Source organism: Trichocoleus sp. FACHB-90 (assembly GCF_014695505.1).
Taxonomy (GTDB): Bacteria; Cyanobacteriota; Cyanobacteriia; order Cyanobacteriales; family FACHB-T130; genus Funiculus; species Funiculus sociatus.
The window spans coordinates 57,672-115,342 of record NZ_JACJOK010000011.1; the positions used below are offsets into that span (position 1 = coordinate 57,672).

Consider the following 57,671-nt stretch of genomic DNA (forward strand, 5'->3'; position numbering starts at 1 on the left):
AAAACGCGCGCAAACCGTTGCGGTGGCGACACCATGCTGACCTGCGCCCGTCTCAGCAATAACTCGCTGCTTGCCCATGCGCTTTGCTAATAGTACCTGAGCCAGCGCATTGTTAATTTTGTGAGCGCCTGTATGGTTTAAGTCTTCGCGTTTGAGGTAAATTTGCGGCCCTGTGCCATCAGTCCGAGCATAGCGGGCAGTTAAACGCTCCGCGAAGTACAGGGGGCTGGGTCGTCCTACATAGTCTCGCATCAGGTTTTGGAGTTCGTCTTGGAAACTAGGATCGCTGCGATATTGCTCAAACGCTGTTTCTAGCTCGCTGAGTGCAGGCATCAAAGTTTCAGGGACGTACTTACCGCCGAAGCGACCAAACCGACCCAAGATATCGGGTCGCTGGGTAATGGGTGAAGCTAGAGTATAAATGTCTTTTGTGGTTGTCACTGTTAATTTCCTCGTTTATCACATCGTGTTCAATCAGTCAATTGGACAAAACTTGCGGGATTTGTGTGGGAGCGATCGCGTCTTTTAACTCTCGACAAAGTTCCTCAACAGCTTGCAGTCCTTGAGTTGGAGTACCAGATGCCAAACGTTTCACAAAGGCACTTCCCACAATTACGGCATCTGCACCCCAATCCTTTACCTGACGAGCTTGTTCTATTCCAGAGATGCCAAAACCAACGCCAATAGGCTTGTCGGTTACGGCGCGCATCTCTAGTAACAAATCCTTAACCCGTCCTTGGACTTGCGATCGCATCCCGGTAACGCCAGTGACACTCACCAGGTAAATAAATCCCTGAGACTGTTGCGCGATCGCTTCAATGCGTTCCTTGGAACTGGTGGGAGCCGTCAGCAAGATTACTTCAATGTCCAAAGCAGCAGCAAGCTGTAGCAGGTTTGAAGCTTCCTCGAATGGCAAATCAGGAACCACCAACCCTCTTACCCCTGCACTCGCAATGTCCTCTAGAAACTGCTGAATGCCCCGGTTCAAAATTGGATTGTAATAAGTAAATAGAATCAGAGGCGCTTTTAAGCCAGGACTGACAGCCTGAAGCATCTCTAAAACCTGTTCTAACCTGGTTCCTTGTTTCAAAGCGCGAGTTGCTGCTGCTTGAATCACAGGGCCATCTGCCAGCGGATCTGAGTAGGGAACGCCCAACTCAATCATGTCAGCACCATTGCGATCTAAGATTCGTAAAGCCTCTGCTGTTGTATCCAGGTCAGGATCTCCAGCTGTGACAAAAGGAATCAAAGCGCACTGGTTGCGATCGCGTAAAGACTCAAAACAATCAGAGATAGAATTCATTCTGATATTCCTTTAAAAATGGCTAATTGCTAATGGCTAATCGTGGAACAATTAGCAACTTATGCAACTTGTAAAACGATTTTGCCGCGCACGCCCTCGCCGCCCTGTTCAAGCTTTTTATGCGCTTGGTCAACTTGATTAAGCCCAAAGGTCATCCCGACAACAGGCTTGATTTGACTTCGTTCAATTAAGGTTCTTAGCGCTTCGAGTTTAGGGCGGGGACGCTCTAAATGGACAAAGTGAACAGTAATATTTTTCCCAATAGCGATATTGAGGTCGCCCTGTACGCCAGTTATCGTGACAGCACGACCATCAACTTTGGTTGCTATCAGGCTTTGGGCGAAAACTTCGCCGCCAACCGTACTCAAACAAACGTCAACCCCTTGTCCGCCTGTTTCGCGCTGAATGATCTCAACAAAGTTTTCGTTTCGGTAGTCAATTGCTCTGTCTGCACCGATGGACTTCACTAAATCAACATCGTAGCCGCCGCAAGTTGTATAAACGTATGCACCCGCCGCCTTAGCGATTTGGATAGCAAACGAGCCTACACCTCCTGCACCACCGTGAATTAGTACAGTTTCACCGATTTTGATATTTGCCCGGTCGATCAGTGCAGCCCACGCTGTACCGCCTGCTACGGGTACGCTAGCTGCTTCTTGATGGGATAAATTTGCGGGCTTTTTGGCGACAATCGATTCATTCGCTACATGATACTCAGCGTTGGCACCGTCGCCATCCATAAGTCCGATGGCATAATATACCTCATCGCCTACTTGAAAATCCCTCACATTTTCCGCGATCGCTTCGACAACACCGGAAACGTCATAGCCGAGAATTGCAGGTAGTTTGATTCTTGGGCCAAATACCCCTTGACGCACCCCACAGTCAGCAGGGTTAACGGAGGTTGCATAAACTTTCACCAAAAGTTCGTTTTTACCTGGTGTTGGTTTATCTATCTCGCGGAGTTCAAAGACTTCTGAACCGCCGAAGTCTTTTATGACCATTGCTTTCATGGGATTACCTCAATACATCTCGGTTAGTGGTGTTCATCTCGCGGAGATCCCCCAACTCCCCTAAAAAAGGGGGGCTGTTGTTGAGTTAAACCCGTTAAAAAGCAGAGCTATTTATACCAGGGGTATGCTCCCCAACCCCCTTTTTAAGGGGTCGCCGTAGGCGGGGGGATCAAGCCTTAGCAGACTGCGTACAGCTTGCTCTACATCCGTTTGCTTAACTAAAGACTCTCCTACCAGAACTGCACGGACACCAGCCTCAGCCACAAGGTCTAAATCAGCTCTTGTGTACAGACCCGATTCACTAACAACCGTTATCCCTAAACTGTGCAGCTTTTCCCGCCGCTGTGCCATTATTTGCTGTGTAGTTCCTAGCGAAACCGTAAAATTATCCAGATTACGGTTGTTAATCCCCACTAATCGCACGTTTGAGAGCTTTAGCACCCGGTCGAGTTCTGCTAAGGTATGCACCTCTAATAGAGCGTTCATACCCAGATCACAAGCAATATTCAGAAAGTTTTGCAGCTCTCCATCCGATAAGATGGCTGCAATTAGCAGCACCGCATCCGCTCCCACCGTCCGCGCTAGATAAATTTGGTAGGGGTCAATGATAAACTCTTTGCAGAGTAGCGGTAGTGTGACGCGCTGACGAATAAGATGCAGATTTTCAAAGCTACCCTGGAAGAATTTGCGATCGGTTAGCACAGACAGACAGGTTGCTCCACCCCGCTGATAGCTTTGCGCGATCGCAACTGGATCAAAATCCGCTCGAATTACTCCTTTACTAGGTGACGCTTTCTTGACTTCTGCAATCAAACTAGGGCAATTTGAATGCTGTAAAGCCATCAGAAAATCTTTTGGACAAGGAGCATCATTTAGCTGCTCTTGAAGAGTTACTAAAGGTAGCTGTTCTTTGCTTTGAGCAACTTCTTGCTCCTTGTACTTTACAATCTGTTGCAGAATATTGACTTCGAGATTTTGCGGATTGCGATGGATTTGCATTGGGGTAACTTGAGTTAAGAACAAACGCGATCGCTTTAATGTCGGACAGTGGAAAAGTCGGAATTAACTTGCAAATCCCCATCCAGATTTTCCTGAACAGTCATCTTCTCTTCCACCAGATTTGAGGAATCACTACCTTTTGCATAGGTACGGATCGCGTTGATAATAATCGCCAGACCAACTTCTCCACCAAGCGTCATGATAGATTCTGGGTGAAACTGGACTGCGGCGATTGGGAGTATCTTATGCTCAATTCCCATAATCACATCATCATGGGAAATAGCTGTAACTTTCAGTTCTTCAGGCAATAAATCTGGCAGAGCAAACAATGAGTGATATCTACCGACTTCAAAAGATTGCGGTAAGTTTTGGAAAAGACCCGATTCTGAATCTGTGACAAAAACACGCGATGACTTACCATGTTGTGGATAGTTGAGAACTCCCAGTTCACCCCCGAAAGCTTCAACAATTCCTTGCAAACCTAAACAAACTCCGAAGATGGGAATTTGTCGCTGTACGCAAGCTTTTACCATTTCTGGGACATGAAATTCACTGGGTCTGCCAGGGCCAGGAGATAAAACAACTAAGTCTGGATTACTATCAAGAATTTCTTCTGAGAAACCATGACGTAGCGTTGTGACTGTAGCACCAGTCTGGCGGATGTAGTTAGCAAGGGTATGCACAAACGAGTCTTCATAGTCTATTAATAAGACACGCTTGTTTTCTCCGAAACGAACTTTCCCCTCGCCAACTACCGAACTATTTGGTAGAGCTTCAACACTCGTTTGTTTAGCTTGGCGAATTGTTTGAAAAAGAGCTTCTGCCTTGGTAAGAGTTTCCCGTTCTTCCGCTTCTGGAACCGAGTCATAAAGGACAGTAGCACCAACTCGAACTTCTGCGATCGCATCTTTCAAACGCATAGTTCGCAGAATTAAACCAGTGTTCAAATTGCCATTAAAAGTTAAGCATCCAACGGCTCCACCATACCAACGTCTGGCGCTACGTTCGTGCTGTTCAATAAACTGCATTGCTGCCCGTTTTGGAGCGCCCGTCACCGTCACTGCCCAAGTATGACTTAAAAAGGCATCCAAAGCATCAAACTCAGGTCGCAATATTCCCTCAACATGATCTACTGTATGGATCAAGTGACTGTATAACTCAATTTGGCGACGACCAATTACTCTTACTGATCCAGGTTCGCAAATGCGAGATTTGTCATTACGATCGACATCAGTACACATTGTTAACTCAGATTCATCCTTGCGGGAATTGAGCAACTGACGAATGCGATCCGCGTCATCAATAGCATCTTGTCCGCGCACGATAGTACCGCTGATCGGACACGTTTCAATGCGCCTTCCTTCAACACGCACAAACATCTCTGGCGATGCACCAATCAGATATTCCCCACCTAAATTAAAGATGAATCCATAGGGACTGGGATTTATCTGCTTTAATGTTTGGAACAGTTTAGCAGGGGAGGTTTCGCATACTTCAAAAAAGCTTTGACTGGGAACGACCTCAAATAAATCCCCTCTTTTGAAATAATCAAGTGCTTTGTTAACTTGGTTGGCGTATTCTCCGGGTGCATGATCAGATATTTGATGGCGGGTAAGACACTTACCTTTGTAATCAATTACCTCACCTGTACGAGGTAAACCATTGGTATTGCCATGCACAGTATCAAATTCATATTGGATACGATATGCGCTCTGAAGGTAGTAGTCAACTATCGTCAATTCATCAGGCAGATATAGCACCAAATCCCGCTGATCTGCTGGACGTTCTTGAAGCTGGGAAACTGACTCAAACTGATATACCAAGTCGTAGCCAAACGCACCATACAACCCCAGATGTTCGTCTTCAATGCTGTAAAAAGAATGTAGTATATCACGAACAATAGTGAAGACAGAAGGTTGCTTGCTGCGCTCTTCTTCGGGGAAAGATTCTTCTGTTGGTTTTATAGAACCAGTGATAAAATACTTTTCCAGAGTGATTTCCTGAAGTTGCGATCGCGACTTTAAACGCTCTGCCAAATAAGCCAAAAGCACCACTCCGCGCTCGTTAAGCGCTGTCAGAGTGAAAGAGCGATCGCGTGTAGCGAGTTCCAGGGGTGGATTAACAAAACCTATAGCCCATCTCTTGTATCTTCCTGGGTATTCGTAGCTGCTTGCAAGCAAACCTCCCCGCTGAGAATTAATGCGCCCCAAAATCTCTTCAATGGCAGTTTCCATTGAAATTTCAATTATGGAACGAGTTATGTGAACGCCGCCTCTGGTTATATAGCTGTGGGAATCAAAAAACATAATAAAGTCAATCCAAATTCTAGTTAAAAGTCGGTATTAATAGCCCTATTTGAGAAAGTTCCCCAACTCATACTCAAATTTTGCTTTTGCCAATATTTTCCTTATGTGCCAATTTTTATACCAATTCACATTTTTTCTCGTTACACTTAAGCTTCTTCTTAACCCCCTTTAAAAGGGGGTTTGAGGGAATCTTCAATGTGGCGTCAAAACAGTAAATTAGTATTAGACGCTAAGCTTCTGTCTACTCCGCTTTTTGAACCTTGAACACAGTAAAAACGAGAGTCCCAGCACTACCAGCGGTGTTGAAAATCCAGGTTCAGGGACAGGCTGAACATTACCGTCATTAGTACCAGTATCTTTGGCAAGGATGAGCCGGTTAAACGTCTGAGTTTCCGATTCCCCCAAATTGCCTGTTAACCCAATAAAATCTTCACCAATCCTGCCCATGAGGGAGTTAATCAAATCGTCAACAGTAGTCTTTATCTCTGGCAATAATGTCTCTGGGCTGGTGATGTTGTCACCATCAACTAGCCAGTTGCCATTACCAACGACTGTGTTATTACTGGTGAACAGCCAATTGCCATTACCAATGACTGTGTTGTTACTTCCGAAGTCCCAGTTACCGTTACCGATAGTTGAGTTATCGCTTCCAAAGTGCCAATTACCATTACCCAAGGTTGCGTTATCGCTAACGTAGTCTAAATACCAATTGCCATTGCCAATGGTTGCATTGTCGCTACTTCCGTCCCAATGCCAGTTACCATTACCGATGGTTGCGTTATCGCTTCCAAATTGCCAATTACCATTACCAATGGTTGCATTGTCGCTACTGAAGTCCGAGTTACCATTGCCGATGGTTGCGTTATCGCTTCCGATGTCCCTGTTACCATTCCCAATGGGTGCGTTGCTACTATTGAACGATACGTCACCGCCACCAGCGAACGGATTACTTCCACCGCCACTACCGCCACCAGTGAACGGATTACTTCCGCCACTACCACCAGCGAACGGGTTGCTTCCGCCACTACCACCAGCGAACGGGTTGCTTCCGCCACCAGCAAACGGGTTACTTCCGCCGCCACCAGCAAACGGGTTGCTTCCGCCACTACCGCCACCAGCGAACGGATTATTTCCACCGCCACTACCGCCACCAGCGAACGGATTGCTTCCGCCACTACCACCACCAGCGAACGGATTATTTCCACCGCCACCAGCAAACGGGTTACTTCCGCCACTACCACCACCAGCGAAAGGATTGCTTCCGCCGCCACCAGCAAACGGATTGCTTCCACCGCCACTACCGCCAGCAAACGGGTTACTTCCGCTGCCACTACCACCAGCGAAAGGATTGCTTCCGCCGCCACTACCACCAGCGAAAGGATTGCTTCCACCGCCACCAGCAAACGGGTTGCTTCCGCCGCCACTACCGCCACCAGCAAAAGGATTGCTTCCGCCGCCACTACCGCCAGCGAAAGGATTGCTTCCACCGCCACCAGCAAACGGGTTGCTTCCACCGCCACTACCGCCAGCGAAAGGATTGCTTCCACCGCCACTACCGCCACCAGCAAACGGGTTACTTCCACCGCCACCAGCAAACGGGTTACTTCCACCGCCACCAGCAAACGGGTTACTTCCACCGCCACCAGCAAACGGGTTACTTCCACCGCCACCAGCAAACGGGTTACTTCCACCGCCACCAGCAAACGGGTTACTTCCACCGCCACCAGCAAACGGGTTACTTCCACCGCCACCAGCAAACGGGTTACTTCCACCGCCACCAGCAAACGGGTTACTTCCGCCGCCACTACCGCCACCAGCAAACGGGTTGCTTCCACCGCCACTACCGCCACCAGCAAACGGGTTGCTTCCACCAGTAGATGAGTTGTTACTACGACTCAGGGGGTTGGCACCGCCACCGAAGATAGTGAAGAGATTGTCACCAGCAAACGGGTTGCCACCATAGGGTAGGTCGTTAAAGGAATTACCACCTGTAGGAGAACCGCTTCCACCAAAGGGTGAGTTATCGCCAAGAACTACAGACAGCCGATCAAAGGGTGATTGCCGAGGCAAGGTGCCACCGCTATTTGGGTTGCTGTTACCAGTAGATGATGGGTTGCCACCAGCAAACGGGTTGCTACCCCTGGATTCATTTGCGTCCATCAGTAATAGTCCTCTTATTCTTAGGAAAAAATTTGTTAGAGACGGAGGAACATCAAAAAGACAAACCTTCACTTGCTTTATGACGCTTGTCTTTTGTTTTTCTATGCCCCCGCTTCTGTCTCGTGTTTAGTTGCTAAACAGCAGTGCGATCGCGATCGCTTGTCAAGATGACTGACTTTTGTTGTCTTTTTTTCAATGTCGCCGCCGCTCCAATCCCCAGGAACGCTAAACTCAATACTGAGGAAGGTTCAGGTACTGCGGTTCTGTCTACGTTTAAGACCTGGACGCGACCTTGGAAGAAATCGCCCACATAGAGTTTGTCATCTTTGTAGCTTGTGCCAGCAGTCCAGTTAAATTTGCCAGGAGTGAGGTCGAGGGGGTTGCCAAAGGGTGGCTCACCTAGTTGGGGAGGTGGTGCTGCGACAGCTGAACCAAATGCAGTGAGGAAGTTACCGTTTTTATCAAATACCTGAACGCGGCTGTTGATAGAATCAGCCACATAAATATTCTCTTCCTCGTCCACTTCTATGCCAATTGGCTGGTTAAACTCTCCAGGCCCAGTGCCTTGTTTGCCAAATGTCAAGATCGGCTCACCTTCTGGCGTAAGTACCTGAACGCGGTTGTTAAACTGGTCACTCACAAAGAAATTTCCACTAACTGGGGAAATTCTCAACCCTGCTGGCCCTTGGAACTGCCCAGGTTCGGTGCCAGAGCTGCCAATGGAACCGATTAGCTCGCCGTCCTTACTGTATTTGTTGATCTTGTCGCCGCTAAAATCACCCACATACACATTGCCAGCTTTGTCGAATGTCACACCAGATGGGCCAAAGAAAGCCCTACCGGGTATGAGTCCGCCAAATGAGCCAAAAGAGTTAATAAAGTCACCTTGGGGATCGTAGACATTAACGCGGTTGTTGAAAACATCACCTACATACAAATTCCCCGTATCCGGATCGATTTCTAAAGCTGATGGCTCGTCGAATTGTCCGGGGCCTTTGCCGCCCTCGCCTATTGCTCCTATATAGTTACCTTGAGGGTCGAATACTTCAACTTTGTTACCGATGTCCGGGTTAAAACTGCCGTCTGGGTTACGACCGCGACCGTTACTTATGAGGGTATTCCCGGAGGCATCCACCGTTATGCCTTGGGGAACAAACAGCTGCCCAGGGCCGAAACCAGGACTGCCAATACTACGCTCGTAGGTTAAAGTTAGCGATTTGGCTTCAGCTGCTGCCAGAACTAGAAATCCGGTGCTGGCGATCGCAAGGGACAGATTTTTTACTAATCCCATAATTGAAACTCCTGAAATTGTAAATGTTTGGTTATGACCTCACCCCAACCCGTCTTTGCAAAGAGGGGTTGGGCCTAAGGTTTTTCGGTTACGCTGTCTCTTCTGTGTGAGCTAACTGCTTGCGTTTGCCTTTCAGTTTGGCAGTGGCACCTAAAGCGCCAATCGCTAATAGACTGAGTACAGAAGAAGGTTCGGGGACACTTGCTGTGGTATCAACTCTCAGGACTTGTCCGGCGTTGGGGCGATCGCCTTTGTTGGTGACATAAATAGCACCATCAGCACCAACATGGATGGAAGTAGACGACTCTAGCCCTTCACCAGCAGCGACGAGAGTTGTGCGCTTACCATCAGGGGCTATTTGGAACAGAGAAGCAGCGAAATCATTCTTCCAGGCTGGCTGATCCGCGTACTGTAAAGCCAACAAATTGCCGTTTAAATCAAATTCCAAGTCAGCGAGTTGCGTAAAGCCATCTGCGAAGAGTGTTGGGGTACCATCATCCCCGATGCGATAGATCCGCGACCCACCTTCGGGATAAGGAAAACCTGAGAAGTCGCTTACATATAAAGCACCATCGGGCCCAACTGCGACACCTGTGGGTACTGGTTGCAGAGGAATAACGTCTAGCGGTGCATTGGGATCGACACCAGGCGGTGGGGGAGGTAAAGGCTGATTTGGATCGATTGGTGGGAATTCGGGATTTGCAAACGGGCGGCTAAAGAACGGAGTTACTCCTGTTATCCCACTGCCATCTAGTGCCACATTAACCAAGGTGTTCGCACCCGCATCAACGACGTAAGCAGTATTACCCTTAATTGTCAGAGCATAGGGGTTGGTAATCACATCGCCTTTATCGGGATTATTGGCGAGTTCAAAGGCTGCCAGATCGGCAAGCGTATTTGTGAACGCACCTGTGTTCGTGTCGAAACCGTAGAGTTTTCCAAAAATAGGTTCGTTGAATACTTCTTCGCGGTTGGCTGGATTACCAGCAAACCCATAAACCAGGTAAGCGTTGCCGTTTGCATCAAATTTGATGTCTTGAGGGCCGGCACCTTCAATACCAGAAGGCTGTATCGCTAGAGATGGTAGTCCTGTGAATAGACGCTCTTGCTTACCGTCTTTAATTCTTGTAATTGCGGCACTACTCCCAGAACATAAAGGAGCGAATTGTACGCTTGGCGATTGTACGCATCCTCCGTTTCCTCCCACACCTGTCTCTGTAACCCAGATGCTACCATCAGGGCCAACGCTAACACCGCGTGCATTATCAAGACCGTCGGCAATTATCTTCAGCGATGCAGCTTCGGCTGTTTTTGCTCCAGTAATCGCGGCAAGACAAACAGTGAGAAATGTGATAGTATGCTTTGCTTTCATTTGTCGCAAGAGTGGGTATTAGTGAATTGAGAAAATTTGTCAGTTGAGGGTTGACTTTTAGCAAGTCGCCACGACTTTATTTCTGAGCCGTTTAGTGGTTCTGCCCTTGTGCGATCGCGCAACACCCAAAGCACCAAGCGTTAATATGCTTAGAACAGAAGCGGGTTCAGGGACAGACTTTGGATTGTCAATTCTTAGGACTTGCCCTTGTCCAGGGCGACCGCCGCGATTTGTGACGTAGATTGCACCATCGGGGCCCAGAGTCAGGGAAGTAGGCGACTCTAGGCCATTACCGCCCAGGAGAGTTGTGCGATCGCCATCTGGGGTTATTTTGAAGAGACTTGCGTCTAAATTACCTTTCCAGGCTGACTGATTGGCGTACTGCAAGGCATACAAATTACCCGCAGCATCGAATTCCAAGTCTGTTAGTTGCGTAAAGCCATCAGCGTAGACGGTTGGTTGACCATCAGCACCAACACGATAGATTTTTGCTCCACCTTCGGGAAAAGGAAAACCAGTAAATTCGCTGACGTAATAAGCACCATCCAAACCTTTTGCCACAGCTGAGGGTACTGGTTGAACTGGAAACTGCAATGGTGGTGTATCAGGAATACCAGTAGGAGGCACCTGTCCGGGATCGAAAGGTACGGAGTCAGGGCCTGGAAAGACTGGATTAGTCAATATCTGGGTGGGAAGGAGCGCGATCGCTCTCAAATCGTTCCCATCAATCCCTACACCCAGCAAGTCGTTCGCACCTGCATCAACTACAACAAAGTTATTGCCATCTATGAGAAAATCCAAAGGATTGCTAACTAAATCGCCGCCATCGGGATTGTTCGCGAGTTCATAGTTAGCTAAATCTGCAATACTGCTCCACGAATTTGTATTGAAGTCGGGAGAGATGATTTTGCCAAGGTCAGTGTCACCGATTATGCGATCGCGTAAAGCTGGATTAGCAGCATACCCAACCAGAACATAAGGCGAACCTTTGGCATCAAATTTTATATCGTGAGGGCCAGCAGCTCCCGTACCGTCTGGTAATGCTACCGAAGGAAGTCCGGTAAGTATCCGCTTGAAAGTCCCATTCTCAATTTTGGTTACTGCACCACTTGTTCCATAACATAAAGAATCGCCTTGGGCGCTCGGTGATGGAACGCAAACCCCGTTTCCCCCCGTTCCCGCCTCTGTAACATACAGCGCACCGTCAGGGCCAAAGCTAAGACCCTTTGCATTATCAAGACCGTCCGCAAGTATTGTAAACGATACTGCTTCTGCGGCTTTTGCTCCTACAACAGCGACACTACAAAAAGTTAGAAATGCAATAGAAAATTGCTTCAGTTTCATTTCAGGCGATATTGGCTCTAAGTAATTTTTGAGAAGTAGACATTAGCAAAAAGCTAATTTTTAATTGGGTACATAACTCATCCCACGATCAAACGACTTAACGTTGCCAGCTTTCGCTTCTGCGAATCGCTTAATGTTCATGCTCTCAGCCCCAAAATCCTCAATCTGGAGTTTGCCGTGAGCGAGAGTTTCACCTGTTTTCCAAAATGTAATCCGATGCAGGATGAACCCAGGAGCTTCCGGGTCTCCGAAAGCATAAGATGTTGGGATAATCAGCGCCACAGACCGCTGATAAAAGTCGTAGTCTGGATAGAAATTTTCCTGCTCAAGCAAGCAATATTTGCTCAAAGTATGCAGTCTCAGAGAAACTTTCACCTTCTGGTCATATTCATCCTTGAATTCACCGAATTCAGGATTAATCTCGCCATTTGGTCGCAGTAAATGCGCCCACTCATTTATGTTTCGCAAATCTTTTAAGTATTCAACCCCAATTTCAATTGGCGCATCAACATAGATGGTGTCAGTATCGATAAAATAGCGTCCTTTCGCTGCTGCGGTAAGACCAGCTTTGCGTTCCAAAACACCTTTGAGAGAACGACACTCGGAAGTGTGTACCGTGTGAATTCCCTGCATAATCATCTGAGTTTGTCGTTTGGGATCGACAAAACTTAGCCAGTGAAAATAGACGCCTTTTTCATCAGTTCCCGGCTCGATGTAGTCAGCTGGAAAAAGCAACACAGGGTAAACTTGAAAATATTTCTGATACTCAAATCCGCAGTGCCATTCAATGCCGTAAAATAGCGGATTTTCTAGTTTTTTAACGTGATAGTAGAGATTTTTGTGATAGCCAGATGCCGTCCCCAGCCAGGTATCTTCGTCAACTTGCTCTACCATCCGGCTGAAGAGAGTCCACTCGTCCAGATTTTTCAAACTACACAGGTAGTCAAAGGCTATTTGCGGCGAAGTTGCGATATAAGCAGACGTTGCAAACGTATTTCTTTCCACGGTTCACTCCTTCAATTTGTTTGCTGCATAAGCTTGATATGCTTAGCTTTCAGAATTCGCTTTTCAGCCAAAACTTTAGAGGCTTCATAAGTTGTATAACCTTCTTTTTCAGCACTTTCAAAAATCTCTAATAAAGTGCTGTAGATGTTATTTAATTGGCTTAAGGCTTTTTCCTCCTCATATCCAATCATTTCGTTGTAAACGTTGATTAATCCTCCAGCGTTAATTACGTAATCTGGGCAATAAAGGATTCCCTTTGATTCAAGGAGTTTACTGTGTATATGCTCATCTTCAAGCTGGTTATTTGCAGCACCAGCCACAATTAGAGCTTTAAGCTGAGGAATTGTGGAACTATTAAGAATTCCTCCTAATGCACAAGGAGCAAAAACATCAACCTCAAGAGAGTAAATTTCGTTGGGTTCAACAACGGTTGCCCCATATAAACGTTTTATCTCTTCTGTCTTCTCTTTACTTACATCGGTGACAAAGAGTTTTACGTCGTGTTCATGTAAGCGCTGGCAGAGATTCTTACCTACATTTCCCAGTCCTTGTACTGCGACTTTTAACCCAGCAAGTTCATTTCTTTGCAACCGGAACTCTGTAGCAGCTTTGATTCCTAAAAGAACTCCTATAGATGTTATGGGTGCTGGGCCTCCAGATTTTTCTGAAGTACCGACAACATGATTTGTTTCTTTACTAATTTGACGAACATCTTGAGGAGAAAGATTTACATCTTGCCCGGTAATAAAACGTCCGTTTAGGCTTTCTACAAAACGTCCGTAGGCTCTGAAAAGTTCATCGGTTTTATTTTCCGGATTAGCAATAATTACTGCTTTTCCGCCGCCGACTGGAATGTTGGCACAGGCTGCTTTGTAGGTCATGCCGCGACTAAGACGAAGTGCGTCCCGCAAGGCATCTTCTTCGGTTACATAAGGCCACAGACGTGTTGCACCCATTGCGGAACCTAGCCCGGTGTCATGGATGGCGATAATTGCTTTAAGATTTGATTCTTTGTCATGGCAGAAGAGAACTTGCTCATGACCCATTTCTTTCGTAGTTTCAAACAGTTTCACACAGCTCTCCTGATACGCCTAATTAGGGATTGGGGACTGGGGATTGGGGAGTGGGAGAGAAGGTAGGTTCGGTCTCGCCGCGAAGAAACCTCTCTCTTGAAAAGCTTTGAGCGGAGGAAGGCTCTGATCAAACTTTTCGCTCCCCAACCTCACCCCTACGCGGGGAGGGGCTTGAAGATTCCCTTAGCAAGTTGTTGGGTTTCCACACGGTAAGCCCAACCTAAAAATTACTTTTTCCCTAGTTTGGTTAAACTAATGGGAATGAAAGGTGCTTAACCGGGGTTGATAGGGCTCCTTGTGCAGCAAGACTCTGATTACGCCCTTTGGATGGTGCAGGTCGATTGGCATCGATAGCGACATCGACAACGAAGGGGACGGTGGATGCGATCGCTTTCTCTAATGCCGCTTGCAGATCAGACTCTTTTTCGACGCGAATCCCTTCAGCTCCCATCCCGCAAGCAATCTGAACGAAATTCGCAGGGGGAATTGCCGCATCTGCACCTTTGAGTCCCAGCAATGTCATCCCTTGATGGCACATATTGTAGCGGGCATCGTTAAGTACAATCCAAACGGCGGGAATTTGGTATTTCACAGCTGTGCTGATTTCGTTGTTCATCAGCATGGCTCCATCTCCGACAATGGCAACAGCTTTGCCATTTCGTGCTTGGGCTGCACCGACAACACCCGCGACAGTATGACCCATCGATCCAACTCCGGTGCTGACTCGGTAACGATTTGATTGGGAAAATCGCAGCAGGTGAGTTGCCCAAGTAAATGAGTTTCCGCACTCTGCCATTACTATTGCATCACTGCCTTCAACGATGGTGCGTTGAATTGCATCCATGAGTATTTCCGGGCGCACTGGGCTGTCTGCGCCGGGAGCGATCGCTTCCCGTTCAGGATTAGGCAGGGACACCGCCTCTGACCCACTAGGGCGTTCTGGCAATTGCTTCAGCAACGCTTCTACAAACACGCCCGCGTCAGATTGAACGGGCAACGTTTTCACAAATGGATAGGCAACCCCAGGCACTTCTGGGTCAATATCAACATGAATGAATCCCCCAGAGGGAACCAGGGAATTACTCCAGAAAGAAGTAGGTTCGCCGAGTCGCGTTCCCAGCACCAAGGTATGCAAAGGCGGTTGCTCTTGCATATATGTCAGTACCGAAGCATGACCGCCCAAGCCTGTGACACCGACAAACTGAGGATGATCTTCTGGGAAGATGCCCTTACCACGCGGCGAACACATCACAGCCGCCCCCGTTTTTTCGGCAAGTTGGCGAATTGCATCCCCTGCACCCCGCGCCCCGAAGCCAACCCAGATGGCAAACGATCCTTGTGAAAGCATCTGTACGCATTTTGCGATCGCTTCGGGACTCGGCGCGAACAGAGAATGAGACAAATCTAACCGAGGCAAAGATGTATTCACCATTGTCTGAACTCCGGTGGGAATACTCAAATGGGCGACAAAACCACCCGGTTGTGACAGTCCCAAGGCAAGTCTGCGAAAAATCTGTGGAAGTTCTTCAGGGGACTCAATAGTTGTTGCATAGTTGAACAACTCGCCTGAACTAAATATCCCGGATTTCGGCAATGTGTATCCGCTGGTTTCTTGGATAGCCCAGCGTCCGCGTTGCGGTGCTGTGGTGCAAGCTGACAGGAGAATCACTTTTGCACCTTCACCACGCGCTGCAAAAAGTCCGGTCAGCGCGTTGGTGATTCCTGGCCCGGCTGTGGTGAATACAACAGCCGGACGACCTGTGGCAAAGTACGCTTCAACGGCTGCAAAGGCGGCTCCGCTTTCATGACGAAAGTTAAGCACCTGCATTAGGCTATTAGACAGGGAACCCCAAAGCGATGCCATTGCACCCCCGGCGACACCAAAAGCGTAGCTTACTCCCAATTCTTCCAGCATCGAAGCGATCGCTTCGGCGACACTAAGCGGTACTTCCGGCTGGTTGCTAAGAACCGGCTTGATATTTGAGTCATCGATGCTTTGATAATTGCGCGTCGGATCGGCTGGCGCGGAATCTACATAGGTGTAGGTATCTGTTGCGAATGCTTTGTAGGACTCAATACTCATTGGAGTTGGTATATAGTTTTCGGTCGTTTGGTTGCGATACTTCTAGGAAGTTGAAGCAAGTCCCTGTATGCTTCTTAAAAATTTGAACATCACCCAGCAGCACTGAGAATATGTAATCTCTAGGAGTGCCTTCCCTTTATGCCTCGACTGCCCGATTAAAATTCTTAAATTAAAGTCAAGCCCTTTAATAGGCTTCAACTAGGTTCTTTCTGTTGCGTCAGATTCACTAACCTAACTTTAGAACGCAACAAGTTTTCTTTGTTCTTTTTGTATTTTTTAGTGCTTGCTCACTCTATTAATTATTAAATTTGAGTTAACAGCACTTTCGTGTTGGGTCTTCCCTGTGAAGAAGCTTACAAAACTTTAAGACAAGGCTGCAATGAATAATCTATTGATGTATTTGTCAATTCTTTCGATTTTGTTCTTTATATATACGTAACTATTGCCGTATACTTTGCTGTAATTGGCTCACAGCAAGGCTTCAAGCCCTATAAACTTAATCAGTTTATATTTTATTGACTTGCCTTGTATAGATAAACACACGATGTTTTTTATCTCTGTCTTTAGGAGTATTTACAAATATTAATATTAAAAAGAGAATTTTCGTAGAGGAGAGATTAACCTAATTTAAAACCTACCTAGTCTCCACCAAGCAACTTTATCTTGTTTCATTCAGCAAAAAAAAATGTGTAAAAATAAGGGCTTAACCTGATTAGGGGGAAGCCCATAATTTGCTTGGTAAACTAGAAGTGCGTCATTGGTTTTACGAATTTGCGCTTTTTGAATATTCAAGCTCTCTTCTTACTTGATGAAACTGGATGTGTTCGCATACGTAAGTGTTGAGTAATAGGGAAAATGGTGAAAAAAATTTTAGTGATTGAGGATAATGCCCCAACGCGAAATTTCTTTGTAGAATGCCTTAAAGCTGGAGGTTTCTACACTATTGATGCTGAAGACGGTAAATTGGGAATTCAAAAGGCACAAAAACAGCTACCCGACCTAATAATTTGCGACATTGTAATGCCGGAGGCAAATGGTTACGATGTCCTATCTACGCTGCGCTCTAACCCCCTGACAGCAATTATTCCTTTCATTTTTGTCAGTTGCAAGGGGGAAAGACCTGACCTCCGCAAAGGCATGGAACTGGGAGCGGATGACTATCTCACTAAACCTTGTATGGGAGAGGAATTGCTGAGCGCGATCGCTACCCGGTTGAAAAAACAGGCTACCCTACTACAGTGGAGTTCATCTGAGAACCAGCGATCAGATTCACCGCCTACTGAAACTGCAAGCGCGTCTTCTCCGCAGTCAATATTTCCTGAATGTCCCCAAATGATTGAGATATTCAATTTTATTGAGAGTAATTATCATCAACCGATAATGCTCTGTGATGTGGCTCAGGCATTTGGTTATTCTCCGGCTTACCTGACTAGCTTAGTGCGGCAACATACCGGAGAGAGCATATACCGCTGGATTGTCAAGCGTCGGATGGCACAGGCGCTTTTCTTACTCCAAGAAACCGACCAGGCAGTAAATCAAATTGCTGAAGCAGTAGGCTATAAAGACGCAGGCCATTTCAGCCGCCAATTTCGCCAATTTTACGAGACAACTCCTCAAGGCTGGAGAAGCACTCATCGCATAAAGGTAGAGACACAACAATATCAAAAGAATTGACCAATGTATCAAAAGATTATTCATTGCAACTTTGCCTTAAATTATTAAAAGTTAAGAGTAAGGAGTTAGGAAGCGAGGAGTTATAAACTCATAATTCATGACTTTTGTAATCTAGGATTCGATTCGCACACCCCAGGCGAACCTTGAACCAAAGCCAACCCTTTTAATGAGTATTATGTATTCTTTAATTGACCTTGATCTAAAGGGCGTAAACGGCTTACTGCGTTGCTGGCTATCACAAAATGTCACAAAGGAAAGTCTCACCTGGCTAGATGAGAAGATAAAGCAGATTGCCCAAGGCAATCAGGAGCGAGTATTCTTTACCTCCTTCAGTGCTGTGCCTCGCTATACGGGCAAAAAAAATCTGGAGCTGACACCAGAAGACTTACAAGCAGTTGCAATACAAAGAGGTTGGTTCCCCGGTCATTGGAGCGTAGATCAAGCGGCTCGCACCTTACTGATACTGGCGCTGCCGCAGGATAATGTGGAGAAATATCTGCGATCGCTTGAGCAAATCTTCACCACCGCCGACGTGGGAGAGTTAATCGCTCTCTATCAAAGCTTGCCAATATTACCCTACCCGGAACGGCTTTGCGCCAGAGCTGCCGAGGGAGTGCGGAGTAATATGACTTCGGTGTTTAATGCGATCGCATTGCAAAACCCTTATCCCGCCGACTATTTCGACAACAACGCCTGGAACCAAATGGTACTAAAAGCTGTTTTTGTCGGTAGTCCCTTGCATCTCATCGTCGGACTCGACCGTCGTGCTAACCCAGATTTAGCGCGGATGTTGGCAGACTATGCTCACGAACGTTGGGCGGCTAAACGTCCAGTAACGCCGGAACTCTGGCGACCAGTCGGGCGGTTTGCAGACACCCGGATAGTAGCGGATTTGGAAAAGGTGCTGAACGCTCCTGATCCAGTCCAGCAAGAAGCAGCTGCTTTGGCTTGTTCTCAATGTCCCTTACCCCAAGCTCAAGAACTACTCGCTCGTCACCCAAACTTGCAATCATCTATTGAGCAGGGTCGTCTGACTTGGAGCAGCTTTAGCCACAATAGACTTCTGGCATTCATTCAGCCCTGAACTAAAATACTCTTCCAGAAGCCGCAAAGCGTCTACGGGGCTTCATAGCTAAAGTTATCGTCACGATTCCTGAGTAAATATTTCAACCTGTTTAACGGGTTTAAGTTTTCAGCCGGAAATTTATTTCCAGGGTCATGAATGCAATAAGCCACAATCTGAAAAAGTTTCGAGTTAAATCTTTTCTAATAATTCAAAACTCATGAGATGTGCCACTTTCTAACTCAGAGCCTTTTTAAAAAGGGTAGAAAAGTTGCACATAACTCATAACTCTGCGAAATCCATTATTCAAGAAGTAACCATGTCTAACAACAGGATGTTCATCGATCCTCACATTCATATGTCCTCCCGCACGAGTTACGATTACCTCGTGATGCGAGAGTATGGCATTGTTGCCGTCATTGAACCTTCCTTCTGGTTGGGACAGCCTCGGACTAACGCCGGAAGTTTTAAGGACTATTACAGCAGCATTGTCGGCTGGGAGCGATTCCGAGCCAGCCAGTTTGGGATCAAACACTACTGCACAATTGGCTTGAACCCGAAAGAAGCTAACAACGAGGCGTTAGCAGAAGAAGTTATGGAACTGTTGCCACTTTATGCCTGTAAAGAGGGCGTGGTTGCTATTGGTGAAATTGGCTATGACGATATGACACCAGCTGAAGACAAATATTTTCGTCTACAGCTAGAGTTAGCAAAAGAATTGGATATGGTAGTGTTGATTCACACTCCCCACCGCAACAAGAAAGCAGGTACTAGCCGCAGCATGGATCGCTGTATTGAGCATGGATTAGATCCAGCGCAGGTAATTATAGACCACAACAACGAGGAAACTGTTGAAGAGGTACTAAATAGAGGTTTCTGGGCCGCTTTCACGATTTACCCGCAGACCAAGATGGGGAATGCAAGGATGGTGGAGATCGTGCGCCAGTATGGATGCGATCGCGTAATCGTAGACAGTAGTGCAGATTGGGGAGTCAGCGATCCCCTAGCTGTCCCTAAGACAGCCCAGCTAATGCTAGAACGGGGAATCTCAGAAGAGTATGTGCGGGCTGTCTGTTACGAAAATGCCCTAACAGCTTATAGCCAAAGCGGTCAGATGAAAGAAGCAGACTGGCTAGAACCCTTACCCATTGACCAACGCGAACTTTTCAACGGAAATTCCGTACTGCGCGGACAGTCACCAGTCGTAGAGTCTAACCGTGACTTTGCACTCATTGAGTAAATAGCTAATGGCTAATGGCTAATGGTCAATTCACAATTAGCAAAAAATAGCCTTCTTACCTCATAACTCCCGAAAAAATCTTATAATCACGGAGAATTACAGTGAATGCTGCAAGTTTGAGTTCCCACCGTTTGTGGGCTTATCTACAGCTAATGCGACCTGCAAATATTGTCACTGCTTGGGCAGACATTCTAGTTGGTTTTGCAGCTTCAGGAGCGATCGCATTCCTAAATCAAACGCTAACAGGATCGGCAACACTTGCATGGTTACTTCTAGCTACCACGGGTTTATACGGTGGCGGTGTAGTATTTAATGATGTATTCGACGCTGAACTGGATGCCAAAGAGCGGCCAGAAAGACCAATCCCTAGCGATCGCGCATCTCGTCAAGGTGCGATCGCGCTTGGAAGTCTGCTTTTAGTTGTCGGCATAGTTTCAGCCTTGCAAGTATCTTGGTTGAGTGGCGCGATCGCTGCTACCATCGCCTTTGCCGCCCTACTATATGATGCTTTCGGCAAACACCACTCAATTCTTGGCCCCGTCAACATGGGCATTTGTCGCGGCGGCAATTTATTGCTAGGCGTGAGTGCTGTACCAGCAATGTTAGGAGAACGCTGGTTTTTAGCTTTAATTCCTATCACATACATTGCTGCTGTCACTGCTATTAGCCAAGGTGAAGTACATGGGGGAAAAGCGAGTACGGGAGTAACAGCTTTGCTATTTGTTGGCGCAGTCATTGTTAGCATATTAGCGCTGGGGCTTTTGCCAGATTATCAAGTTTTCGCCGCATTGCCGTTTATTGTTTTATTCGCTGGGCGTGTGTTACCTGCTTTTGTAAAAGCCGTCCGCGAACCAACTCCAGACCTGATTCGAGTCGCAGTGAAGGCGGGCGTATTGTCGCTAATAGTCTTGGATGCGACAGTTGCAGCTGGTTTCGCAAGTTTACCTTATGGTTTGTTGGTCTTGAGCCTGCTGCCAATTTCAATGATACTGGCGCAAATATTTGCTGTGACTTGAAGCCCAGCCTCCGCGTTCATGGCTCATGGTAATAAACAATTAGCCATTAGCAATGAAAACAATACTAACGAGCAGTTTTATATGATACCAGATAAGCTCAAACAAACTGACCAATTTCTAATCAAGCTATTACGCGATCGCATATCGATTTTGAGTGAATCAGAAGTTCCAATTGAAGAACAACTTTCCTATATTGCTCCCTTTCTTGCCCAGATTGGTGTTCCGGAATCTGTTTGGGAAAATGTAGTAACGAGTTGTCTCGCTGTTACCAGTAACTGTCCATCTGTGGATAATGTCAGACCCCGACAAATTACCATTATCGGCGGACTTGGCAGAATGGGAAAATTGTTTACACAACAACTGTCAGCAGCAGGTCACAACGTTAGCATTCTTGAACACAATGATTGGGATAATGCAGATAAACTGCTAAGCCAAGCAGACCTAGTTTTAATCAGCGTGCCTATTGACAGAACGACAGATGTAATCAAGCGTACAGCTAAATATCTTGCTCCAACTACAGCACTGGCAGATATTACCAGTATCAAGACTCAGCCAGTACAAGCAATGCTCGATTTCCATGCTGGGCCTGTAATCGGATTACATCCCATGTTTGGCCCAACTGTCAAATCTTTCCTATCCCAAAAAGTTGTAGTTTGTCCAGGGCGAAATCAGGATTCATTTCAATGGTTTCTAGACTTCATAGAAAGTCAGGGTAGCAAGCTGATTGTATGCACTCCTCAAGAACATGACCGCATGATGGTAATTATTCAAGCAACGCGGCATTTCTCTAGATTTAGTCTCGGTGTTTTTCTAGCAGCAGAAAGAATAGACATAAACCGTAGCTTGTCGATGTCAACCCCAAGTTATCGCTTAGAAATTGACATAGTAAAACGTTTGTTTGCCCAAAGTCCGCCCTTATGTGTGGACATCATGCTGGCAACAGAAGACAGATGTCAAACTATTGAGAGATTGGCGAACACCTACAGCCAATTAGCAAAAGTAGTGGCACAGAAAGACCGCTCCGCCTTAATCGAAGAATTTGAAACAGTTCAAAACTTTTTCGCCGAAGAAATCATCCAACCCACCGAAAAAGACTACACACTTAATGCTCTGGTTAACTGAGGAAAAGAGAACCACAATAATCATAATTAATTTATATAACAATCCTCAGTAATTTATGAACTTCTCCCTTTGCTCCTAGGTGGTTCGTTTAAAAAGTAACTTTCACAAACTCAAATAGGATTGCTATATAACTCCCTCCTTTCTCTTCCTCTGCGGTTCATTAATCTTCAAAAATAAAACCAGGCTGCCATATGCTCATTGAAATTTTTCACGATACCGCCTGCCCTTGGTGCTATATTGGCAAAAAACATCTCTTCGATGCACTTGAAAAATGGCAATACGAAGCGATAAAGATTCGGTGGCATCCCTTCTTGCTAGATGACACAATTCCCCCTCAAGGAGTTGAGTTTCGCGCCTTTATGAAAGCGAGAAAAGGCATGAAACCCGAAGAATTAAAACGCCTGTTTGACTACGCTAAGCAAAAAGGTGAGGCATCGGGCGTAAAACTAGATTTCGACAAAATATCTTTGGCTGTTAATACAACGCTTTCTCATCAGATGATCGCACTTTCGCCAACGAAAAGTAAAACTGCTGTAGTTGAAGCAATTTACAAAGCTTACTTTGAAGAAGGGTTGAACATCGGAGACATTGAAACTCTTGTCTCCTTGGGCAAAGCTGCTGGCATAGATACTACACAATTACGCAGTCTTTTAAGCAGTGATGCTGCCCTAGATGAGGTTATGGCTGATGCGACATCTGCGCGACGTAGCGGTATCAACAGCGTGCCTTTCTTCATCTTCAATAATAAAATCAACGTCAATGGTTCTCAGTCGGTAGAGGTGTTTCTTCAGACTTTGGAACGCGCTGCACTGCCGGAAACGTTGAAAGTGAATTCTTTGTGGTAAGTACGATTGTTCGCGGTAATTTAAAAAACAAAAATATGACAATTGGCATCAAGCAAAAGACTGATTTGAATCTGGAACCGATTCATCAATGTGTCCCCGTTACCTTTCGCTATAACGTTCACTTTACCAAAGGTTTGTTTGAATTGGACAATCCTTTACTTGCACAAGCGATCGCATCCGAAGGAGACGCGGAACCAAAGAAAGTAATAGCAGTAGTAGATGGAGGATTATTGCGGTTTCATCGGGGGCTATTAGGGAAATTAGCAACGTATAGCGAGCATTATGGAGACATCCTAACGCTCATGCTTGAGCCGATGATAGTTTTTGGTGGAGAAGCAGCTAAAAATGAACCAATGTTGCTAGAGCAAATTCACAAACTTATTGATTCAGCTGGCTTATGTCGCCATTCGTACATCTTGGCGATTGGGGGAGGAGCCATGCTAGATATGGTAGGATATGCCGCAGCAACTGCTCACAGAGGGATTCGATTAATCCGAATTCCTACAACAGTATTGGCGCAAAATGATTCCGGAATCGGAGTAAAAAACGGAATTAATGCCTTTGGAAAAAAGAATTTTCTCGGTACTTTTGCACCTCCTCATGCTGTCTTGAATGACTTTGATTTTCTGACTACTTTGAACGAGCGAGACTGGCGTTCAGGTGTTGCCGAGGCGGTCAAAGTTGCACTGATTAAAGATAAGAAATTCTTTGAGTTTATCCAGACGAACGCACAAGCGATCGCTTGTCGCGATATGGACATCATGCAGCAGCTAATCTATCGCTGCGCCCAGTTACACTTACAACATATTGCCACCAGCGGCGATCCCTTTGAAATGGGTTCATCGCGTCCCCTAGATTTCGGACACTGGGCGGCTCACAGGCTAGAGCATTTGACAAATTACAGCTTGCGTCATGGCGAAGCAGTGGCAATTGGAATTGCACTGGATAGCACCTATTCTTATCTAGCTGGACTGCTTTCCGCGTCGCACTGGCAGCAAATAATGAATACACTCAAGGCATTGGGTTTTACGCTTTATGTGCCGGAACTAGCTCCAACACAACCAGGAAATTCCCGATGCTTATTCCGGGGAATAACCGAGTTTCGGGAACACTTGGGCGGTGAATTAACCCTCATGCTGCTGCAAGGAATTGGGCAAGGAATTGAGGTTCACGAAGTGGATATTTCTTTATATATGCAAGCCGTTTCTATCCTGAAACAGCTTGATAAAGCTAAACATACCGTAACTTGTAGGTTAGGTTGAATTGTAAAATCAACAACTGTGTTGCGTTTACTAAATGTTAGATTGAGTACCGTTTGCCCAACCTACCTTATCAAGTTAAGTGTCATTTGATAGTAGCAAGGAATGCCACTGATTTAGGAGCCTCGAAATAAATTTCTGGTTCAAAGCTTAAGTAAGCTTTGAACCCGTTTCAACGGGTTTTAGCTTTTACCCTAAACTTTAGTTTAGGGCTTAAGTTCAGTTTCATTCGATAGTAGGGAACGTAAGCATGAAAATTGGTAACAGCAGCTTTCACTTAACTTATTGCACAAACATTCATCCAGGCGAAAACTGGAGCGAAGCCTTCGCCAACCTGAAAAAATACGTTCCAAATCTCCAAGTAAGATTGGCACCAGGGAAACCATTCGGTATTGGGTTACGGTTATCAGATATAGCAGCACGGGAACTGCTGGAGGAAGATACTTTAGTTCAGTTCCAAACATGGCTGAATCAACAAAATTTATACGTGTTTACCTTAAATGGATTTCCTTACGGGGGATTTCATCGGCAAGTTGTAAAAGACCAAGTTTATGCACCAGATTGGTCAAAGCAGGAACGGCTAGATTATACAATCCGCTTGACGAAAATTCTGGCAGCCTTATTACCAGAAGAAATTGACGGCGGAATTTCTACATTGCCGTTGTCATATAAACCGTGGTGGATAGAAGACAAAGTAAGCTGCGATGCAGTCTTCAAAAACAGCAGTTTAAACTTAGCTTTAGCTGCTGCCGAAATGGTACGCATCCGGGAAGAAACAGGAAAACTGCTGCATTTGGATTTGGAACCGGAACCAGATGGATTAATTGAAAATGCTGCCGAAGTAATTAATTTCTTCCAGAATTGGTTATTACCAATTGGAGGAGCGTGTTTAGCAAAACGCTTGGATATTTCCCAGGAATCAGCCGAGGCGAAGTTGTTGGAACACGTGCGCGTTTGTTATGACACCTGTCATTTCGCGGTGGAATATGAAGATCCAATATCAGTTTTTAAAAGTTTCAAAGCGGCGGGAATTCAAATTGGCAAGATTCAGCTTAGCGCAGCAATCCAGGTGGCGTTACCTTCTACTGTTCAGGAACAGAACTTGGTAATTGAACGGTTACATCCTTTTGCAGAATCTACCTATCTACACCAAGTTATAGAGCGTCATATTGATGGAACTTTGCATCACTATCCTGACTTAGCAACTGCTTTACCGCACCTCAAGCAATCATCCGCCGAGGAGTGGCGAATTCACTTTCACGTACCAATTTTCATCCACGATTATCAAATATTGCAGTCTACTCAAGACGATATTGTGACTGTTCTGGATCTGCTGCAAGAAAATACCTGTAAGCATTTGGAAATTGAAACTTACACTTGGGATGTGTTGCCATCCGAGATGAAGATGGATTTACTAACATCTATCCAGAGAGAGTATGAATGGGTGTTGGCAACAATTGGTAATTTTTAATTACTTTTGAGCAATAATATTAAATCTGTTTATAAGAACCTCACCCCCAGCCCCACTCAATAGACGGGGAGCAAGAAAAGTTTGGTTTGTTATTTTTAAATGTCCCCTAGGGAAGCCCTAAAAGTTTGGATTTTCTCGGTTTCTGGTTACTGCAAAAGGGTAGGGTATGAAGCTCTTTTTCAACGCGATCGCTCAAATTTTAGATGACTAATAATCAAGAAAACTAATGCAGAAAACAGTTGTTCTCAATGTCGTAGGATTAACGCCCAGTTTATTAGGAAAACATACACCGTTTTTATCAGAATGGGCGGCACAAGGACAAGTGGTTCCAATTAAGCCAGCATTGCCTGCTGTAACTTGTTCGGTTCAGGCGACTTACTTAACTGGAAAATGGCCTCATGAGCATGGAATTGTTGGTAATGGTTGGTACTTTCGAGATGAGTGTGAAGTAAAATTCTGGCGACAGTCTAACAAATTAATTGAGGCTCCGAAAGTGTGGGAAACGGCGCGATCGCTCGATCCGACCTTCACCTGTGCTAACCTCTTCTGGTGGTACAATATGTACTCTTCAGCAGATATTTCGGTGACACCACGACCGATGTATCCCGCTGACGGTAGGAAAATTCCGGATATTTATACTCAACCTGCCGAGTTGCGATCGCATCTTCAAGATCGTCTTGGTACTTTTCCTTTATTCGAGTTTTGGGGGCCAAAAACGTCTATCCGTTCCAGCCAGTGGATCGCCGAGTCAGCTAAGGTTGTAGAACAGATGTATGCTCCAACATTGACTTTAATTTATATTCCGCACTTAGATTACAACTTGCAGCGGCTGGGTACTGACGAGCAAGCGATCGCAATTGATTTAAAAGAGGTAGACGACGTATGCAAGGACTTAATCCAGTTTTACGAATCTCGCGGAGCGCAAGTAATAGTTCTTTCTGAATATGGAATAACACCCGTAAATAAAGCCGTCTCATTAAACCGAATATTGCGGGAAAATGGCTATCTTGCAGTGCGGGAAGAGTTGGGATTAGAGTTACTGGATGCAGGAGCAAGTATTGCTTTCGCCGTCGCAGATCACCAAGTAGCTCACATCTATATAAACGACAAAGACAAAGTTTCACAAGTGCGGGATTTAATCGAAAAAATGCCAGGTGTGGAATTAGTTTTAGGCGAAAAAGAGAAGGCTACTTACCATTTAAATCATCCTCGTTCTGGTGAATTAGTAGCTATTGCTGCTCCTAACTCTTGGTTCACATACTATTACTGGTTGGACGACACCAAAGCACCAGATTTTGCCCGAAATGTAGATATTCACCGCAAGCCTGGTTACGACCCAGCGGAGTTATTTATCGACCCTTCTATTAAGTTTCCTCAGTTGAAGATAGCTGGGATATTGCTTAAGAAGAAACTTGGATTTCGCACTTTGTTAGATGTCATTCCCCTAGATGCTTCGTTAGTGAAAGGTTCTCATGGGCGACTTCCTAATTCTCCTGACGATGCGCCATTAATTATTACTCATAATACCAATTTACTGCCAACCACCTTAGAGGCGACAGACATCCACGATATCATCTTATCTCACTTACAAAAGGGTGTAGTCTAAAATGGTCTGTAGAGGAAAGAGTATAATTTTCCAGGCATTTCTACCAATGAAAATTTAATCTTTATTAGGGATGAAAACTATGCAGATTTTTGAGAAAATCTTGCACTCGCTGCCATACTTGCTCTAATAAATCGGGAGACTCTGCATCAAACCATTCAATTTGAGGATATGCCTTAAACCAAGTGCGCTGTCGCTTGGCAAATTGGGAAGTGTGCAAAACTGTTAATTGTTTGGCTTCATTCAAAGAAATGTCCCCAGCCAAATATTGCTTCATTTCTCGATATCCCAGCGTATTCAGCAGAGGCAAATCAAAACTGTATTTTTGACACAAGGCTTTTACTTCCGCTTCCCAACCAGTTGCTAACATCTGTTCTGTGCGCTGTTCAATGCGGCGGGTGAGATCAGAGCGATCGCAATCTAACCCAATTTGCAAAATAGGATAATCGGGCGGGTTCTCTCCTTGCTGCTCGGAGATGGCACGACCAGTAACATAATATACTTCTAAGGCGCGTAATGTCCGCACGGGATCGTTGGGATGAATTTTCTTTGCCGCAGCGGGATCGACTTGTTGCACAAAGGCGTAAAGTTGAGTTTGGCCAAGAGAGGAAAGTTGCGATCGCAATTCCTTATGCGGTGCCACTCTGGGAATCTTTAACCCCTTAACCACAGAATTGATGTAAAGTCCAGTACCTCCAACCATTACCAAAGGAGCAGGTACACAAGCAATTAAAGCTTGCGCCTGTTGCTGGTAATCTGCCACAGTTAAGGTTTCCGTGGGATCGCAGATATCAATTAAGTAGTGCGGCACCAACTTTTTATCTGTCTCACTTGGCTTAGCTGTCCCGATATCAAATTCGCGGTACACTTGACGCGAATCAGCACTGAGAATCGCCGAACCCAGCCGCTGCGCCAAAGCCAAACCTAGCCCAGACTTACCCGTTGCCGTCGCACCACAGATTACGATGAGCATCTAACTCCTCGCCTCCTAACTTTACCCGATTATTCATGGGTATATCCCCTAGACAAATCGCTCTTTATATTGACCCACAGCCGCTTTGAAAGCTTTTATGTTACAATTTTGGAGTGTTTTTCCCTTTTTGGAGTCCCGGTAGGGTTCCAAGCCATTATTGGAGAATCCTTTTCATGACGAGCAGTTACAGTGCCGATCAGATTCAAGTTCTGGAAGGTTTAGAACCAGTCCGGAAACGACCAGGGATGTACATCGGTTCGACTGGACCCCGTGGACTTCACCATCTAGTTTACGAGGTAGTGGACAACTCGGTTGATGAGGCTCTGGCTGGCTACTGCACTCATATTGAGATAGACATCAACGCCGATGGTTCTGTCACAGTCACAGACGACGGCCGAGGCATTCCCACAGATACTCATCCTACCACTGGCAAATCAGCCTTAGAAACGGTGATGACGGTGCTGCACGCCGGAGGTAAGTTTGGTGGTGGCGGCTACAAGGTTTCTGGTGGTTTGCATGGTGTCGGTATTTCAGTAGTGAATGCCTTGTCCGAGTGGGTAGACGTGACCGTTTGGCGCGAGAAGCGGGAGCATACCATGCGCTTTGAGCGCGGTATTCCTGTCACAGAACTAAAAGCCAAGCCAATTAAAGAAGCCAAAACAGGCACCTCGATTAGTTTCAAGCCAGATTTGCAGATTTTTGTGACTACTGGCATTGAGTTTGATTACACCACCTTGGCGAGTCGTCTGCGGGAGCTTGCTTACTTAAATGCGGGTGTCAAAATCACGTTTACTGACAACCGCCTGGAATTGGTTAAGAGTGGAGAGCCAAGAGTAGAAACCTACTGTTACGAGGGAGGTATTAAAGAGTATATCGCTTATATGAATGGCGATAAGCAGGCTCTCCACGAAGAAATTATCTATGTATCCGGCGAACGCAACAATGTGCAGGTAGAGGTGGCGTTGCAGTGGTGCGTTGATGCTTATACAGACACGCTGCTGGGGTTTGCAAATAATATTCGCACAGTTGACGGCGGTACTCACCTGGAAGGGTTGAAGGCGGTGTTGACGCGGACGTTGAATGCGATCGCTCGCAAGCGCAACAAAATCAAAGAAAATGAACCGAACCTCGGCGGTGAGAATGTCCGCGAAGGTTTAACGGGCGTTATCTCCGTCAAAGTTCCCGATCCGGAATTTGAAGGACAAACTAAAACCAAACTCGGTAACACCGAAGTTCGGGGAATCGTTGATTCTTTGGTAGGCGAAGTTCTCACAGAATATTTAGAGTTTCGCCCAAACGTTGGCGATGCGATTCTGGAAAAAGCGATTCAAGCTTTCAAAGCCGCAGAAGCAGCACGTCACGCACGGGAATTAGTGCGCCGCAAATCGGTTTTGGAATCTTCTCCTTTACCGGGTAAATTAGCCGATTGCAGTACGCGAGATCCCTCAGAATCTGAAATTTATATCGTAGAAGGGGACTCAGCCGGAGGAAGTGCCAAACAAGGACGCGACAGACGCAACCAAGCTATCCTCCCATTGCGCGGTAAAATTCTCAACATCGAGAAAACCGACGATGCCAAAATCTACAAAAACACCGAAATCCAGGCGCTGATTACTGCACTGGGGTTGGGTGTCAAGGGTGAGGAGTTCGATGCTTCTCAGCTGCGCTATCACTGCATCGTGATTATGACTGACGCTGACGTAGATGGGGCGCACATTCGGACGCTGTTATTGACGTTCTTCTATCGTTATCAACGGGCGCTGATTGAGCAGGGTTACATCTATATCGCTTGTCCTCCACTATATAAGGTAGAACGGGGACGCAATCATTACTATTGCTATAGCGATCGCGAACTCAACAACCTGGTACAAAACGATTTCCCCGCCAATGCTAATTACACCATCCAGCGATTCAAAGGCTTGGGTGAAATGATGCCGCAACAGTTGTGGGATACTACCATGAACCCGGAAACTCGCACCCTCAAACGGGTAGAAATTGAAGACGCTGCTGAAGCCGATCGCATCTTTACCGTCTTAATGGGCGATCGCGTTGCACCCCGCCGCGAATTCATCGAAACTTATGGTTCTCGCCTTAACCTCGCCGATCTAGATATCTAGATTACCTGAGTTATAGAGCGCCATCAAATCCACACCGCCTGTAGCCATCAGGCGGTGAATTTTTCTCTTGTTGGATTAAGATTTACACAGTTGTCGGTTGAACCCTTGCGACACAAGCGTTACCCAACAAATCCTTAAGAAGGTTCGATTTTGTTTGGATAAACCAACCTACACTCCTTTATCCTGTAGTAAAACAATATCAAAAAAATAAAATATACTAATTTATGTGCTACTTATAAATATTGAACTCACGAAAGTAACGAAAAAAACCTTAAAATATTCCCAAAAAATTATTAAGGAATTGCCAAAACATAATGATTTACTTTAACGTTCCAATTAAGAGCTTGTTTGTTGCATCCAGCGTACTAATAGCAATCGGCAGCCCTCTAGCTATATCGGTAAGTACCCAAGCCACAATTCCCACCTTCATTGCTCAAACTAAACCCGCACCACAAACAGACGCTGCTAAACAGCAGCTTTTAGGACAATGGCAAACCAAAGATCCAGAATCGGGAGATTTGGTTACATTTATTTTCGCACCGGAAGGAAAATTATTTATTTTATTTCCCCCGCCCGAAGGCGCACCCGAAGGCCCTCCGGTTGCTTTAGGCATTAAGTATCAAATTAATCCCACCGCGAAACCCGGACAAATTGACCTGGTTTTTACCGAAGAAGAAAGCATTAAAAGCATCTTTGAGTTTACCGATAAAAATCAGCTGCGCGTAGAGTTAGAAGGTCGCAAAGCTGGACAATCTAGACCTACTGCTTTTAGTTCTGAGGCAACAGTTTTCGAGAAGGTTTCTGAGACAACAACATTGCCCGCAAACACTCAAGTAATTGACCTAGAAACTGAAAAGAAAAATGCAGCTGATAATCAACTTCCCAGGCCACAAAGCGAAGCCAAGCTGTATATCGGGATGATGAATAAAGCGCAGCAGGTTTATTATCGAGAACAAGGTAAATTTGCTACAGAATTTGAAGATACAGGGCTGGGAACTGAGCCAGGAAGCGCCTATTACACTTATCGGCTGGCATCACCAGGTAATGAGAAAGAAAGCGTGATGATAACCGCCCAAGCCAAGGATTCTAAACTTCCTAGCTACACAGGGGTTGTGTTCGTCACAAAAAGTAACGGTAAAGCCACTACAATTGCAACTATTTGCGAGACAATTAAACCCTCAACTTCGCCTCCGGCTATGCCCACTGCTCCCAGCAGTGGTTCATCAGAAATAAAATGCCCTGATGGTTCGCGTCCCATACAGTAAATGCTTTTGAGGAACTTTCTTCAGGTTGTGCCAGACAGGTTTATAGGCGCATTGGCGATCGCGATCGCATCTTTGATTACAGAAACATTGAGAACTATCTCCCCAAGATGGAATGAATTGTTAAGATGCAGTTAATTTTCAAATCTTGAGTACCATGAGTGACACCGTTCTAGACGTTCGCAACCTGCAAGTTCAATTTGCAACTGACGAAAAGCAAATTTTGGCAGTTGATGGTATTTCCTTCAAACTGGAGGGCGGGCAAACACTGGGAATTGTAGGAGAGTCGGGGTCGGGAAAATCGGTGACTTCCCTCGCAGTTATGGGTCTGGTGCCAAGTCCAGGGAAGATAAAAGGCGGCGAAATTTGGTTTAAAAACTCAAAAGCGAATAGCAAAGAAAAAGTTAATCTGCTAAATCTGACACCAGAAGAACTGCGTTCGTATCGCGGTGGTCAGATTTCCATGATTTTTCAGGAACCGATGAGTTCCTTAAACCCAGTTTTTACCTGTGGGTATCAGCTAGTCGAGGCAATACGTCAGCATCAAGATGTTTCAGAAAAAGAGGCAAAAAGACAAGCGATCGCGCACCTGCAAGAAGTTAAGTTACTCCCCAGCGATGAGGAGTTGAGAAAACGCTATTTAGAAGAAAATGAAGCGTTAAACGAAGCGGAAGTTAATCGCCACATCAATCAGCAAAAACTGGCAATATTGGATCGCTATCCCCACGAACTCTCCGGCGGTCAATTGCAGCGGATCATGATAGCAATGGCGATTTCCTGTAACCCAGCAATACTAATTGCTGACGAACCGACAACAGCCCTAGATGTCACAGTACAGGCAACGATTCTGGACTTGCTGCGAGAATTGCGCGATGCCCGTGGAATGTCGATGATGTTTATCGCCCACGACTTGGGCGTAATTGCGGAAATTGCCGACACTGTAGCCGTGATGTATCAGGGAAAAATTGTTGAGTACGGAACAGTCGAGCAGATTTTTTCCAATCCCCAACATCCTTATACCAAAGGTTTGTTAGCTTGTCGCCCCAGCCTGAATCGCCGCGTGAAATATCTCCCCACCGTGTCTGACTTCATGGAAGTTGTGACTACCTCCAGCGGCGAAATAGAGATTCGGGAAAAACCAGTTAATAGGGAAATAGTTGATAACAACGAACCATTAACGACAACTGCTCAAGGTTCTCCTTTAATCGTTAATAGGAATGACCCATCAACAATAGCAGGTCAAAGTTCATCTTTCATAGTGAACCGTAATGAACCAGCAACAACGAACCCCCAACAATCAATCAGAATGGGTCATGCTTCATCGTTCATAGTTAATAACGATGAACCACAAACGGAAAACCCAATTTTACAAGTCCGCGACTTGCAAGTAGGTTTTCCCATAAAAGGGATGTTTGGTCAAACCCAACGCTATATGATGGCGGTGAATAATGTCTCCTTTGATGTTTTTCCCGGTGAAACGCTGGGATTGGTAGGAGAATCCGGTTGCGGCAAAAGTACCTTAGCACGTACCTTACTACGCTTGATTGAGCCGATGAGCGGTCAGGTGATATTTGAAAATCAAGACATCACCAAACTCGCGGGAAAGTATCTGCGGCTATTGCGGCGAGAAATGCAAATTATCTTCCAGAACCCATATAGCTCCCTCGATCCGCGCATGAAAATCGGGGAAGCTGTGATAGAGCCGCTACGGATTCATGGCTATGCGAAGACAAAAAAAGAATGCCGCGATCGCGCAACCTATCTGTTAGAGCGCGTAGGCTTGAATCCTATCTTGATGAACCGCTACCCTCACGAGTTTTCTGGCGGACAACGCCAGCGGGTGTGCATTGCTCGTGCTTTGGCACTAAATCCCAAGTTCATCATTTGCGACGAATCTGTATCAGCGCTAGATGTATCCGTACAAGCGCAAGTGCTGAATTTGCTTAAAGAATTACAGAGCGAATTTGGGCTAACTTATATTTTCATTTCTCACGACTTGAGCGTGGTGAAATTTATGAGCGATCGCATTATGGTAATGAACAAAGGCAAAATCGAAGAAATTGGTTCATCGGAAAGCCTCTACCTCGAACCGAAACAGGAATACACCCGCCAGTTAATTGCCGCCATTCCCACAGGCAGCTTAGAACAAATTCAGCAGCGTCAGCAACAGCGAACCAAAGTATCAGCCGTCAGCGAGAAATAACCCTTCCCCGTTAACAGGGCTACCGTGTATACACAAATGGTGTTTGGTTAGCAATTACAGCTTTCGATCCCCCTAACCCATTGGTGTCAACTTAACGTTAGCTTGGCGGTTGAAACCGCAGCTATACAAACAAAACCCGCCTGCGCGGGTTATAAGAATCTTGATCAGAGTGTTAGCCAAGGCAGGCGGACTTCGTTTTTGTAGCCGCGAATTCCATTCGCCAGGGCTTAAGTTGACACCAATGCCCCTAACCTCCCTCAGACTCACTTGTTCATTGTCTTGCTAGTCATTAGTTATTGCCAGCAGCGGGTGGAAGGACTGCATGTGCTGGCAATTAGGGACTTGCATCGTTTAAGTGGCTTGATGCTGCTCAGAGCCGGCGATATTTGACGTTAGGAGGAGCCACCCCTATCACCTACATCGGCGACCGAAAAGCAGATATTTATTTTGAGCCGCCAAACACAATTAAGCAGTTTTTCTGCGGAATCAACCGCCCAAAATCAACTGTTCCCGGTGAACCTGCAACAGATGAAACTCTCGCCCAGCCACTTGTTCCAACATAGAAACAAGATGCTCAGGTCTTAAGATAGTGCCATCATTGCAATAACTACCCACATAACGCACAACAACTCCTTCCTCCTCTCTGCACCCTCCGTGCTTCTGCGGTTCCTTAACCTCCAACTCAAACAAGCGATCGCGCAGATTCACCTGTTTAATCTTCCCAGACTTCGTAGTTTGCTCTACCAAAATCTCGTCTTTAGCCTTAATCGCCTCCACCCAATCTAGCCACTGAGTTTCACCCTCAGTCGCCACCGTAATCAAATACTCCGCCTTCTCCAGCAGCGCAGTCGCCGCAGTCCCCTTGAGATCAACATCTTCCACCCGATAAATCGGAATATCTGAAGGTAACTGTGCAGCTAACCTCTGGCGGAAAGATTCCTCATCCAGCCTTTCTTTCAACTCAAAATCCACAATCTCGCCACTGCTAGTCGCACCTAGAGTCAGCGCACTAGCAGGAGAAATTCGAGGACTAGGATGAAACCCACCAGTGAAAGAAATCGGTAAAGCCGCCCGTCGCACCGCCCGGTCAAATAGGCGCACCAAATCCAAATGACTCACCAGCGCCATATCACCCAGCTTCCCAAACCAGACTCGCAAACGCTGCACCCGGTCTTGATTTGGCGTGAAGTGTCCGGCAAATTCTGGAATCGGCAATGGCTTCACCACAATATTGTGACCAAAGTCAATACCGCAAACGCCACAGTGAGAACAACCTTCAAAAGAGCAATCTGGAACCGTCGCCGCTTCTAGCGCTCGTTTGAGATCATCTTTGAGCCAGTTTTTGTCAATTCCTGTATCTATATGATCCCAAGGGAGAGGCGCATCTATTAATTGGGCATTGGGCATAGAGGACTGGGAATTGGGAGTTTCTTCTCCCCAGTTCCCAGCCCCTAGTCCCCAGTCCCCAGTTTCCACTAGGCGATATTTCCAGGTTAGATTAGATTGCGCGATCGCTTCTCCCCAAGCAGCAAAAGCCCGTTCCACATTATCGAACCAGGAATCCATTCCCGCGCCCAATTCCCAGGCGCGACGCAACACCTCGCCTAAACGCCTGTCACCCCGTCCGATAAAATCTTCCATCGCCGAAAGCCGAACATCTGTGAAGTTTACCTTCACCCCCCTCATCCCGCGAAACTCCTCGCGTAGAAGCTTCTGCTTTCGTTTAAACTCAGTTGTTGATACTGAGTGCCACTGAAAAGGCGTGTGCGGCTTGGGCGTAAAATTAGAGATTGTCAGATTAAAATTCAGCCACCTTCTGCCCTCGGCGCGACACTCTTGCTTTAGCCAGCGTACAGTTTCGGCAATGCCCAGCACATCAACATCCGTTTCCCCAGGCAACCCGATCATAAAGTAGAGCTTAATCTTATCCCAGCCCTGCTCGAAGGCCGTTTTCACACCCCGCAGCAGTTCGGCATTAGTCAACCCTTTGTTGATAATATCCCGCATCCGCTGGGTTCCAGCTTCCGGTGCAAAAGTCAGCCCACTTTGTCGCGTACCGCCGATGATATTGGAAATATTTTCATCAAACCTATCTACCCGCTGACTCGGCAAAGATAGGGAAATATTCTCATCTTTGAGGCGATTTTTGACTTCCATCCCCACAGCTGGCAGAGACAGATAATCGGAACACGAGAGAGACAATAGGGAAAACTCGTTATACCCAGTTTCCCGCATTCCCCGCTCAATTGCTTCGACAACTTGCTCTGGTTCCACATCCCGCGCCGGACGAGTCAGCATTCCTGGTTGACAAAAACGACAACCGCGAGTACATCCGCGCCGTATTTCTATCGTCAAGCGATCGTGTACTGTCTCCACGAAGGGAACTAAGCCGATAGAATAAGCTGGCATGGGTGCAGCAACCCGCCGCATAACCCGCTTTGGCACGTCTGGGCGGTTGGGATGAACTGAGCCACTGATAAAAAGCTCCTTATCTTCCCCCTGTTGCGGGGGAATTGAGGGGGGTGCCATGTCATAAAATTGAGGCACGTAAACGCCGGGGACTTGTGCCAAAGAAAGCAGCAAGTCTTCTCTACTCAATCCAGCTTTTTTGCCGCGTTCTACTACCCAGCCTATTTCTGGCAACAGTTCCTCGCCATCTCCCAGCGCAATAAAGTCGAAAAAGTCTGCGTAGGGTTCGGGATTCGATGTTGCAGTTTGTCCCCCTGCGAAAATTAGCGGGTAAGACGAGTTGGGAGCCTTGTCCCCAGTCTCCAGTCTCTCGCGCCACGTCAAAGGGATTCCTGCCAAATCCAGCATTTCAAGGATGTTGGTGGCTCCGAGTTCGTAGCTGAGGCTAAAGCCTAAAATATCAAAGTCTGTGAGACTGCGCCGTGACTCAACAGCAAACAGGCGTGTTTGTGTTTCTCGTAGCTTCGCCGCTAAGTCGGGAGCTGGTAAATAGGCGCGATCGCACAGTTGCCCTAGCTGAGCATTCAAAATATTGTAGAGAATGATATGCCCAAGGTTAGATGCACCCACCTCATAAATTTCTGGGTAAGTCAGAACCCAGCGCACCGTCGCTGCGTCCCAAGGTTTGTGTACCGCTCCTAACTCGTTCCCCAGATAACGAGCAGGTTTCTGTATGTCTGGCGTAAGTAACTTTTCGATTGCGATCGCCACAGCAAAACTCTCCCCTGCTTCCAGTGCCTCAGATTCAACCCTAGCACCAATTCGCAGTCAGCAGTTTAGCTTCTAGTTTGAAGTAGTTACGCTCAGCGGGCAAAATTCGATATTTCCTAGTCCCTAGACTTTTTGAGCTGCTTCAAATGCTGACTGATTTTCAAAAATTTCAAATACACCGTCAAGTTGAGCCAGCTCAAAAATCATCCGAATCGAGGGCGAAACCGAGCAGAGTCCAAACTGCCGATTTAATTTATGAGCTAGACGGTGAGAGGATACTAACGCCATGAGTCCAGCACTATCCAAAAGATCCACTCCAGCCATATCAACTAACACTATGGACTGTTCAGAGGAAACCGCTGCTGTCAGTTCACCTTGAAGCTCTACCGCGTTGGAAGCATTTACGTGACCTTGGGGGCAAACAACCGTAATGTTTGGGCGGACGAGTGTACTTTGCATAGCGTATATCCTGCTTGAGCTAATAATCAAAAAATTGTCTGATAGCTTTGACGATATACTCTAAATTCTTTAATTGCCTACTCCTTCCTAGGTATTTTGCCAAATCTTCATTAGTTGACCCCTATTTTTTAAAGTTTTCAATAAGCTTTAACTTTAAGTGTCAAATACTACCGACATAATTTAATTTATCTATTAGTTGCATTTAGGCATCTATCTTCTTAACTTATTCCCCCTCCTTAAATCAAACCTACGGTAGATGCACTAGCTTTTAAATTATTCTTTATTTCTGTACTTAAGGAAGTCAAGCTAAGGTTCAAACCCAAAGCTAGACAACATCGCTTACCTTAGGAAGCCATAATATTTATGTTAAATCTGAAACAGATAAGATAAATAAAATTGTAAAAAAACTAAAAGTAATCTCAAATTTAAAAAACAGTGATTTGGATCACTTTGCTATCCAGTATTAGATCACTCTCTCAACTAGATATATAATTGATAATTTTTATAGGCGGAGTTCTATAGGTTTTTATGAGAACTAGATTCGTTATTCGTCAACTGGTAGAAAAAGCTCTCCATATTAAGAAATTGACTCCAGATATAGAGAGTGAAATAAACTATGAACTGACCAGGCTAGGCTACATCTCTGATGTAGATTATGAGGCACTGGAATTACTTATGTCAGAGATGGATGCAGGTCGCATTCAACTTGTGGCAAGTTGCTAAAAAGGCAAAATACTAATACTTGGGCGATCGCCTTTTTTGTCCCAATTGGCGGTAAACTGTCTGATGGTTCATTATAATGCCATTTTTTCAGTTGCTATTCCATGCAGTTTGCTAAACACCTAAAGAATATTTTGCCCTATATATTTGCTGAGATTAACAGCAAGCAGGATGAAATAGTTGGCTTAGGGGTAGACATAATCAACATGGCAGTCGGCACTCCTGACCGTCCAACGCCAGCAGATATTGCCTAGGCGATGCACGAAGTAATTGACAATCCATTGACTCATAATTATCTACCAGATCAGCGAACAAAAGATTACCGCTCATCTGCTGCTGCATAGATGAAATACTATTTTGGTGTCAAAGACTTATATTCAAACACCACAGCTGTGTATTTCATCGGCTCGAAAAAAGTAATCCACAATACCTGGAAGGAATTTGTCTCCCTGTCCTAGAGAAATGCGGCATCATTGTACCCTCTGTAACGGCTACGATGTTGGGAAGCTTCTTCTGAATTACCTGGAGACTAGCAGATGAACGGATGCGCGAAGCGATTCAACAAATGAAAGACGCAGACATTCGCTAGGAAGCCTGAAACTCACTTTTGTAGACTTGCCACACCTGGCGGACAAAACAAGTAAGTTGCCGATGACCTTCAGTTGCGTCCGTCATTGGAGCATTTGGAGCATCTAGCTGAGTTAACAGAGGAATCACCTCTGTATCAAGCGCTGGCCGAAACAAACTTACAGGCCATACTAAATCCGCACCTTGACGCAAATTGTACAGCACTGGTAATGGGTTAGCATCGTTGTCTGGTAATACAGTAAGCATCAAAGGACGCACCCAGCAAACCTGTCGTGAAGTCACAACTTGAATAACTTCAGCGTACAGGCGAGAATTTTCATATTCTAAATAAACAATCTGGTAAGGCTGAAAGTTAGGAGCGGAACTGATTGAGGCTTGCTTCACAGGAAGAAATAGAGCTTTTCTTATTGCTTCTTTATTGTAGAAGTTAGATGCCCCTTGGGGGGTAAGCTCGGAGTAGCTTTGGTGCTACCCTTGGCGTGTCCTAGCGGATGAGCGATCGCTACCAAATATAATAATAACAACCTAATGTAGCATTCCTAAATGATTCGTGAAGGCGAGATCCCCGACTTCTTTAAGAAGTCGGGGATCTAAAAGACTATAATCTCACAAATTAATATTTATGGAAGAAATATTTACATTTAAAAAATTGCTGCTAAATAGGCATATCCAAGGCTCATTAACGATTGTTAAATAACTCGAATAAAAAAGTAGAAATAGCATTATTAATAATATTAGCAGCTATGCTGTTACACCTGATAAAGAAGCAAAATGCGTAGCTTCACCCAATAAAAATATTAAGGCTTGATCCCCATTAACCCCCGATAAATTGGGGGATTGGCAGGGTGGTTTCATAGAATCGGAGAAAATATCGAAAATTACGACATTTTGTAGGGGCATGGCAATCAAAAAGCCCCTACCGCCAACCAAAATCAACGTTACAGAATTTTCTTTTAATAAATGAAACCACCCTGCCGATAAATTGGGGGATTGGGGATCAAATGTGTTGCATCACAACGTTAACCGAGATGTATTGTTCTCAACCCTTCCCCTTTATGAGGGAAGGGTTGGAAGTAAATCTCCCTTAAACTGGCAGCACCGAATTTGTAGAATTCACTCCCATCGCACCGGAGTAAATCAAACCTCGTTGCATATCCAGCGTCAGAATCGCTCCATCCCGAATGATTTCCGTTGCCTTCTTCACGCCCACAATTACCGGAACACCCAAGCGTAAGCCAATCACAGCCGCATGAGAAGCCAAACTTTCATCCTCAGTAATAATCCCAGATGCCTTGCGAATTACATCAACAAAATCAGCATTAGTGCGAGGCACCACCAGAATTTCTCCATGATTGAAGTTTCCGATTTCCCTGGCAGTGTGAGCCACCCGCGCTCGACCGCTGACCGCACCCTGTCCGATGCCAATGCCCTTACCCAGAACCGAAGTCACCACCTCAACCTTAATTAAGTCGGTGGAGCCAGATACGCCTTGCAGCGTTCCGGCGGTCATCACCACCAAATCGCCCTCAATCAGCATCTGCTTCTCTAGAGCCACATTGATTGCTGCATGGAACGTCTGACCAGCTGAAGGCAACTCCAGCACCAGTAGAGGTTTCACGCCCCACACCAGCTGCAACTGTCGCGCTACATCCACATGGGGAGTTATTGCCAAAATCGGTTTTTCTGGTCGGAACTTGGAAACATTTCTGGCAGTAGCGCCGCTTTTCGTCAGCGACATAATCGCCGCCGCCCCCAACTGTTCAGCAATCTGACCGACAGCCTGACTAATAGCATTAGTGATAGACCGGGTGGTGCCTTTGACATTGGGGGCGATTTTTTCCTGCTCAATCCGGACGGCAATTGTAGCCATCGTCTGCACAGCTTCGATGGGGTATTTACCGACAGCAGTCTCATTCGACAGCATTACCGCATCGGTACCGTCAAGAATGGCATTGGCCACGTCGGAAACTTCAGCCCTGGTTGGACGCGGATTGTTCACCATGCTGTCCAACATCTGAGTCGCCGTAATCACGGGAATACCCAGTTGGTTCGAGGTGGCAATCAGACGCTTTTGTAAAATCGGGACATCTTCCGCAGGCAATTCCACGCCCAAGTCACCGCGAGCCACCATAACGCCATCAGAGAGGGAAAGAATCGCCTCCATTTGCTCGATGGCTTCGTGCTTTTCAATTTTGACAATCACTGGCACTTGCTTACCAGCATTGGAAATTAGCTCTTTGATTTCCAGCACATCCTGGGGGTTACGGACAAAACTCAGCGCTACCCAGTCAACGCCCTGGTCAAGACCAAACATTAAGTCTTTGCGGTCTTTGTCAGTAAGCGCCTTTATTGACAGGTAGACACCGGGGAAATTCACACCTTTGTTGTTGGAGAGAGTTCCCCCCACGACGACACGACAGTGCAATTCCCGTGAAGTGCGGTCTATCTTTTCCACGACCATTTCAACTTTGCCGTCATCCAGCAGAATTGTGGCACCACAGGGGACTTCATCGGCCAGAGGTTCGTAGGTGACAGAGCTAATTTCCTGGGAGCCTGCGATTGGTTTGCTAGTTAGAATGAAATGATCGCCCTTCCTTAAAACTATAGACCCATTTTCAAACCGTCCCAGACGAATTTTCGGCCCTTGCAAATCTTGCAAAATGCCGACTGGCTGATTTAGTTCAAAAGCTGTCTGGCGAATCAGGCGAATGCTACGCTGATGGTCTTCATGCGTGCCGTGGGAAAAGTTGAGGCGCAAAGTAGTCGCACCCGCTTCAATTAAATCGCGTAGGACTTCTGGACGACTGGTAGCGGGGCCAATCGTAGCAACAATTTTTGTCCGGCGCAGGAAATTTCGCAGTTGCATGGGGAAAATTTCAGGGAGAGCAGAAGAGGACTGCTAACAACACTAAAGCAAAAGGGATACTATCATATTTCGCTGAGTGATAGTATATAGCTCTAATTTTGCGTTGCGATCGCGTCAGGGAACGAGCCTAGTTGTGGATTCTGCCATCAGGCATAATTGTACCCTTGAGGTTAGCACCCGCCAACTCTGCTTTTTCTCTAGCGATCGCTCCTAAAAGACTTGCATTTTGCAAATCGGCAAATTGCAGATTTGCACCGCTGATGTTAGCACCATTGAGAACCGCATTGCTCAAGTTAGCATTAGCCAAATTAGCTCCCGTGAAGTCGGTATTTGCCAGAATCACACCGCTTAAGTTGGCGTTAGCTAAATTGGCACCTTTGAGATTAGCATTGCTCAGGTCACTCCCTGTAAAGCTAGCGCCACTCAAGTCGCAAAATTCACATTGATTCGTCGCCATTAACCGCTGAACGTGTTCTGGATTATCCGCCTTAGCGGGCATCGCCCAATAGTAAGGCATCAACAACGCAGCTACAGTTAGTATTTCTCGTTTCATGTTTTTTGATGCAACAGCTGCTTTCAATCAGTAGTAGTAGTCTTTTTTTGACTTTTGCCTTTTTAAGGTGCTGCCGTTTCGGAAGGCGAATATCTGTTCAAGCCGATAACACCTTTCAGCTTAGCCTCCTGCCAGTTGGCACCTGTGAGATTAGCCTCAGCCAGATTAGCCCCCTGAAAATCTGCTTCAGTCAGGTTAGCGTAACTTAGATTAGCATCTCCCAAATCAGCCCCGCTCAAATCTGCGGTGCTGAAATTGGTATAACTCAGATTAGCCTCCTTCAAAATGGCACTAATCAGATTGCACTGAACCAGATTTGCACCAACTAAAGACGCACCAGTTAAATTAGCAGAACGCAGATTTGCCTCGCGCAAGTTTGTGCCACTCAAGTTTGCATTAATCAGATTAGCTTCACTCAGGTAAGCATAATTGAGATTAGCACCGCTCAAGTCAGCACCACTTAGATTAGCGATCGCTAACTTTGCATTTGTCAGATTAGCATTTTTCAGCCCAGCCGTAGTCAAATTAGCACGATTGAAACTAGCACCACTCAAGTTAGCACCACTCAAGTTAGCATCGGTAAGATTGGCACTCTGCAAGTTAGCATTCGGCAACAAGGTGCCAAGAAGAGACGCCTCAGCCAAAACAGCACCATTCAGGTCAGCATTGCCCAAGTATGCCTGATTAAGCTTGGCTTCGCTCAGGTTAGCACTACCCAGCTTGGCATTATCAAGTTCGGCACCCGTCAGGTTAGCAGCCGCCAGGTTAGCACCCGTTAAGTCAGCAATGTTCAGTTTTGCCTCTGCCAGGTTTGCCCTTATTAGATTGGCAACCGCAAGATTAGCATTACTTAAATTTGCTTTGAGCAAATCAGCATCAACCAGATTAGCAAAATTCAGATTCGCATTCTCTAGCTTGGCACCACTCAACTGAGCTTTGGTTAGGACAGCGTTATACAAGTCAGCGCCCTTTAAATTGGCGTACCGCAAATCAGCAGGAAATTCCTTAGCCTGCTTAGAGTCCTTGCGGTCTTCATTACGCGATCGCATTATCCCCAATTTTGCTTCCCTTAAGTTTGCCTTCTCTAAGTTGGTAACAACCAGCTTGGCACCGTTCATCTTGGCACCTTCTAGCTTGGCACCACTCAGGTCAGCACTACTCAAGTCTGCCCCTTCCAAGTCAGCATCAGTCAAGTCAGCACCCTTCAGCTTGGCATTGTCCAACTTGGCATTCTTCAGGTCGCATCTGGGACAGGCGTTTGTTTCGAGTAATCGTTCTACGTGTCGAGAATTGGCCGCTTGCGCTGGGTTGACCAACACTCCGACGACTAAAGTTGCAACCGCGCAAGTTAAACCCACGAAGGCGAGCTTAATATACCAGGTAGGGCGATGCGCTGCCCCATCAATGCAAGCAAATGCTTTCTCTGGCGCTATAGTCATTCATCCCTCATCCTTGATATTGAATGCGGTAAATTCGGTCATTTGCTTCCTCCGTAACTAGCAAACTGCCGTCAGGCAGTACGAGTAAACCCACCGGACGCCCCCACGTGGTTGCTTGGGCTGGGTTTAGCAGAAACCCGGTGAGAAAGTCTTCATAGTAGCTTTGAGGACGCCCGTTAGAGAAGGGGACGAAGACAACTTTGTATCCCGTGCCTTGGTCGCGGTTCCAAGACCCGCGAAAGGCAACAAATGCACCGTTGCGATATTTTTCTGGGAAAGTCTTGCCGTCATAAAACTGCAATCCCAAGGCTGCTGAGTGTGCTTGGAAGAGAACATCGGGCGTTTTTGTTTTCGCTACCAGGTCGGGGCGTTTACTCTTGCCATTGACCACCTGACGCGGGTCGAGGCGATTTGGTGCCAGGTAAGCGTAGGGCCAGCCGTAAAATTCTCCTTGTTGGACGCGCGTTAGGTAGTCTGGTACGAGGTCGTCGCCTAGTCCATCACGTTCGTTGACGGTGGCGTAAAGTTCGCCCGTGGTGGGATGAAAATCAAGTCCAACTGGGTTGCGTAAGCCGGAGGCGAAGGTTTGTTGGTTGGAACCGTCGAGATTCATCGCCTGCACTGAGGCGCGTGGCAGTGGTTCTTCATCGGCGTTGGAACGAGAACCAACTGACACGTAAAGCTTTTTGCCGTCGGGTGCAGCTACTACGTTGCGCGTCCAGTGTTGGTTATAGCCGCCTGGGGTGAGGGTGGCGATTTTTTGACCTGTGCCGTTAAGTTGCTGCTGTCCTGCGTTGTAGGGATATCGCCGGACTTCGCCTGTGTTGGCGAGGAAGAAGTTGTTGCCTGCAAAGGTCATGCCAAAGGGTATATTTACCCCGTTTTGTGCAGTGGCGAAGGTTTTGTTGACATCTGCAACTCCATCGCCGTTGGTGTCGCGCAGTAGGCGAATGCGATTTTGTCGAGTTTCGGTTACTAGCACGTCACCGTTGGGGGTGAGGGTAAGCCAACGAGGGGCATCTAAGCCCTCGGCGAAGACGTTGACTACAAAGCCTTGTGGGACGCGCAGGGTGGGGTTTTGAGGTACTGATACTACGTTGGGCGAGTTGGAGGCGCTTTCGGTGGCGTAGGGTTTGGGTAAGTTGTTGAGGGTGATGCGAATTGGTTGGGGTGTGAGTGGTTGGGTTCGCACCACGTTTTTAGTCTGCGCGGCTTGTTGTGGCTGTTGTTTTAGCTGGGGTGGGGTTTGAGGTGGTTGTTCAACTTGTTGGGTTGTCTGGGGGTCGAGGGATGCTTGTGTTGAGTCGCAGGCTGCTGTTGTGGTGACTATTAGTAGCAGCAGCAAAAAATATCGGGATTTCATATCAACAATTTGGGAACTCTAATTCCAGGGTAGTCATTGCGGCCCGATGCGATCGCTTCGCCTACGAACTTGAGCAAAGGGCGATCGCTTCCTCACACCATGTCAACCAACTCGTCTCGTCGCTAATACCTCTTTTGAGCGTTATGTAGCGAAATTTGGCTTCCACCGACAAGTCTTGACCATTGTTAAAGTATCGCTGCTCTAAATCTCGGTAAACAGCCAATCTTTGCTGGTGTAGTTCCCGGTGATGCTCTAATTCTTCCACTATCAGCTGAGGCTCAACCACAGACCCCGCAAATATTTTGACTAATAAATCATCTCTAATCGGGCTAAGTTCGCAGGGTTGGGCAATCCACTCTGTCAACTGCTTTTGTCCAAGTTCTGTCACCTGGTACAGCTTTTTATCTGGACGACCTTGTTGGCAAACAATCTCGGCACTTACCCAACCCTCAGTTTCCAGCTTGGACAACTCCCGATAAATCTGCTGCTGGCTTGCCTTCCAGAAAAAGCCCACAGAACTATTGAACTGCTTGGATAGATCGTAGCCGCTACAAGATTGCTTAATCAGAGAGGCTAACAGTGCGTGAGCTAGAGCCATAAAAACTAATTTATTGACATATACAACTAATTGAGTATAAATTAAAGAGGTATACTCAATTAGTTGAGTATAGTGCAACGAGAAGGTGGAGGTATTCCCATGCCAACCGTCTCACGCACTCAGGCGGAAGAACAGCGGCGCATTTTGGAGTGCTAACACAGCTAGCTGCATAAGTATTTCAATCTATTAGACAAAGGAGAAACATCCAATGGTGTTTATTTCAGCTACCCGCTTGCGCGTGCGATCGCCTCTATATTTACCAGCATTTTTGTGGAACAATGTGCTGTCTACATGGCAGATCGTCAATACACCTGGGTTTTTAAAGGGTCAACTTTTGCGAGACTCTAACGGAACATTTTGGACGCTGACTGCTTGGGAGGAACAGGCAGCAATGAAGTTTTACCGCAACTCAGGCGCTCATAGAAATGTTATGCCCCGTCTTCAGGACTGGTGTGATGAAGCTTCTGTTGTTCACTGGCAACAGGAAGACAGCAATCTCCCTGACTGGGGAGAAGTTCACCGCCGTATGGTGACACAGGGGCATCCTACCAAACTTTCTAAGCCTTCACCCGCTCACCGTGAGCGAAAAATTCCAGAACCCCAGTCAAATATAGGTTTAGTTTTCAGCCCCAGAAGGAAAAACGCAGAAGCGAGTGTTAGAGGGGTTTAGAGAATGCGATCGCGTAGTTAGTTGAGGGATGCGATCGCGCCTTGTGGTAGTAAATGAACCACGCTAGGCGCAGAGGACGGGGGAGAGAATGCGATCGCGCTCATTCTTTTTTAAGTTTTCAGCATCATCATAGTTTCAATACAACTTTAATTTTGCGGCAAAATTAAAGCTAAGGCACCATTCAAAATTTCTTCTTTATTAATTAGTTGTTCTAACTCTTCTGGCTCATAAAGTCCTTCTTCTACCTCTAGCGAAGCTTCATCTATAGCATTCAAATAAGCTTCTTCTAGAGTTTCAAGCAACTCTTCTGGAGTTAGATAATAACCTCCTACTTTACGGCGCTTATTTTTTCTCTGAATTTCACGAACTGAATTTCGGATAGAAACTTCCCAAGAGCGAGCCGTGCGATTTTCAGCTTGCTGTTTGATTAAATGCAGCAGCAGAATCACTGCATAGCTGCGAATATTATCAATAAGGTCATTTTTGCTCATTTCTTCAAGTTCTTCTACAATCGCTAACGACCCTTTGATATCACCTCTTAGCAGCAAGTCTTTAAGGTCTAATAGTTCTTCCATAACGGCTGATTTAATCCTAAGTTTTTTTTATTTCAGCGACTCACGCTTGGCTGAACCCACCGAAACTGATAAGGTTCACCTTTTGACCCCCAAACTTGATTTCCTGCGGCATCAAAAGCCCGATCTAGTGTGTCCATTCCAATAGAATGCAACACAATTCGATTTGTTACTTTCACTGCGCCTTTGTAATCGCTGGGACAACCTGCCTCTGGTGTCTCGCCAATGTAATTTTCACCGTCAGGTTTTAAAAATACGCTGCATTTAGCCGTACCAATATCTTTTAATTTGACGACACGTTTTGCTTCTGGTTGGCTGCACAACCCGATAAAAGCTTCTGGTGTTGGTAGTTTAAATGATTGCGATTCTACGCTTTGATTATCAGCACTGGAGGCAATTTTTAGGAATCTCTGCCGATAGGGTTTGGCAAGATTCTGGGACATCGCTTGTTCTTGGTAGAGAAAAACTGCCTTGGGATTTTTTTTAGTATTTTCTACACTGACTTTGCAGGTAGTCATTCTCACATTTGGGGCTTTGGGGTTAGCTTGCGCTTGTGCAGAAGTGTCCATTACTCCCACTAAATGCGACACTACTTCCCCAACTTGTTGCTGCATTGGTATCGATTGGATATTCGGTGCTGGACGCGAATAAGCCGCAGTGCTAGTTGAGGAAAAAAGAGCGATCGCTATCAAATTTCTAATATTTGTATTCTTCACACTAACCTTCCTTTCCTAATCAAAAACATAACGTTCAGCAACACGCCAATATCGAGAAAAACGCTTGAGATCGATATAGCCGTCGTACTTCACAAACGGCTCAATTTCAAATAGTTCGATATTCAGCGATTTCTCTATCTCATCGCAAATTTCATCAAACCTGGGGCTAGGACTTTCTGCTGTAGCTATCCCATCTGTATTGTGTTCCTTTGCAAAAGCGATAACTTCAGCAGCGACATCACCCCGCCGAATAGTTACTGGCAGTTCTAGCAGACACTCATAAATAAAAGTAATCCGCTTGAGACTCAGCTGCCATTCCTCAATTAAATCATCATCCCAAACCCATATTGCAGGGCTTTCGGGATATGCTTGCAATGCGGGATTATCGGGACTTAAACAGTCTCCATGCACCCAAATTATCGGCTGTTTCATTTTATTTTAAACTGAGTTATACAGTTAATTTTATGTCGTTGGCAAAAGTTATTCATAGAAATAAATATATAATTCTGATTCAGGTATATACTTAGTTGCCTGTCTTAAAATTGCTCTACAAGTCCCTATATCTAACTCCGCATGATTAGGCACGGTTAGTGTTTCTTTACCTGCAAGCCCCAGACGACGCAGTTTAATATGACTGCCTTTTTGACTATGTACCTGAAACCCAAACTTAGCCAAAATATCAATTACTTCAGAACCCGATAATCTCTTTAGTCTAGGCATATTCTGGCTGTAGTTCAAAGGTGACTAATAGGGACGGATTGGCAACTAATCCAAATTCAGCGGGTTCTTCACCTTCTAAATGTAAGGAAACTGCCTCAAGTAGATTATTTGCCACTTCGTCTAAAGTTTCTCCTTGAGTCACTACAGAAATTTCTAGACACTCTGCTACATAACCTTGTTGTTCGCCAGGACGAATAAAAGCTTTAATGTTTTGTTGTAATTTCATATTTTGTCTTTAGGTGAGAAAAGCTACCACTATAAATTTAAAAGGCAAAATTATGAATTTTTAATTCTTTCGCTTCTTTCCGCGCTGAAAACTTCTGCTACCGCCACTGCGATCGCTACCTTCAGCTTTGGGAAACAGTCGCTTCTCTAATTCTTCATAACTTCCCTCAAAATCGCAATGACCGTAAAGCGGACATTGACGACAATAAAGGCCCTCTGTGTAGCGTTCTAAATTCTCGCGATTGAAGAAATAAGCCTTGTGGCTGAAGGTGCTGGCAACCCACTGCCATGATAAATTGTTGCTTGCAGGATCGCCATCTAGTAAGTGTTGCAGAAACCATTTTGCCCCGGTTTGCCAACGGATACGCCGCCAGTGGACAAGGTATGCCGCTAACCACATTCTGCCGTGGTTGTGCAGGTAGCCGGAGGAGTGCAAATCACGGCTAAAGCTGTCAATACAAACCATACCTGTGCTACCTTTGTCAACATCTTCTGGTAGTTTATCGGCATAGTCTTTGGCTGTGTAGCCTGTTTTATAAGGCTCTTGGTCTTTCCAGATGTCGTTTCCGAGTTTGGCATAGAGTCGCTGCCAATAGTCGCGCCAGCCGAGTTCGTTGATCAGTTTTTCGGTGTCATCGCGGTGTACTTTGCTCAGGATGGTGTCCCGCACTTCTGCCAAGCTCAAGACACCGTAGCGGAGATAAGGTGAAAGGCGGGTGACTGCCCCGGTGAGGAAGTTGCGGGTTTTGGCGTAACTGGGAGGATCTACTTTGCTCAGCGCGGCTTCGGCGGCTTTACGTCCTCCGGGAATCGTGCTGATATGGCGATCGCGTTCGGCGGCGGCGGGGAATTGTTCGCCCAGGTAGGCGAGCAATTCGTCGCGGCTGGCAAATTCTCGCCGCATATCTCGATGGTTTGGGGTGGCGTTCATAAAAGAGCGATCGCGCAGACTTAATAAAGTTTAACAGGCGATCTGCTGCTGGCGGAAAGCAAAAACCTCTTTTCAATAGAGAAAATGGGTTTTTTGGAAGAAACAAAAGTATAAGAACTATCGGTCTCGCGAACTACCAGGGAAAGGCGAATCTTCAGGCAGCAAAGGGGCTGTTATCTGTTGTCGTTCCAAAAATTGACTCAAAGCATAAGCCATATCGCCACGACTCATAGGATTTAAAGGGTAAATATTGCCTTGTTCGTCAGTGTTTATAAACCGCTCATAAATTGCAGTTGCCATTGATTTTTTAGCCCAATCAGGTATATTTCCTGCATCTGGATGTTGGGCAATAATTGTTTGCACAGTTTCATCATTAAACTGAAATACACCGTGAGCTTGAGCAAGGATGGAAAAGGCTTCGGCGCGATTAATTTTTTGATTTGGGAAAAACAAATTTTTCCGATAGCCTTTCATAATGCCAGTTTTTAAAACTGTCTGAATATCTTTATATGCCCAGTGCGAAGGCGGGACATCTTGAACTTCAATAACTCCTGGCTTATCGGCACCTTCGCGTTTATCAAGGTTAAATGTTTTAACTAAAATTGAAGCAAGTTCGGCACGACTGATAATTTGTTCAGAGTAAAAATTACCATCTGGATAGTTGGTCATTAATTTGGCAGCAATAACTCGCTCAACAGGGTCAGATGGTAGTTCTGATGGTTGTGTTTGTTGAGCATTCACAGCTGCGGGAAAATATTGCAGAAGTGCTAATAAGGAAAGAGTGCTGAAGACGCGACGCATGATGAAAATCCTTTTTAAGGTTACTGTTACTCTACAAAAATATATCCGGATACTCATCCCCCAGTCGGGTTAATCAAAGTAGAGTAGGGGCGCAGTTTGAAATTTACCCTATAGAACGAGAAGATGAACGCTTTGGCTTTGTTCCGACGGAGTTGGTCGGAAGCGATCGCTTCCCGTTTTCAGTTTTTTAGAGCAACATAGTTATATAAAATCGTCGTTATACCATTATGAACAGCTTTCCAGATTTTTCTCCCCACGGTTACAAAATTGAAAGCGAACTAGGACACAATCGTGCTGGTGGTCGCGTCACCTATCTGGCAAGAAGTACCCCGCCTTACCAAGAGGAGGTGCAGGTTGTAATTAAACAATTTCAGTTTGCCCAATCAGGGGCAAATTGGGCAGATTTTGAGGCTTATCAGCGAGAAATTCAAGTGTTGCAAAGCCTCTCCTCTCCTGGTCTCCCGCAGTATCTCGATTCCTTCCAAACTTCCAATGGTTTCTGCATGGTGCAGGAATACAAACCCGCACCTTCTTTAGCCTCACCTCGTTGCTGGACAATTGACGAAATAAAGCATATTGCCCTCTCACTATTAGATATTTTAATTTATCTGCAAAATCAAACGCCTCCTGTTATCCACCGGGATATTAAACCTGAAAATATCTTAGTAGGAATTGACGAGGAAATTAGGGTTTACCTAGTGGATTTTGGCTTTGCTCGTATCGGTGGCGGCGAAGTTGCTGTGAGTAGCGTTGTTAAAGGCACTTTGGCATTTATGCCACCAGAACAAATGTTTAATCGTCAGCTGACGGAAGCATCCGACTTGTACAGTTTAGGTGCAACATTGATTTGTTTACTTACTAACACTCCATCAGCGAAAATTGGCAACTTAATCGATGCGTCTTATCAGATTAATTTTAAACATTTGGTGCCTCAGATAAATCAGCAATTTCTTGACTGGTTGCAAAAAATGGTGGCACCGGATTTTAAAGAACGCTATCCTAACGCAGCCACAGCCAAAGCAGCATTGCAGCCAATTGATGTTAATCGCATTTCTAGGCAGCGAAACTTGCAAATTAAGGCTGTTGCACTTTCCAGCCTTAGCTTGGTTGGCTTAAGTATTTTTGCTTTGATGATAGCACCAAGCTTTAACTTAAACGCACCGGAAAGCAAGACAGTTCAATCGACTTTAGCAGTTGATTTTTTGGCAAAGTTTAGCCATGCTTTTGATGATAAATATAAACTATTAAATAAAGATATTTCGATCTCAAAAAATAATAAGCGCGTTTATTTTTATGTCAACTTTAAGTTAATTGATAAAGAATACGATTGTTTATGTCAAGTTTTTAATAGTACGGGACGCATGGTTTATGGAGTTCAATCGACTCTCACGGCTGAAGAAAATAGTTTGAGTACGGGGTGTTTTTATGATTTTGATATAAATGTTGACAAGCCAGGTGATTTGACTTTTGTGTTCTCCCTGGATGGGCAAAAAGTGGTGAAGGAGAATATTACTTTTTTACCTGAATAATGTCGATAGGTTATGCCAAACTGCCAGAATTGTTAACTTCTTTGGAGATACTGGGTTTCAAACGCGATCGCTGTGTAATAATTACAAGCCTCTAATGAGCTAGTTCTCAACTAGGTATAGTTTCCCCACTTTGCCCGTTTGAATCACATCAAAAATTGGAATTCCGATTGCGGGACTTGTGAACTAGGATCAGAAGGGGCAACTTTGATCATTTGTCCCTTGTTTGCTGAATGATGCAACCCGTAGCGGTTGCATAAAATAGTTGAAATGAGCGTTCGTTCTCACACACATGAGTAACTTCCCAAACTTGTCTAGCCACGGGTATCAGGTAGTCCGACAATTGGGACAAAACCGCGCCGGAGGTCGAGTAACTTATCTGGCTGCAAATCTGAAAACCCGCCAACCTGTAGTTATTAAGCATTTTCAATTCGCCCAAACAGATGCCAGTTGGTCAGAATACGACAATTATCAGCGTGAAATTCAAGTGCTACAGGGGCTAACACACCCCAGCATTCCCCGTTACCTCGATTCTTTCCAAACGCCAAATGGCTTTTGCATGGTGCAGGAGTATAAGAAGGCACCATCATTAGCAGTACCACGCAGTTTTGACCCGGATGAAATTAAAAAGATTGCTGTTTCTCTATTAGAAATTCTGGTTTACCTGCAAAATCGCATTCCCACCGTTATCCATCGGGATATTAAACCAGAAAATATCTTAGTCGATGAGAAAATTAATGTGTTTCTGGTGGATTTTGGTTTAGCTAGAATTGGTGATGGTGAAGTGACGATGAGTAGCGTGGCAAAAGGAACTTTAGGTTTCATGCCGCCGGAGCAATTATTTCATCGCCATCTCACCGAAGCTTCAGATTTATACAGTTTGGGAGCAACGCTGATTTGCTTGCTGACTGGAATAAAATCTACGGCAATTGGTGAGTTAATTGATGAAGATTATCGCATCAATTTTAAGCATCTTGTTCCTAAACTTAGCTTGCGGTGGATTGAGTGGCTGCAAAAGATGGTGGAAATTAAACCAAAAGACCGCTATTCTAATGCTGCTGCTGCCTTGGAAGCGCTGAAACCTATTTACGTGATGCGTGTACCAGAAGTTAAGCTGAGCCAATCGGGTTTGGAATTTAAGGCAAAAAAATTAGGTGAAAGGGTGACTCAAAGTATCGCAATAACTAACTCGATTCCCGATACGGTACTTGAGGGGAATTGGGAAGTTGCACCACACGAAAGCGACCCACCGCATACCCCAGAGGAACACAGTTGGATTTCTTTTGATTTAGACAAGTTTGAAAGCAATCAATCTAATTGCAAAATTAAGGTGAATACCAGCAGATTGATGGCGAATAAAACTTATGAGCGACAGGTTTTATTACACACTAATTCTTTGCCAGAAACTCATGCTGTAACTGTTAAAGTTCAGACCGCACCGATTCCTATTGCTACAAAAAAACTCCCTTATATTTCTCTAGCCTCGCTGGTTGCACTTGCTTTAGCAGGGGCTTGGTTGGAGGCGGAAGCTTGGAGTGGAGTTGTTGCTGATAGTGGTTCTATAGGTGTGGTAATGGCGGCGTTTGTTACTTTGTTTGTGGCTGTGTTTGGGGTTGCGGCTGCGGTTGCGGCGACCGCTGCTGCTGCCGTTGCATCTAAACTTCTTGCCAAGAATAAAATTAAGTTTGCGGCTCTTGATGCAGTTGTGGCTTTCTTTGTGACTGGAATTGTGGCTTTGTTTGTCACTGGTTTTGGCGAACAGTTTAGGGGGGCTTCTGAGACTGCCACTGGATTTGGCGCGGTAGATTTGGGTATGTTTATAACTGGTTTGGGAGCTGCAAGTTTGGCAGCAATTTGCTTAAAAAGAGGATTCAGTACCAGTCTTGCTGTGGGAGTTTCGCTGTTAGCAACTGCGTTAGGTATGAGTTTAGGAATTGGGCTGCAAATAGGCTTGTTAAATCCTTTTGTGATGTTGGCTGTTTTGGCAGTTGGTTTACCTTTGGGAACAATGCTTTTTTACCCGCCTCTTGAACGTGCCAGGTTGATTTCTAACTATCGCAAGTTTGAGCAGCATTTGATTAAGCCGTAGGGGAAAAAACTCCACCCCCGTTTACGGCTACCGTGTATACACAAGTCTTGGGTCTAGAGTTTGGGGTTGTAGATCCCCCTTTTTAAGGGGGACTTTGACTCTGATTTTCCCCCCTTTTCAAGCTACCGTGTATACACATCTAGGCAAGAAGCTAAAGACCAACCGAGAAATTTAGATAGTCTAAGACAGATTTTTGTATACACTGTAGCCTAAGAGAAGAAGTGGAAAGGGGCTTAGGGAGGGATTCCGGTATTACGCCCAGTGAACTTGCGATCGCTCTTGCACTACCGTCTGATAAACTTCCTCTGTCTGTTTCGCTATCTTTGTCCAACTGAACCGCCGTTCTAAATCTTTGTAGGCGTTGTCCACCAGCCACTGTGCGTAAGCTGGATTTTTCAGCACCTCTAAGATTCCCCAAGCTAGAGAATCAGCGTTATTTGTCTGAGTCACAACTCCAGTTTTGGTGTGTTGCACCACTTCTGGTAAACCACCCGTGTCTGATACTACAACTGAAACGCGGGCTGCAAAGCTTTCTAAGGCAACAATGCCAAAGGGTTCGTAAAGGCTGGGAAATACGGCGCAATCGGCAACGGTTTGAAATTTATCTAAATCAGCATCAGACATAAAGCCTGTGAAATAGCACTTGTCCCAAATGCCTAAATTCCAAGCTTGCTGTTTGAGAGGGTCGGTGTTACCGCCGCCAATAATCACAATTTTGACGTTACCTCCCATTTCCCAAATTACCTTGGGGGCAGCATTCAGCAGCACGGAAACGCCCTTCTCGTGGGACATTCGCCCGACGTAATAGACAATTTTTTCCCTATCTTCAGCAAAGCGACGGCGGAAGTTCCAAGCATCAAATTCATGCGCCCTGCGTTTCTTCTCCGGTCGGATGCCGTTGTAAATTACATCAATTTTGTCCCAAGGACTTTCTAAAGCCCGTTCTACTTCTTGCCGCATATAGTTGGTACAGACAATTATCCGCCATGCGTTATAGGCGAGAAGCTTTTCTTTACCACTAATATATCGGTGGTCGTCGTTGTAGATGCCGTTGTAACGGCCAAATTCTGTGGCGTGGACGGTGGCAACTAGGGGAACTTTAAAGTTGTGCTTGAGCGCGATCGCAGCATCTCCTACCAGCCAATCATGGGCGTGGATCAAATCAAACGGCCCTTCTTCGATCATTAATTTACCACCGTGAATCCCCATGCTTTGGTTTAGATTCACAACCCAGTGGAAGAAGTCGTGACCGCAACCGACTGGTACCCGATGCACGTGTACACCATCCACCACCTCATACAGCGGCGCATGACCAAACTCTACCGTCAGCAAGTGGACTTCATGCCCCAGCTTGGCAATCTCTGGATATAACTCTCCTACATGGCGGGCAATCCCTCCCACAATGCGCGGCGGAAACTCCCAAGTTAGTACCAAAATCTTCATAACTCCCGTCTCCCTAATAAATTTACAAATTGCTATAGATTGACATATTTCTCAAAGTTATAGTCTTATACCTGAATTAGTGTAAGATGTAAAAAACTTTAATAATCTTTTAACATTTAGCAGGGATTGACAGCAAAGTTGCTGCGATCGCGACTCTAAGTTGAGTAACGATCAATAAATAGGTTAAATGCAGAAAATTACAAAACTTTTTCTAATCCGCAGCCTTTAAAGAAAGAAAAAGGGAAAAGTAAAAAATTCTTTTCTTTGCATGAGAGCCTTTTTAGTTACCAGTCCCTAACCCTTGATGTACTGCCTTTCTCGTAATCTCAATCCCTCAAGACCCAAAACCAAGCTCTGAAATACACTTCAATTAACCGCCGTGTTTTTCCAAAACAATCTAATAACTAATAGACAACAGCAGAAAAGTAACTTTACCTACCGCTTTGGTGGTGAACAACGGATCAAAGATGCGATCGCGTAAATTTTCAGCCATGCAGGGGTCGTTATCTGTAAATTAATATTGTCACGCGATCGCCCTCTAGGGCTTCCGTGCGAATGCGGATTATGGGTGGATGGAAGTATCTAAGTGCGATCGCCTACAGCCTATGCCGCTTCTTACTCGGCTTGTGGCGGAGTCCCGATAAAGAGTCCAGATAGTTTTCCCAGTCTATCTGGACAATTAGTTTAAAACTTACTTGGGCGGAACCTGTTGGCGAAAGGCTTGCCAAGATGCGATCGCTTGTTCTACCGACGCAGCACCTTTTTGCATCAAAATCACCCCATCTTTAAACCCAATAATCCCATACTGCCCACTACTAGACAATTGCTCAATAAAAGGAATGCCATTTTGCAAGAGTTCCCGTTCCTCCCGAAAAGCGGTTTGATACTGCTGCATCTGCCACAAGTCAGCAATAATGTAATCCACATTCACAACCTCACGCGCATCGTTGCGTAGCTGCAAGTTAGGAAAGCGGATAATTTCGCGGCGACCGGAAAGATGCGGAATGAGATAGGTACTTGCAGTAACGCTAGCATCTGGCGGAATTTGAGCCAGCAACGGACGCACTTGGCTGACGTGTTCCCACTGTCGCGGGAGTGAAACATAAACCAAAGGCTGAATGGAATCTGGAATCAGGAAATAAAGAGTCCGATTCGGGTTAGATGTAAAGGTAAAAAATAGAGAAAGGCTTAGGCAAATTATCCAAAAGCGGCGAAAGGAATTGGAAATTGGGGGTTGGGAATTGGACATCCCCTCTGCTCCTCTACTCTTCTGCTTTCTTCCCCACCAGAGAATCGTCCCGTAAAATAGTCCAGGTACAACTGTCATGGCGTAGCGAATGCTGATGGCGAGGACGGACATACCTTTACCCAACAGCAGTTTTAAGAGGGGAAATCCAGCTATCATCCAAGAAGCAGGCGCGATCGCTGGTACAAAAGCTAAAGGCAACCATTGGCCTAACAAATACTTAATCGTGCGGTCTAAGGGTGAAAATAACTCTACTATTAGCCGCATCGGATTGCTAACCATTCCCCAGATAATTTCCAGAGTGGAAGCTTCATCGCCATCCGCGTACTGACCAAACCGTTCCATCATAAACCGCTGGGAAATATCTTCGGAAAATAGCGGCATGATCAGATTGGTGAGAACAATCATGTAACCAAAGCTGAGAGTACAGACAGCAAGACCAATGCGCGGATAGCGTTTGCTGAGGATCATGTAAAAGCCGACACCAAACAAACTCACTCCGCTATCTTCCCGCACCGCCAAAATCAAAACAGCCACCACCCAGAACAACCACCACCAGCGTTTTTCCATTGCCAGCAGCAGAGTAAACATAAACAGGGGAATCTGGCAAATGTCGTGGAAGTTGGATAAAGTAGGGCCGAGGACAGCGTTAGCGCAGTAAAAGCTGACGGTAATCATCGCTGACAGCGGTGGTTCCAAATACTGTCGTGCCAAGACATACAGAACCAAACCAGCGGCAGTTACAAGAGTGACTTGTAATACGGTGAGAGTTGCTGGGTAAGGGAATAAAGCATACAGCGGTAGCCAGAGCAAGAGAGCAGGCGTGAAGTGTTGCCCTAAGCGGTGGTAAAAAACCTCTGGTACTTCGCCATTGTGGACGACGTTGGTGGAAAGTTGGGAAGAAAGCGTACTTTGAAAGAAACGACCGTGAAGGTTGTTCCAGAAGACTTGATTAAAGATGCCCTGGTCGTAGGAGGAATAGAAGGTGTAGTGTCGGTGCAGGGTGAGAATTAGGGTAAACAAAAAGAACGCGATCGCTGCGCCCATCACCATCCGCAACACTGACTGCTTCTGTAATCTTAACAACATCACTTACAATCGTTTATAAATGTTAAATAGATATTAAATTGAAAGCGGATCTTGGATTCTGTTCAACTGTCAGTTAGTCT

At 45.8% G+C, this 57,671-nt stretch carries 50 protein-coding genes (1 of these 50 only partly in view); 18 read left to right on the forward strand and 32 right to left on the reverse strand.

From position 1 onward, the window contains the following. The 14 genes from trpB to scyA form a co-directional block, all read right to left on the reverse strand. Positions 1 to 423, reverse strand: partial view of a tryptophan synthase subunit beta gene (gene trpB / locus H6F74_RS02660; protein ID WP_190436061.1) — the start only. It extends 804 nt beyond the left edge of the window; the window shows 423 of its 1,227 coding nt (coding positions 1-423); its start codon is at positions 421 to 423; the stop codon falls past the left edge of the window. Positions 424 to 478: 55 nt separating this feature from the next. Further along, a complete protein-coding gene (gene trpA, locus H6F74_RS02665) occupies positions 479 to 1,303 on the reverse strand; it encodes a tryptophan synthase subunit alpha (RefSeq protein WP_190435890.1) in 825 nt (274 codons plus the stop codon). 59 nt (positions 1,304 to 1,362) lie between these two features. After that, complete coding sequence (locus H6F74_RS02670; RefSeq protein WP_190435892.1) at positions 1,363 to 2,316, reverse strand: zinc-dependent alcohol dehydrogenase family protein; 954 nt, start codon at positions 2,314 to 2,316, stop codon at positions 1,363 to 1,365. Between the two features lie 111 nt (positions 2,317 to 2,427). Further along, positions 2,428 to 3,315 (reverse strand): indole-3-glycerol phosphate synthase TrpC, encoded by an 888-nt coding sequence (gene trpC, locus H6F74_RS02675; RefSeq protein ID WP_190435895.1) that lies wholly within the window; start codon positions 3,313 to 3,315, stop codon positions 2,428 to 2,430. A gap of 35 nt (positions 3,316 to 3,350) precedes the next feature. After that, on the reverse strand, positions 3,351 to 5,621 hold the full coding sequence (locus H6F74_RS02680; RefSeq protein ID WP_190435898.1) for an anthranilate synthase: 2,271 nt from the start codon (positions 5,619 to 5,621) through the stop codon (positions 3,351 to 3,353). Positions 5,622 to 5,843: 222 nt separating this feature from the next. Beyond that, positions 5,844 to 6,296: a hypothetical protein gene (locus H6F74_RS02685; protein ID WP_190435901.1), complete on the reverse strand. Its 453-nt coding sequence runs from the start codon at positions 6,294 to 6,296 to the stop codon at positions 5,844 to 5,846. A 23-nt stretch (positions 6,297 to 6,319) separates the two neighbouring features. Then, complete coding sequence (locus tag H6F74_RS02690; protein WP_190435904.1) at positions 6,320 to 7,492, reverse strand: hypothetical protein; 1,173 nt, start codon at positions 7,490 to 7,492, stop codon at positions 6,320 to 6,322. 24 nt (positions 7,493 to 7,516) lie between these two features. Beyond that, complete coding sequence (locus H6F74_RS30365; protein ID WP_277875744.1) at positions 7,517 to 7,651, reverse strand: hypothetical protein; 135 nt, start codon at positions 7,649 to 7,651, stop codon at positions 7,517 to 7,519. 263 nt (positions 7,652 to 7,914) lie between these two features. Continuing rightward, on the reverse strand, positions 7,915 to 9,072 hold the full coding sequence (gene scyF / locus H6F74_RS02695) for a scytonemin biosynthesis PEP-CTERM protein ScyF (RefSeq protein ID WP_190435907.1): 1,158 nt from the start codon (positions 9,070 to 9,072) through the stop codon (positions 7,915 to 7,917). Positions 9,073 to 9,160: 88 nt separating this feature from the next. Next, on the reverse strand, positions 9,161 to 10,444 hold the full coding sequence (locus H6F74_RS02700) for a ScyD/ScyE family protein (protein ID WP_190435910.1): 1,284 nt from the start codon (positions 10,442 to 10,444) through the stop codon (positions 9,161 to 9,163). Positions 10,445 to 10,501: 57 nt separating this feature from the next. Then, positions 10,502 to 11,788, reverse strand: coding sequence for a ScyD/ScyE family protein (locus H6F74_RS02705; RefSeq protein WP_190435913.1), 1,287 nt, complete (start codon positions 11,786 to 11,788; stop codon positions 10,502 to 10,504). 60 nt (positions 11,789 to 11,848) lie between these two features. Beyond that, the gene (gene scyC / locus H6F74_RS02710) at positions 11,849 to 12,793 is read right to left on the reverse strand and encodes a scytonemin biosynthesis cyclase/decarboxylase ScyC (RefSeq protein WP_190435916.1); all 945 of its coding nucleotides are present in this window, start codon (positions 12,791 to 12,793) and stop codon (positions 11,849 to 11,851) included. A gap of 11 nt (positions 12,794 to 12,804) precedes the next feature. Next, positions 12,805 to 13,866 (reverse strand): tryptophan dehydrogenase ScyB, encoded by a 1,062-nt coding sequence (gene scyB / locus H6F74_RS02715; RefSeq protein ID WP_190435917.1) that lies wholly within the window; start codon positions 13,864 to 13,866, stop codon positions 12,805 to 12,807. A 247-nt stretch (positions 13,867 to 14,113) separates the two neighbouring features. Beyond that, positions 14,114 to 15,949 (reverse strand): scytonemin biosynthesis protein ScyA, encoded by a 1,836-nt coding sequence (gene scyA, locus H6F74_RS02720; protein ID WP_190435921.1) that lies wholly within the window; start codon positions 15,947 to 15,949, stop codon positions 14,114 to 14,116. An 855-nt stretch (positions 15,950 to 16,804) separates the two neighbouring features. Between scyA and H6F74_RS02725 the strand changes: the two genes are divergently transcribed. The 9 genes from H6F74_RS02725 to H6F74_RS02765 all read left to right on the forward strand — a co-directional run bounded on the left by H6F74_RS02725 (position 16,805) and on the right by H6F74_RS02765 (position 27,245). Continuing rightward, the gene (locus H6F74_RS02725) at positions 16,805 to 17,623 is read left to right on the forward strand and encodes a DNA-binding response regulator (RefSeq protein WP_199300770.1); all 819 of its coding nucleotides are present in this window, start codon (positions 16,805 to 16,807) and stop codon (positions 17,621 to 17,623) included. A 166-nt stretch (positions 17,624 to 17,789) separates the two neighbouring features. Then, positions 17,790 to 18,707 (forward strand): EboA family metabolite traffic protein, encoded by a 918-nt coding sequence (locus H6F74_RS02730; protein ID WP_242021766.1) that lies wholly within the window; start codon positions 17,790 to 17,792, stop codon positions 18,705 to 18,707. 313 nt (positions 18,708 to 19,020) lie between these two features. Further along, entirely contained in the window at positions 19,021 to 19,926 is a 906-nt protein-coding gene (locus H6F74_RS02735) for a TatD family hydrolase (RefSeq protein WP_190436070.1), read from the forward strand. Between the two features lie 101 nt (positions 19,927 to 20,027). After that, on the forward strand, positions 20,028 to 20,942 hold the full coding sequence (gene eboC, locus H6F74_RS02740; protein ID WP_347269469.1) for a UbiA-like protein EboC: 915 nt from the start codon (positions 20,028 to 20,030) through the stop codon (positions 20,940 to 20,942). Positions 20,943 to 21,023: 81 nt separating this feature from the next. Then, positions 21,024 to 22,064: a bifunctional chorismate mutase/prephenate dehydrogenase gene (gene tyrA, locus H6F74_RS02745; protein WP_190435924.1), complete on the forward strand. Its 1,041-nt coding sequence runs from the start codon at positions 21,024 to 21,026 to the stop codon at positions 22,062 to 22,064. A 191-nt stretch (positions 22,065 to 22,255) separates the two neighbouring features. Further along, complete coding sequence (locus H6F74_RS02750) at positions 22,256 to 22,909, forward strand: DsbA family oxidoreductase (RefSeq protein ID WP_190435926.1); 654 nt, start codon at positions 22,256 to 22,258, stop codon at positions 22,907 to 22,909. 35 nt (positions 22,910 to 22,944) lie between these two features. After that, on the forward strand, positions 22,945 to 24,171 hold the full coding sequence (locus H6F74_RS02755; RefSeq protein WP_190435929.1) for a 3-dehydroquinate synthase: 1,227 nt from the start codon (positions 22,945 to 22,947) through the stop codon (positions 24,169 to 24,171). A gap of 247 nt (positions 24,172 to 24,418) precedes the next feature. Beyond that, on the forward strand, positions 24,419 to 25,639 hold the full coding sequence (gene eboE, locus H6F74_RS02760) for a metabolite traffic protein EboE (RefSeq protein ID WP_190435932.1): 1,221 nt from the start codon (positions 24,419 to 24,421) through the stop codon (positions 25,637 to 25,639). Positions 25,640 to 25,865: 226 nt separating this feature from the next. Continuing rightward, positions 25,866 to 27,245: a nucleotide pyrophosphatase/phosphodiesterase family protein gene (locus H6F74_RS02765; protein WP_190435935.1), complete on the forward strand. Its 1,380-nt coding sequence runs from the start codon at positions 25,866 to 25,868 to the stop codon at positions 27,243 to 27,245. Between the two features lie 64 nt (positions 27,246 to 27,309). Here H6F74_RS02765 and miaA read toward each other — a convergent pair whose 3' ends face one another. Next, positions 27,310 to 28,215 carry a tRNA (adenosine(37)-N6)-dimethylallyltransferase MiaA gene (miaA, locus tag H6F74_RS02770; RefSeq protein WP_190435938.1) on the reverse strand — a complete coding sequence of 302 codons (906 nt, stop codon included), beginning with the start codon at positions 28,213 to 28,215 and terminating at the stop codon, positions 27,310 to 27,312. 173 nt (positions 28,216 to 28,388) lie between these two features. On the opposite strand from miaA, the gene gyrB reads away from it, so the two are divergent. The 4 genes from gyrB (at position 28,389) to H6F74_RS29815 (ending at position 33,797) form a co-directional block, all read left to right on the forward strand. Further along, positions 28,389 to 30,332, forward strand: a complete 1,944-nt coding sequence (gyrB, locus tag H6F74_RS02775; RefSeq protein WP_190435941.1) for a DNA topoisomerase (ATP-hydrolyzing) subunit B — start codon at positions 28,389 to 28,391, stop codon at positions 30,330 to 30,332. A gap of 314 nt (positions 30,333 to 30,646) precedes the next feature. Further along, positions 30,647 to 31,597: a type IV pilin-like G/H family protein gene (locus tag H6F74_RS02780; RefSeq protein ID WP_190435944.1), complete on the forward strand. Its 951-nt coding sequence runs from the start codon at positions 30,647 to 30,649 to the stop codon at positions 31,595 to 31,597. A gap of 6 nt (positions 31,598 to 31,603) precedes the next feature. Beyond that, positions 31,604 to 31,732, forward strand: a complete 129-nt coding sequence (locus tag H6F74_RS30370; protein ID WP_277875745.1) for a hypothetical protein — start codon at positions 31,604 to 31,606, stop codon at positions 31,730 to 31,732. A 19-nt stretch (positions 31,733 to 31,751) separates the two neighbouring features. Further along, positions 31,752 to 33,797 carry an ABC transporter ATP-binding protein gene (locus H6F74_RS29815; protein ID WP_190435947.1) on the forward strand — a complete coding sequence of 682 codons (2,046 nt, stop codon included), beginning with the start codon at positions 31,752 to 31,754 and terminating at the stop codon, positions 33,795 to 33,797. A 486-nt stretch (positions 33,798 to 34,283) separates the two neighbouring features. On the opposite strand, the gene H6F74_RS02790 is transcribed toward H6F74_RS29815, so the two are convergent. After that, positions 34,284 to 36,977 carry a TIGR03960 family B12-binding radical SAM protein gene (locus H6F74_RS02790; protein WP_190435951.1) on the reverse strand — a complete coding sequence of 898 codons (2,694 nt, stop codon included), beginning with the start codon at positions 36,975 to 36,977 and terminating at the stop codon, positions 34,284 to 34,286. 123 nt (positions 36,978 to 37,100) lie between these two features. Continuing rightward, a complete protein-coding gene (locus H6F74_RS02795) occupies positions 37,101 to 37,436 on the reverse strand; it encodes an STAS domain-containing protein (protein WP_190435954.1) in 336 nt (111 codons plus the stop codon). Positions 37,437 to 37,964: 528 nt separating this feature from the next. On the opposite strand from H6F74_RS02795, the gene H6F74_RS02800 reads away from it, so the two are divergent. Together H6F74_RS02800 and H6F74_RS02805 are read left to right on the forward strand one after the other, a co-directional pair. Then, positions 37,965 to 38,159, forward strand: a complete 195-nt coding sequence (locus H6F74_RS02800; RefSeq protein ID WP_190423913.1) for a hypothetical protein — start codon at positions 37,965 to 37,967, stop codon at positions 38,157 to 38,159. 101 nt (positions 38,160 to 38,260) lie between these two features. Then, entirely contained in the window at positions 38,261 to 38,410 is a 150-nt protein-coding gene (locus H6F74_RS02805; protein WP_190435956.1) for a hypothetical protein, read from the forward strand. Between the two features lie 331 nt (positions 38,411 to 38,741). Here H6F74_RS02805 and H6F74_RS02810 read toward each other — a convergent pair whose 3' ends face one another. From H6F74_RS02810 to H6F74_RS02835, 6 genes are all read right to left on the reverse strand, one after another. Further along, a complete protein-coding gene (locus H6F74_RS02810; protein ID WP_190435961.1) occupies positions 38,742 to 39,128 on the reverse strand; it encodes a hypothetical protein in 387 nt (128 codons plus the stop codon). A 700-nt stretch (positions 39,129 to 39,828) separates the two neighbouring features. After that, positions 39,829 to 41,610, reverse strand: coding sequence for a pyruvate kinase (gene pyk / locus H6F74_RS02815; RefSeq protein WP_190435963.1), 1,782 nt, complete (start codon positions 41,608 to 41,610; stop codon positions 39,829 to 39,831). A 127-nt stretch (positions 41,611 to 41,737) separates the two neighbouring features. After that, complete coding sequence (locus H6F74_RS02820; protein ID WP_190435966.1) at positions 41,738 to 42,163, reverse strand: pentapeptide repeat-containing protein; 426 nt, start codon at positions 42,161 to 42,163, stop codon at positions 41,738 to 41,740. 62 nt (positions 42,164 to 42,225) lie between these two features. Beyond that, positions 42,226 to 43,602: a pentapeptide repeat-containing protein gene (locus H6F74_RS02825; protein ID WP_190435968.1), complete on the reverse strand. Its 1,377-nt coding sequence runs from the start codon at positions 43,600 to 43,602 to the stop codon at positions 42,226 to 42,228. A gap of 7 nt (positions 43,603 to 43,609) precedes the next feature. Further along, the gene (locus H6F74_RS02830) at positions 43,610 to 44,965 is read right to left on the reverse strand and encodes a sorbosone dehydrogenase family protein (RefSeq protein ID WP_190435971.1); all 1,356 of its coding nucleotides are present in this window, start codon (positions 44,963 to 44,965) and stop codon (positions 43,610 to 43,612) included. A 61-nt stretch (positions 44,966 to 45,026) separates the two neighbouring features. After that, complete coding sequence (locus H6F74_RS02835) at positions 45,027 to 45,563, reverse strand: PadR family transcriptional regulator (RefSeq protein ID WP_190435974.1); 537 nt, start codon at positions 45,561 to 45,563, stop codon at positions 45,027 to 45,029. Between the two features lie 208 nt (positions 45,564 to 45,771). Here H6F74_RS02835 and H6F74_RS02840 point away from each other — a divergent pair, with 208 nt between their 5' ends. Continuing rightward, entirely contained in the window at positions 45,772 to 46,233 is a 462-nt protein-coding gene (locus H6F74_RS02840) for an antibiotic biosynthesis monooxygenase (RefSeq protein ID WP_190435978.1), read from the forward strand. Positions 46,234 to 46,379: 146 nt separating this feature from the next. Here H6F74_RS02840 and H6F74_RS02845 read toward each other — a convergent pair whose 3' ends face one another. The 7 genes from H6F74_RS02845 to H6F74_RS02875 form a co-directional block, all read right to left on the reverse strand. Then, on the reverse strand, positions 46,380 to 46,808 hold the full coding sequence (locus H6F74_RS02845; RefSeq protein ID WP_190435981.1) for a DUF29 family protein: 429 nt from the start codon (positions 46,806 to 46,808) through the stop codon (positions 46,380 to 46,382). 32 nt (positions 46,809 to 46,840) lie between these two features. Beyond that, the gene (locus H6F74_RS02850) at positions 46,841 to 47,521 is read right to left on the reverse strand and encodes a chromophore lyase CpcT/CpeT (protein ID WP_199300771.1); all 681 of its coding nucleotides are present in this window, start codon (positions 47,519 to 47,521) and stop codon (positions 46,841 to 46,843) included. 15 nt (positions 47,522 to 47,536) lie between these two features. Further along, positions 47,537 to 47,953: a hypothetical protein gene (locus H6F74_RS02855; protein WP_190435986.1), complete on the reverse strand. Its 417-nt coding sequence runs from the start codon at positions 47,951 to 47,953 to the stop codon at positions 47,537 to 47,539. A gap of 48 nt (positions 47,954 to 48,001) precedes the next feature. Then, positions 48,002 to 48,241: a type II toxin-antitoxin system HicA family toxin gene (locus H6F74_RS02860; protein ID WP_190435988.1), complete on the reverse strand. Its 240-nt coding sequence runs from the start codon at positions 48,239 to 48,241 to the stop codon at positions 48,002 to 48,004. Further along, positions 48,234 to 48,467 carry a type II toxin-antitoxin system HicB family antitoxin gene (locus H6F74_RS02865; RefSeq protein WP_190435991.1) on the reverse strand — a complete coding sequence of 78 codons (234 nt, stop codon included), beginning with the start codon at positions 48,465 to 48,467 and terminating at the stop codon, positions 48,234 to 48,236. The genes H6F74_RS02860 and H6F74_RS02865 overlap by 8 nt, the downstream gene beginning before the upstream one ends. A gap of 60 nt (positions 48,468 to 48,527) precedes the next feature. Continuing rightward, entirely contained in the window at positions 48,528 to 49,370 is an 843-nt protein-coding gene (locus H6F74_RS02870; protein WP_190436079.1) for an FAD-binding domain-containing protein, read from the reverse strand. A 144-nt stretch (positions 49,371 to 49,514) separates the two neighbouring features. Continuing rightward, positions 49,515 to 50,198, reverse strand: coding sequence for an S-layer homology domain-containing protein (locus H6F74_RS02875; protein WP_190435994.1), 684 nt, complete (start codon positions 50,196 to 50,198; stop codon positions 49,515 to 49,517). Positions 50,199 to 50,425: 227 nt separating this feature from the next. Between H6F74_RS02875 and H6F74_RS02880 the strand changes: the two genes are divergently transcribed. Continuing rightward, entirely contained in the window at positions 50,426 to 51,727 is a 1,302-nt protein-coding gene (locus H6F74_RS02880; protein WP_190435998.1) for a serine/threonine-protein kinase, read from the forward strand. A gap of 289 nt (positions 51,728 to 52,016) precedes the next feature. Beyond that, positions 52,017 to 53,813, forward strand: a complete 1,797-nt coding sequence (locus H6F74_RS02885) for a serine/threonine-protein kinase (protein WP_190436000.1) — start codon at positions 52,017 to 52,019, stop codon at positions 53,811 to 53,813. 252 nt (positions 53,814 to 54,065) lie between these two features. On the opposite strand, the gene H6F74_RS02890 is transcribed toward H6F74_RS02885, so the two are convergent. Beyond that, on the reverse strand, positions 54,066 to 55,256 hold the full coding sequence (locus tag H6F74_RS02890; RefSeq protein ID WP_190436002.1) for a glycosyltransferase family 4 protein: 1,191 nt from the start codon (positions 55,254 to 55,256) through the stop codon (positions 54,066 to 54,068). Between the two features lie 691 nt (positions 55,257 to 55,947). Continuing rightward, entirely contained in the window at positions 55,948 to 57,591 is a 1,644-nt protein-coding gene (locus H6F74_RS02895) for a DUF2079 domain-containing protein (RefSeq protein ID WP_190436005.1), read from the reverse strand. Between the last annotated feature and the right edge of the window lie 80 nt (positions 57,592 to 57,671).

Bases quoted from the DNA above. Each gene is read 5' to 3' on its own strand.
- H6F74_RS02860 (WP_190435988.1), bottom strand. From the start codon at position 48,241: ATGCCTAGACTAAAGAGATTATCGGGTTCTGAAGTAATTGATATTTTG.
- trpC (WP_190435895.1), bottom strand. From the start codon at position 3,315: ATGCAAATCCATCGCAATCCGCAAAATCTCGAAGTCAATATTCTGCAA.
- H6F74_RS02825 (WP_190435968.1), bottom strand. From the start codon at position 43,602: ATGACTATAGCGCCAGAGAAAGCATTTGCTTGCATTGATGGGGCAGCG.
- H6F74_RS02670 (WP_190435892.1), bottom strand. From the start codon at position 2,316: ATGAAAGCAATGGTCATAAAAGACTTCGGCGGTTCAGAAGTCTTTGAA.
- H6F74_RS02870 (WP_190436079.1), bottom strand. From the start codon at position 49,370: ATGCGGCGAGAATTTGCCAGCCGCGACGAATTGCTCGCCTACCTGGGC.
- H6F74_RS02725 (WP_199300770.1), top strand. From the start codon at position 16,805: ATGGTGAAAAAAATTTTAGTGATTGAGGATAATGCCCCAACGCGAAAT.
- H6F74_RS02890 (WP_190436002.1), bottom strand. From the start codon at position 55,256: ATGAAGATTTTGGTACTAACTTGGGAGTTTCCGCCGCGCATTGTGGGA.
- scyA (WP_190435921.1), bottom strand. From the start codon at position 15,949: ATGAGTATTGAGTCCTACAAAGCATTCGCAACAGATACCTACACCTAT.
- eboE (WP_190435932.1), top strand. From the start codon at position 24,419: ATGAAAATTGGTAACAGCAGCTTTCACTTAACTTATTGCACAAACATT.
- H6F74_RS02755 (WP_190435929.1), top strand. From the start codon at position 22,945: ATGACAATTGGCATCAAGCAAAAGACTGATTTGAATCTGGAACCGATT.
- H6F74_RS02730 (WP_242021766.1), top strand. From the start codon at position 17,790: ATGAGTATTATGTATTCTTTAATTGACCTTGATCTAAAGGGCGTAAAC.
- tyrA (WP_190435924.1), top strand. From the start codon at position 21,024: ATGATACCAGATAAGCTCAAACAAACTGACCAATTTCTAATCAAGCTA.
- H6F74_RS02765 (WP_190435935.1), top strand. From the start codon at position 25,866: ATGCAGAAAACAGTTGTTCTCAATGTCGTAGGATTAACGCCCAGTTTA.
- H6F74_RS02845 (WP_190435981.1), bottom strand. From the start codon at position 46,808: ATGGAAGAACTATTAGACCTTAAAGACTTGCTGCTAAGAGGTGATATC.
- H6F74_RS02830 (WP_190435971.1), bottom strand. From the start codon at position 44,965: ATGAAATCCCGATATTTTTTGCTGCTGCTACTAATAGTCACCACAACA.
- H6F74_RS02805 (WP_190435956.1), top strand. From the start codon at position 38,261: ATGCAGTTTGCTAAACACCTAAAGAATATTTTGCCCTATATATTTGCT.
- trpA (WP_190435890.1), bottom strand. From the start codon at position 1,303: ATGAATTCTATCTCTGATTGTTTTGAGTCTTTACGCGATCGCAACCAG.
- H6F74_RS29815 (WP_190435947.1), top strand. From the start codon at position 31,752: ATGAGTGACACCGTTCTAGACGTTCGCAACCTGCAAGTTCAATTTGCA.
- H6F74_RS02875 (WP_190435994.1), bottom strand. From the start codon at position 50,198: ATGCGTCGCGTCTTCAGCACTCTTTCCTTATTAGCACTTCTGCAATAT.
- H6F74_RS02795 (WP_190435954.1), bottom strand. From the start codon at position 37,436: ATGCAAAGTACACTCGTCCGCCCAAACATTACGGTTGTTTGCCCCCAA.
- H6F74_RS02705 (WP_190435913.1), bottom strand. From the start codon at position 11,788: ATGAAACTGAAGCAATTTTCTATTGCATTTCTAACTTTTTGTAGTGTC.
- H6F74_RS02855 (WP_190435986.1), bottom strand. From the start codon at position 47,953: ATGAAACAGCCGATAATTTGGGTGCATGGAGACTGTTTAAGTCCCGAT.
- gyrB (WP_190435941.1), top strand. From the start codon at position 28,389: ATGACGAGCAGTTACAGTGCCGATCAGATTCAAGTTCTGGAAGGTTTA.
- H6F74_RS02885 (WP_190436000.1), top strand. From the start codon at position 52,017: ATGAGTAACTTCCCAAACTTGTCTAGCCACGGGTATCAGGTAGTCCGA.
- H6F74_RS02840 (WP_190435978.1), top strand. From the start codon at position 45,772: ATGGTGTTTATTTCAGCTACCCGCTTGCGCGTGCGATCGCCTCTATAT.
- H6F74_RS02750 (WP_190435926.1), top strand. From the start codon at position 22,256: ATGCTCATTGAAATTTTTCACGATACCGCCTGCCCTTGGTGCTATATT.
- scyF (WP_190435907.1), bottom strand. From the start codon at position 9,072: ATGGGATTAGTAAAAAATCTGTCCCTTGCGATCGCCAGCACCGGATTT.
- H6F74_RS02800 (WP_190423913.1), top strand. From the start codon at position 37,965: ATGAGAACTAGATTCGTTATTCGTCAACTGGTAGAAAAAGCTCTCCAT.
- pyk (WP_190435963.1), bottom strand. From the start codon at position 41,610: ATGCAACTGCGAAATTTCCTGCGCCGGACAAAAATTGTTGCTACGATT.
- H6F74_RS02780 (WP_190435944.1), top strand. From the start codon at position 30,647: ATGATTTACTTTAACGTTCCAATTAAGAGCTTGTTTGTTGCATCCAGC.
- H6F74_RS02880 (WP_190435998.1), top strand. From the start codon at position 50,426: ATGAACAGCTTTCCAGATTTTTCTCCCCACGGTTACAAAATTGAAAGC.
- H6F74_RS02865 (WP_190435991.1), bottom strand. From the start codon at position 48,467: ATGAAATTACAACAAAACATTAAAGCTTTTATTCGTCCTGGCGAACAA.
- H6F74_RS02680 (WP_190435898.1), bottom strand. From the start codon at position 5,621: ATGTTTTTTGATTCCCACAGCTATATAACCAGAGGCGGCGTTCACATA.
- H6F74_RS02820 (WP_190435966.1), bottom strand. From the start codon at position 42,163: ATGAAACGAGAAATACTAACTGTAGCTGCGTTGTTGATGCCTTACTAT.
- H6F74_RS02895 (WP_190436005.1), bottom strand. From the start codon at position 57,591: ATGTTGTTAAGATTACAGAAGCAGTCAGTGTTGCGGATGGTGATGGGC.
- H6F74_RS02700 (WP_190435910.1), bottom strand. From the start codon at position 10,444: ATGAAAGCAAAGCATACTATCACATTTCTCACTGTTTGTCTTGCCGCG.
- H6F74_RS02835 (WP_190435974.1), bottom strand. From the start codon at position 45,563: ATGGCTCTAGCTCACGCACTGTTAGCCTCTCTGATTAAGCAATCTTGT.
- H6F74_RS02735 (WP_190436070.1), top strand. From the start codon at position 19,021: ATGTTCATCGATCCTCACATTCATATGTCCTCCCGCACGAGTTACGAT.
- miaA (WP_190435938.1), bottom strand. From the start codon at position 28,215: ATGCTCATCGTAATCTGTGGTGCGACGGCAACGGGTAAGTCTGGGCTA.